This is a genomic window from Alteromonas sp. a30 (genome assembly GCF_026788005.1).
Lineage (GTDB): Bacteria > Pseudomonadota > Gammaproteobacteria > Enterobacterales > Alteromonadaceae > Paraneptunicella.
Map to the genome: position 1 here is coordinate 173014 of NZ_JABEPE010000001.1, position 57671 is coordinate 230684.

Sequence of the window (57671 nt, forward strand, 5' to 3'; positions counted from 1 at the left end):
TCGTTCGCCTCGGTTGGACCTCTGGTTCATATCCAATGAATGATAACTTTTCGAAACTATTACAGCGTTAACCTTAATTAACCAACCTATAAGGTATTTTTTTAAATAAGGTGAGATTAATAGCTACCTATTTATAAGCCTTAATCTCACTTTATGTATTTTATTAAATACTCAAAATAAAACCTTTTTTATCCTCCAGAATTTAATTTCAAAATTGTTTGCATGCCTAATTAAAAGTGTAATTGTTTCTCATTTACAATTAAATGAAATTGGAACAATTAGTTCCATTTTCATTTTGTTATTAAAACTATCTTTAATATAGTCATTTTGTATTTTAAAAATACCCACTCTTCTTATATCTATCGATACAAACACAAATGTTATTTCAGACATAATTTTCGGTATTTCAGACATTGCTCAATTTGATGTCTAACCGTCAAACTAGGATAACCAATACAGGTAAGGCTAGGCGGCCCATATAGGCTAGCGTGTCTTATGAATTTATAGTAGTTAGTTGGTAAAAAGATTTTGTCAGCATCCTCAAGTAGTACATCGGAGTTACAGCAAAGCAGTTCAAGAAGTTAACCTTACTAATTAATTTGTTTACCTAAACAACAAAACGTAGATTATACAAATTTAGCGAATTAAATATTCGCCTGTATTTTCGTGGAAAAAACTTAATTCACAGTAAAGTTAACCACTTCTCTATTTGATAGTATTCCTAACAACAAAATCGAAAAAAAGATTTTTTCCAACCCATAAAAATCAAAAGAGAAAACAAATTAGAGAAATTTTTTTATTGACTCACATCCAATAAGGTATATAATTTACCCAGCTTGAAGTTTTGGTTTATATTATGTGCATTAAGTTGTGCACCTCGTACCTTGGCCTGTTATTCGTAAGTAGTAACACATCTTCAGCTTAGTCGCCGCTTTGCAGTTTAAACGGCTTTGGTATTTAACGTTTTTAATTAGGAATTAGTATGTCTACAGCAACTGGCACGGTTAAGTGGTTTAACAACTCAAAAGGTTTTGGCTTCATTCAACAAGAAACGGGTCCTGACGTTTTCGCTCACCACACTGCGATTGTTGGCACAGGTTTCAAATCTCTTCAGGAAGGTCAAAAAGTAGAGTTCACTCTTATTGAAGGTGACAAAGGACTACAGGCTAGAGATATTGTTAAGCTTTAATCTAGTGACAGCTCTCAGGTATAGGAAAGTGAAAGCTACATTTTTTATACCTGAGAGTGTATATCGAGGGCAGTTAATTGACTGATTTTTCGTTTTTCAAATCCATTTCTAAAGAAGCTTAAAGCTTCACTCGTATTACGTCTCTTAATTTTCCTTATTGAACAGCGCTAACATCTCGTCTTCGGTTAACACTTCCACACCAAGCTCTTCTGCTTTTTTCAATTTAGAACCCGCACTTTCCCCTGCTACCAGATAATGGGTTTTAGCAGAAACACTACCCGACACTTTTGCGCCGAGCGCTTGCAGTTTTGCCTTTGCGTCGTTTCTTCCCATTGCAGACAGGGTTCCCGTTAACACAAATGTTTTGCTGGCCAAAGGAAGTTCATCTTCTGTTTTTTTCTCAACTTTAGGCCAATCAATACCAGCTTCACGCAACTTCTCGATAATATCTCGATTATGCTGCTCCTTGAAAAAGTGTCTTACATGCTGCGCGACGACTTCGCCAACATCATTCACTTCTTTTAATTCATCAACACTGGCTTTTTCTAGTTTTTCAAGGGTTTCAAAGTGTAATGCTAAGTTTCGTGCCGTGGCCTCTCCCACTTCTCGAATGCCCAACGCATAAATAAATTTGGCAAAGGTGGTTTGCTTAGCTTTTTCAAGAGACTTTAACAGGTTCGTTGCTGACTTCTCCCCCATTCGCTCTAAAGCAGCAACCTGAGCTAAATCCAAATTGAACAAATCTGCGGGCGATTTAACCCACCCTTGCTCAATAAATTGCTCAACTTGCTTATCGCCAAGCCCATCTACATCCAATGCTTTACGCGACACAAAATGCTTAATGGCTTCTTTCATCTGCGCCTTGCACACCAAACCACCTGAACAACGCGCCACCGCTTGGTCAGCCAAACGCTCTATGTGAGAATCACACACAGGACAATTTTCGGGGAAGGTGATGTCACGTTTTTCAATGTTGCTGTTTTCTTCGGGAATAACACGGACAACCTGCGGAATAACATCTCCTGCGCGACGAATGACAACTTTGTCGCCAATACGAATACCCAATCGTTGAATCTCATCTTGATTGTGTAAAGTCGCGTTAGAAACCGTCACACCACCGACAAATACAGGTTCTAAACGTGCAACCGGCGTAATTGCGCCCGTTCTACCCACTTGGAATTCAACATCTAATAAACGCGTCATTTCTTCTTGAGCGGGAAACTTCTGAGCTATAGCCCAACGTGGAGCACGAGCAACAAACCCTAATTCTTCTTGAATAGAAAGATCATCAATTTTAAAAACAACGCCGTCTATTTCATAAGTAAGATTGGCGCGTTTTTCCGCTAAGTCTCGATAAAACTGTAAGCAATTTTCAACGCCTTCAACACGTTTTAATTCTTTTGATAATGGGAAGCCCCACTTATTTAACTGCTGCAAACGATCATAATGGCTATTTGATAACACACCTTTTTCGCCAGTAACGACTCCCATTGAATAAGCATTAAAAGCCAATGGACGTTTCGCTGTAATACGAGAATCCAACTGACGCAAACTACCAGCGGCAGCATTACGTGGATTGGCAAATGTCTTTTTTCCAGCCTTTGCTTGCTGCTCATTAAGTTGTTTAAAACGTGCAACGGGAATAAACACTTCACCACGGACTTCAATGCGATCGGGGTAATCATCGCCATCCAACGATAAAGGCACGCCTTTAATGGTACGCACATTAGCCGTAATATCTTCTCCGACCATGCCATCGCCCCGAGTTGCACCACGCACCAATTTGCCATTTTCATACAACAAACTAACAGCTAGTCCATCCAGCTTTGGTTCACAACTAAAACTCAATTTATCATGGCGTTTTAGTCGGTCTTGAATACGCTTTTCAAATGCAATCATGTCTTCTTCAGAAAAAGCATTTTCAAGTGACAACATCGGCACTTCATGCTGAACTTGCTCAAATTCCGGTAACGGTGGCGCTCCCACTTTTTGGGTCGGTGAATCATCGCTTTGAAGTTCAGGGTGGGCTTTTTCGATGGCTAACAATTGTTGGAATAACGTATCGTATTCCGCATCGGAAACCGTTGGGTCATCATTCGTATGATATTCATGACTGTATTTTCTTAATAATCGTCTTAGTTCGCTTACTTGTTGAGTAAGCTCTTCAGGACTCTTCATTTACTAACTTCCATAAAGAAATAGGCAGAAGTACCTAAGACGACCTCTGCCCTTAATAACAAAATAAATTTAGTAGAGATTAATTTCTATTGATCATGCGCTTACGTTCAAATTCTCGAATCTTTTCGACATATTGTTGCAAGCTTTGTTTTGTGAGCAAGCTACGTCGAGCATCTAGAATTTGTGCGCCAAACTCATCCGCGAGTTTACGCGCTGCGTTATGCATCATATTAAATACTTGTTGCGGTTCACCTTCGATAGGCAAAATCATAAATAAAGATAACCCTTGGGTTTCAAAGGTTTCCATTGCATCAACATCAAAGGTACCCGGCTTAAACATGTTGGCTAAGCTAAATAATTTAGGCCCTTTACCATTACTTGCGGCATGACGATGAAACACATTTTGCTCGCCAAATTTAAACCCTAATGTAAGCAATGCCGGTAATAGCGCGGCACCAGAGATAGACTTCCCTTCAGGCATTTTCACATTCAACACTAACACTTCTTCTTGTATATCTTCCTTTGGTGCATGTGATGTGTCGCTTGTATTTACATTAATCGTAGATTGGTTATCGAAGTCCATGCGGATTTGTTCCTCCGATGGAGTCAATTTGGGCTCAAATCGATGTTCAGCTACGCGTTCTTTCTTCTCACCACTCACAAACTGCTTGGCTTTCTCAGCGAAACTTTGCTTGCCAACATTTTGCTCAGCAGCAACTTTTACCGGTTTTTGTGTGGGCTTTTCTGGTGAACTAACGTCGACAGAGGAATTGGCAGTTTCTAAAGAGGAGGCCACTTCATCTGTATTCTTCATTAATGACGAAGGCGGCTCTGGTATCCGCTCTTCTTCAAGCTCTTCTGGTATAGTGTCTTCACGCTTGGCTGCATGGGTAGGTGGCTCTACATCTGTTTTTGCAACCGTTCTGACTTGCCCAATACCATCTTCATCAAACCCTACTTCAAAGTCATCTTCAAGGTTTGCATCCGTCATCGGCTCTCGCGAATCAGTGTATAACGATGGAGAAAAATGAGGTTCGTCATCGGATAGTGCTTCCTCAAGTGGTAAGCCCTCGGGCACCTCTGGATTTGATGACTCCGAATGATTTAACCCCGGCTCTTTTCTGGATTTTTGTTTGTTTTTGTCTACCGCGTTTTTACGGATGGTCCACAACCCATGGATCAGAATCCCTAAAATTGAGAACACGCCTAAAACGATAATTGCCAGTCGCAAATCTTCCATCAATTAACAAACCTTATTATGCATTTACAATCGCGACAGCTTCTTCAACGTCAACAGCAACAACCCGCGAGACACCCGGCTCCGCCATCGTTACCCCGGTTAAATGTAACGCCATTTCCATCGCAATCTTATTATGAGTTATGTAGATAAACTGGACACTTTTCGACATTTCCGAAACGAGCTTACAAAAGCGCCCAACATTCGCATCATCCAGTGGCGCATCGACTTCATCAAGCAAACAAAAAGGTGCTGGATTCAAACGAAATATTGCAAACACCAATGATAAAGCGGTCAGCGCTTTTTCTCCACCGGAAAGCAAATGAATTGTCGAGTTTTTCTTTCCAGGTGGTCGCGCCATAATCGTTACGCCGGTATCAAGTAGGTCATCTTCGGTTAAATCAAGATAGGCAGAGCCCCCACCGAAGACTTTGGGGAACAATTGTTTCAAATCGTTATTAACTTGCTCAAACGTTTCTCTGAAACGCGCTCGGGTTTCTTTATCGATTTTACGGATAGCATTTTCGAGTGTTTCTAATGCAGCAACCAAGTCGTCGTTTTGTTCATCTAAATGGTGTTTGCGCTCGGCTTGTATCTCATATTCTTCTACCGCCGCCAAATTAACAGCTCCTAATCGACTCAGTGAAGCCGAGGTTTTATCTAACACGGATTGCCATTCTTGCTCATCGGCATCTTCTGTAAGATTTTCCAGTACCGACTTTAATGGTTGTTGCATTTCTTGCAGTTGTTCTAATACTGCGCTCGCTCTCGCTTTATAACCTTCACATTCCACTCGTGTGGATTGCTGCGCTTCTTTAGCTTTTTCAATGCGAGATTGCACGCCTTCTCGACCTTTTTCAAAATCGAGTAATACCGATTCTACTTCCGCAAGTGCATCGGAAACCCTTTCTTGTTGAGCTAACAGTTCACTGCGTTTTTCCAGCAAGCCTTCTAGTTTTTCCGCTTGCTCTTCCATCGGCAACGTTAAGGTCTCTTGTTCTTCTTTAAGCAATGCAAGCTGCTCCTGCGTTTTGCTTAACATCGCTTTATCTCTTTCTAAATTCGCTTGTTCCGATTGATACTGATTTCGCTGTGATTGCAGTTGTAATTCCAACTGATGCAGCTGATTTTGGTACTGCGCGGTGGTGATACGAAGATCATCAATAGCGTTTTGCATCCTTTCGCGTTGGAGTTCAATGTCGGAACTGTCATCATCACGTTCGTTTTGTTGTTCTTCTAATTCCGCAATTTGAATATTAAGCTCTTCCAGTTGCTCTTGCTCTAACTCTATCTGCTCTTCTTGAACCGATAAGTCACGCATTAGCTTATCTTTTTTCTGGCTCTGCCGGTCAAGTTGTTGCTGTAAAAACTCGGCTTGAGTTTGGGCTTGCTTATATTGCACTTCAACTTGAGTCAGATCACTCTTCGCTTTTTGCTTTGCCTGTATCGCCTGCTCGTATCGACTCTCCAGCGTTTCCAAGGCATCGCTTAACGTTCGATAACGACTTTCTGATGCTTCAATACTGGTTTGCAGTTGTTTAATCTCGTTGAGTCTGGCAAGCGCACCGCCTTTTTCTTTATCCGCCCCAAACACAAACCAATCGGGCCCCAACCAGTAGCCATCTTGTGTAATAACAGATTGATTCGCCAATAACGACGTTTTTAGCTGTTGCGCATGACGGGTATCGTTGGCAATAAATACTTGGTTTAGCACATCCGGCACCTGCTCTACTGAGCACTTCCCGGCCAGTGTGTTGATGTTTTTTTCCGGGGTAAGCGAGGCTTCAAAAAAGAGCTTTATGCCAGCGATTTCAGGCACCTTAGCATTTGATGTAAAATGCTCAATGACCAATGCGTTTTGCCACTGCTGCATAGCCACTTCAACAGCATTTTCCCAGCCAGACTCGACTTGCAGATAATCCCAAATTGACGTTGATTTGATTGTTTGCGCCGTGAGCCAATTTTCGATGTCGTCACCCTGAGATGACTGTTGAGCGTGCAAATCTTGTAAACTCGATAGCTTTGCACTTTGTTTTTGCCAGGCTTGGTATGCCGTCTGTTGCTCAACCTTGGTGGTATCCAATTCAGACTTTACCGATTCAAGGTTATCTGTTTCTTGCTGCTCTAGAATACGCGCTTCTTCTAATGTTTCTTGTAATTCAAACTCTGTTTCTCGAAGCTGAGTAAGCTCTTCTTCAATTTCACGACTATTGAATGACTCTATTTCTTCTTTTATTTCAGCAATACGCTGTTCAGTTCTGAGTTGCATTTGCAAGCCGGATTGAATCTGACCGTGAATACTCTGAATTTTTTGCTTTAATTGATTCTGCGCTTGTTCTTCCTGACGCCACTGACTTTGTTTGTTGTGAAACGCCGTTTCTTTTTCCGCAAGCAGCGCTTCCGCTGACTCTTGTTGTTCAAGCAAAAGTGCTTTTCGAGGTTCAAATTCCTCAAGCGATAACGCTAGGGTTTCTACATTTTCAGCGAGTGATTCAATACGAAGTGTGATGTCACCAACCGTTTCTTGCGCTTGCTGTATATCCTTAGCCACTTGTTGAGTGCGTTGACGGTTATGGATTTGGCTTTGCTCAATACGTGTGATGTCAGTGGCTAAATTGAAGTTTTGCTTCTGGATGTCATCAAGTTGTTGTTTTAAATCCGCTTGTTCTTCTCTATAACGAATAATATTAGTTTCATCACCACGCTGCTGTGCGATTAATCCTTGAATATCAGACTCTTGCTGCTCAATACGGGTTTCTAGATCGGCAATGATATTGCTGTGTTTCAGCCACTTTATTGCCGCTAATTCGGCTTTATATTGACGCTCTTTGGCCTTTAGCTCTTTATAGCGCTTTGCCGCCGATGCCTGACGCTGTAATTTCTCTAATTGCTGTCCAAGCTCTAATCTAACATCTTCCAAACGTTCTAAGTTTTCACGGGTATGGCGAATGCGATTTTCGGTTTCTCTGCGTCGTTCTTTGTACTTGGAAATACCCGCAGCTTCTTCAATAAAAACCCGTAATTCCTGTGGTTTAGATTCAATCAACCGAGAAATCATGCCTTGTTCAATAATGGCGTAGCTACGTGGCCCAAGCCCCGTTCCTAGAAATAAATCGGTTACATCCCGACGCCGGCACTTCGTGCCATTTAAATAGTAGGTAGATGTGGCATCTCGAGTTACCACCCGCTTGACGGACAACTCATTATAGCCAGCATATTCTCCGTGAATTCGGCCGCTACTGTTATCGAATACCAATTCGACACTGCATTGGGAAACTGGCTTACGCACTGACGAGCCATTAAAAATGACATCAGTCATGGCGTCACCACGTAAATTTTTCGCGGAGCTTTCGCCTAACACCCAACGCACCGCATCAATCACATTGGATTTGCCACAGCCATTCGGACCTACAATAGCGGTCATATCATCGGGGAAAGGAATGTTGGTTGGATCAACGAAAGACTTAAAGCCTGCTAATCTTATTTTTTTTAATCGCATGCCACTGCTATGCTAAAACTGCTTGTAAATTTTACAATGCGTTATCTTATACTTAATGCTAAATAGGTATCCCTAATCGTCAATTATCTCAGGAAAGTAACGCAAACTCGCTACGCATTTATATCCCTTAGTATTTAGCAATAACTTTCCTAAAGCTGAGAGTTTGCTTCTAATTGAACGAATAATCACCTATTTTCCACGGTTATTTAGCGCTAGATGCCCTTGATATAGGCCGAAGAAATGTATTTCATTTTTCCCTCGCACTCTATCAAATCTCAAATTCTGTAACAATTGAAGATTCGTAACGACAAAGTTAGGCTTTATCTTTTATAGTTCATAGTTACCTTAGTTGTTAAATAGGATTGAATGTTAAATCATATGAAAGCTCATTCTGGCGCAGGCTATTTTTTATTAGGTTTTAAGCTTATTCGTACAAAAGGTGTACGCCGCTTTGTGTTTATACCCCTTATCGTTAACTTAATTTTGTTTGCCTCCGCGTTTTATTACTTATTCGGTCGTATTGATGATCTAATTATCTATACAACAAACCTACTTCCCAATTGGCTGGAAGGTATCGAAGAAGCAATCGCATATTTTATCTGGCCTCTAGCAGTGCTGACGATTTTACTCGTAGCAGCCTATATTTTTAGTACCTTGGCAAATTGGATTGCCGCTCCATTCAATGGGTTGTTGGCAGAAAAAATGGAATTGATTTTAACAGGACAACCAACCCAAAATGATGACTTTCTAGCGTTACTCAAAGACATTCCTCGTACATTAGTGCGTGAGTTCACAAAATTGAAATATTACATTCCAAGAGCCGTCGTTTTTCTGTTAATTTTCTTCTTATTGCCAGTGATTGGGCAGGTTGTGTGGTTTTTGTTTAGCGCATGGATGATGGCAGTGCAATATTGTGATTATCCTTACGACAATCACAAAGTTGACTTTCCAAAGATGCGAGAAGACTTAGTTAAACACAAAGGGTATGCCTACTCCTTTGGTACCGTTGTAATGCTATTTTCTATGATTCCTATTGTGAATTTCTTAGTGATGCCCGTTGCCATTTGTGGAGCAACTGCGATGTGGGTAGATAGGCTCAAAGACAGGCATACAAGCTAAGCTTTTTATTGCGTTAAATCAAACACCTGAATATTAAGGTAATGATAAACAATAAAAAGCATTTATACTGAACTAATGCAGAGCATTAAAAAATAGGGTGTAAATATGTATACGGCGACTGACTTGATGACCACTGAATTAAACGCGTTATCATTGAAAGCTTCAATTTTTGATGCGATTCAGCTTAGCAAAGATAATAATATTCGAAATATTCCTGTTGTTGATGACCAAGGTCATTTACTCGGTGTCATTAGTCAAAAGAGCTTGTTTAATAAGACGATGCACATGCTAGCTCTATACGGCACTGAGTATTCAGTAAAACTTGAACAAGAAACAAGTGTAAAGGAAGTGCTAGAAACCGACTATTTAACGGCTCAGGAAAGTACGTCTTTGGATGATATTATTCCGTTGTTTAAAGGTAATAATCACGGTTGTTTACCCGTTATTGATGCAGACAATAAATTAAAAGGCTTTATTACTTCTGGAAACTTTGTCGACTTTTGCGAGCGACTATTATTAAACAACCAACTCATCACGAGCCCCGCCGTTTAAATTTTCAGTAAAATCAGGTGGAGAAGCGTATATAGAAGTGCATACCACCTGATTTCTTCCCAACTTTTTCGCCTGATATAAAGCTTTATCTGCTAAATCAACAGCTACATCAAACTTATCTTTCGGTTGATATTCCACCACACCAATACTCGTTGATTTTTGTATTTGCTTGCCATTAATTTCATAACGAGAATGTTGATAGCGATAGCGAATTCGTTCTGCCACTCGGTTTGCTATCTCCATTTCAGCATTTAACACCACCAAAAACTCCTCACCACCATAGCGAAAAGCATAATCTCCTTCCCGGATTTCCGCTCGAATGACATTTGCCATATGTACTATCAATTTATCCCCCTCTAAGTGACCATAATTATCATTAACTTCCTTAAACCGATCCAAATCGATCATGACTAATGACAGTTTTTGAATTGGAGACAACTGGTATTTTATCTGAGTAATGAATTCTGTATTTAAGAAGTGGCGATTGTATAACTTGGACAACGAATCGGTGTTGCTCACTTTTGTGAGTTCCACCTTTTGTCTTTGCAAACTTCGAAGTTGTTTTTTATAACGATTCGACCATTTCAATATTGCGATTGTTACAATAATTACGCCTAAGTTATTGGTTATGTTTTCTAAAACCAAGCTAATCCATGTCGGTTGTATATCAATAAATTCGTCTAATAGATCGTGCGTATGACCAATCAATAAGCAGCATAAACCAATGAAAAGCCCTAACGAGTTAGAGGAAGCCGAACGCAGGCGAATATTGATAATGAGCATCATCAACACGAAAGAAATAGAAAAGGTTTCACTCACTACATCATTATAATTAATACTGGATGTTTCCAATGAAACGTTATTTTGAAGCAACCAAATACTCCAAAGTAATAGCCCCATAATGAGCCCCAAAAATGTATAAATGCGTTCTATATTCATGGCGGTATTTTTTAAGTCTTCACCTGCTCAACAATACGCATCAAAAATGACTAATTTATGTCATTCATTGATTTTGAACTTTGGTTAAAACACCCCAAAAATGTGAAATTTTTTCGAATGATAATGACGCAAAATCGACCAAATATTAGAAAAATATTAATGATTGATGATAATTTGCTATTTAAATTGCTTTTTACCTAAGTTTGTCTCTAAACTGGAGTTGATGGTTAGAAGTAAAGGTTACTTCAACCCGGCATCAGGTGATTTTGACTATTGGCATCTGGATGACGTTTCAGCCCAATAGTCGAGAGAAATAGAAATGAAATTATACGTAGGAAACTTATCCTATCGCTTGTCAGATAGCGAACTCGAACAAACCTTTGCAGAGTTTGGTGAAGTACAATCAGCGAAGATCATTATGGATCGTGAAACTAACCGCTCTAAGGGTTTCGGGTTTGTTGAGTTTGACTCTAAAGAAGAAGGTGAAGCTGCAATCGAATCTTTAAATGGCCGGGAAGTTGGCGGAAGAACTATCGTTGTGAACGAAGCTCGCCCACCTAAGCCAAGAACTGGTGGTGCGCCACGCAGATTCTAAGCTGCCATTGTACAAATTCCGAGCGCCCTGGCTTGGTCAGGTCGCTTTTCTTACCTCTCTTTTTTCATCCTGCCTTATATTTTTTTCGCATTTAAAAAACATTTTATTATTACTTTTGCTTTTAAGAAAATCGTAAGAAAAACGCATTTTTTCAGTAAATACAACGACATATTTTCACCCCCGCCAAATTAAGACAAATAAATATCTAAAAAGTGACAATTAGGAGACAAAAAACTTCTTCTTTTTCAATAAAAAACAGGATAAATTATTAACCTACTAACAGATACAAAGGTTCTCAACTAGGTAAAGCTATGGAGTAGCTCAGGGATTTTCAGCACATCTAAAATGTTTCCCCAATCTATTTTCCGCTCGGATTCAGGCTTACCTGTTTTACGTACAGTAATGCAATATTTAAAAAAAATAACAGGAATATTCGGATTGTTAATGCTTTGGTTGCCACTTCAATCGTACGCATTAAACATTCCTAAATTTGACACGGAAATTAAAGTCGATGGCGACTTATCTGATCCTGCATGGCAACATGCCAACACGCTCACACTGCATAACATTACTCAGCCTTACGAAAATTTACCTGCACCGGTTGAGACTAACGTTAAATTTTTTGAAAATAGCAATACACTATTTATTGCATTTATTGCTCACGACCCAAATCCTGAGGAAATTCGATCGTTTTATCATCAGCGCGACGATGCCTCTCGTGATGATTTAGTTGGTGTAAGGCTCGATCCATACGGCGATCACCGCCTAGTTTTTCAGTTTTTTACTAATCCATTTGGCGTACAGGTTGATAGCATTGAAGATGTGTTAGCCCTTGAAACCAGTGACTCTTGGGATGGTATTTGGGATTCTGCGGGAAAAGTCACAGACTCAGGTTATCAAGTTGAAATAGCGATTCCTTTGCGTAATTTCAACTTTAATAATCAAACAGAAATTCAAAGTTGGGCAATGGAATTTGTACGCATTTATCCCAGAAAAGAACGTTACCGGTTATCCCATATCGAAATAAACCGCGATAATGAGTGCATTGCTTGTCAAATGGCGAGTGTCTCGGGATTCGAAAATATTGAACATGGGAAGTCTTTAGCGCTCACCCCTACCCTAGTTTACGATCACACAAAAACGCGAAATGTTATTACTGAGTCAGACTGGAATAGCAACAATAATTATGAACTTGGGCTGGATATTAAATGGGGAATTAATTCCGATGTGTTCCTAAATGCGACAATAAACCCCGATTTTTCACAAATTGAAGCCGATGATGCGCAAATCAGCATTAACGATAACTTTACCCTAACACTTGAAGAAAAACGCCCCTTCTTCTTAGAAAATCAAGACCTATTCAGCACCAGCTACAATTTGGTTTATACCCGCAATATTAGCTCGCCCAACTTTGGAGCAAAAGTCACGGGCAGAAGTGGCAAACATGCTTACGGTGTATTTCTAACAGACGATGACAGCACCACATTTTTCGTGCCGGGAAATTTAGGTTCATCCATTGCTCGCCTAGAATCAACCAGTAAAAATGCGGCTGTTCGTTATCGTTACGATGCAAACAAAGACCTCAATATTGGCTTTTTAGGAACATTCCGTGACGCCGATAATTACCATAATTACGTTGGTGCAACCGATATTCGCTATAAGGTCACAGACCAAGATATTATTAATGCGCAGTTTATTGGCTCGGATACCCAATACCCAGAAGATTTGAGTGATCAATTTTGCTTTGGCGACGACTGTTATGACGAGAATCTTCAATGCGAGTTTGCCAACTGCAACATTGATGAATCGTTTTTAAGAACCAATATTGATGACAACTTTAGCGGTCATGCGCTTCGTATTGTATACACTCATGACGAGCGGCATTGGTTTTCTAACTTACGCTATCAGGAAATTAGTAGCGGTTTCCGTTCTGATTTAGGCAACCAAATTCGCGTCGATCAAAGTCGAACCTTCATCCAGCTTGGCTTAAATTTTTGGGGTGATAGTGATAATTGGTGGAATAAAATTAGCGTTTGGAGTGACTGGGATATACTTCACAACGATGACAGAGAAGTATTAGAAAGAGAATGGGAATGGGACATCTTAGTTCAAGGCGCATTGCAGTCCTATATCTTCTTTCGTTACTTAAAACGAGATGAAGTGGGTTCTCGCCTTGACGATAGCAAGCTCTATCTTAGAGGCAACACCACCATGTTCGATATTGGTCAATACGAACTCGAATCTCATTTTCAACCTACTGCGGGTTTATTGATTGGATTAGATGCGTTTCTAGGCGACAAAATTGACTTCACCAACAATCGAGAAGGCCAAGAATATCGCTTTATTCCTTATTTTGAATACAGCTTTAATAAACATTTTAGTACCCGCTTAAGCTTTGATAGCAACCGATTAAAAGCCGAAGGAGAAGAAGTATTTCGTGCTCATGTTGCTGACTTCCGCTTCGACTACAATTTAGATTTACGGCAAAGCCTGAAACTCAGTCTGATATATACCGACATTGAATTTAACCCCTTCAACCAACCGGCACTGTTACCGGAAAACCTACCCTATATTGATAGCACCGATATTGCTAGCCAGTTAATTTACAGCTACAAAATTAACCCACAAACCGTGTTTTTTGCCGGCTATTCCGATCACTCCTTCCGTAATGATGATGTTGAGGATTTAAAGCGAGACAGTTACAAAATTTTCTTCAAATTTAGCTACGCTTGGCTACAATAAAATTGTAATTTAATTACCAGTAAAATAGAGCACGACACGCAAAGTGTGTTGTTTTTGCTCTATTATTGTAATTCGTTTACGTTTTAGGGGGAGCTATGAGCCTTAAGAAACAATATTTAAAATCTAAGCCTGTTTGCAAAGTGACTTTCAAACTCAATAAAAACGAAGCCAAAGCCGCGAAAAACGTAAGGTTATTGGGTGATTTTAACAATTGGGATCGCTCAGCAGCCCCAATGAAGAAACTAAAAAATGGCAATTTTACAGCCACGATTGACTTAGAAGTAGGTCGAGAATACCAGTTTCGTTACTTATTAGATGATAATGAATGGGAAAACGACTGGGAAGCAGACGCATACATGTCCTCCCCAGCCTCTTTCGATGACAATTCGGTTGTTGCCCTATAACTGTTCTAGCGCTTGTTTGAAATCAGCGATGATGTCATCCGTGTCTTCAATGCCAATTGAAAAGCGGATCATATTGTCGCTGATGCCCATTTTCTTACGGGTTTCCGCCCCCATTTCATAGAAAATAGTGTGCGCAACGGGAATCGCTAACGTACGAGTGTCACCCAAATGCGTTGCGTTCAACACTTGTTGCAAATGATTCACGAAGGCAAAGCAATCATATTCGGGTTTTAAATCAATACTCATGATTGCACCAAATAGGCGAAAACACTGCGATGCAAGCTTATGTTCAGGATGCGCTGCCAAGCCCGGATAATACACTCTGTCAACTTTCTCATGCGTCGCCAGATAAGCGGCTAACTGCAATGCATTATGGCAACAACGTTCCATTCTTAGCGCCAGTGTTTCTAGCCCTACAGAAATGGCATGGGCAGACGTTGGAGATAAACTTCCCCCCATATCACGAAGCCCCTTTTTCTTAATTTGTGTCAAAGCCTGGTCTTGAGGAGGCAACGCTCGCAATGCGTCAAGAATGCCAGGAAACGTCGTCCAATCGAACAAACCAGTATCAACCACACAGCCACCTAATGCTTGACCGTGCCCTGCGCAATATTTGGTAAGAGAGCTAACGACCAAAGCAGCTCCTACAGATTTGGCTTGAAACAGATAGGGAGGCGTCATGGTATTATCGACCATATACACTAAGGACTTCTGCTCGCATAACTCCCCAATGGACTTTAAATCGGCAACTTGTGTAACCGGATTGGCAATAGTTTCGACAAACACTAACCGAGTATTGTCTTGAATAGCTGCTTCCACATTTTTCACATCGGTGACATCCACCATAGAAACGGAAATGCCTAAACGCTCCAATGTACCTGCAAAGCTATTGGTATTACCAAATACAAATTGGCTAACAATAATATGGTCGCCTGCTTTTAGCAGTGTCAGTAATGATGTAGTAATGGCTGCCATGCCTGTCGCAAATACTAATGAGCCAACACCCTCTTCTAAACGCGTCATAATATTTTGCAATGCATCAATTGAAGGGGACGATTGACGGGAATATGCATGCCCCCCTACTTTGCCTTGAAAAATATCGACGAGCTCTTCAATTTTTTCATATTCAAACAGAACAGAGTTTGTACTCGCTTGGTGTACGGCCCCATTTTCTGGTTTATTTAAAAGACGATCAGCATGAACTAATTGCGTCGTAAACCCTTTATTTTCCAACTTTTTTCTCCAGATTTAGGCCCGTTGTATCGCAGTTTTCAGGGTATTTTCCCGAAATAGCACTATAAAATTCAAGCACCTGTTGCAGTTCATCTTCAATATTCGCATCATTTGAGATTCGTTTACACGGCCCAACTAGCAAACATTTTCTTTTGTAGTCTAAACCGATTAGTAATATCGGCACATTCGCTCGCGCCGCTATTTGCAAAAAGCCCGTTTTCCAGCGCGGAACCAAACGACGCGTGCCTTCCGGGGCTAACGCTAAAACCAGAGCATCAGATTGTTCAAAGCGATCAGCCATCTGTGCCACTACGCCGTGTGCGCGATGACGCTTAATGGCAATTCCCCCTAACCCTTTCATGATGAGCTTTAATGGTCCTACAAACAAATCACTTTTTGCCATAAAGGAAGCGTTTAAACGTAATGCAAACATAAATGCCAAGCCCAAGACGAAATCCCAGTTGGAAGTATGAGGTGCAACGACCAATATGACTTTCTTCTCATTAGGGAACTCGCCTTGCAAACGCCACCCTAAGAGTTTTAGTGTTAGCACGCCTATGGAGACTGAAAACGCATTACCGCGTGTGGAAATTTTTTCTGGCAATTTGTGCGGTATATTTAACTGCTGTAACCAACGATTAATCAGAACATACTCCTTAACAGCAACCTCACCAATGAGTGAAATACTATGGTCTCAGGCGACATATTATAAATGCACCAAAATAAAGCATTATGCTAAGCGAAAAGACATTTTATTAACAAGTGGATTCTCACTAATCGTAGCAGTGAAGCCACTTTTTTACATTTGTTGATGTGGATCAGGTGACATCGGACTAGCGACTCCGTAAAATGGAAACAGTTACGAATTTAAGTAGAGTATCTGGGTATTATGTGCATCCTGTTTTTGGCGGTGAATCAACATCCAAGGTATCCCTTAATTATTGCGGCTAATAGAGACGAGTTTTACGCTCGCCCCACAGCGGCTTCGCAATTTTGGGAAGACAGCCCTGATGTGCTTGCTGGGCGCGATCTTGAAGCTGGCGGGACTTGGATGGGCATGAATAAAAATGGCCGCCTTGCTGCGTTAACCAACATTCGTGCGCCAAGCCCTCCAAGAATTGAAACGCGTACACGCGGCGAATTAATCAGCAATTTTTTAAATAGTGCGACCGCCGCACAAGACTATGCCCGGATCCTTTATAAAAGCTTTAATCGTTATCGCGGTTATAACCTACTATTTGGTCACTGGGATAACTTACGCGTTTATAACAATCATTTAAATCGTATTGATAATGTAAAAGACGGCTACTATGGCTTGTCTAATGCGTGGTTGGACTCTCCTTGGCCTAAAATAGAGTCAGGCAAAGCAAACCTCGAGCAAATTTGCTCGACTTCTGACGAAATTTATCACGAAGATCTTTTCGATTTACTACGTGACGAAACTAAAGCGCCTGAAGCAGAGCTTCCTCAAACCGGCATTCCTTCGGAACATGAAAAGCAGTTATCCTCGATTTTCATTAATATTCCAGACTATGGTACACGCAGTTCTACTGTATTAACGGTGAATGAAATGGGCCATGTAAATTGGTTCGAGCGTACTTTCAACGAAATGGGTGACGTAGTCGGCAATGACCGCGAATTCAAATTTAATGTTGCTCCTTCTAGAGCTATCGAGTCTGCATAAAAAGTAAGCGGCTTTACTGCCGCTTTCCCCTCTTATAACAAGAAGCGTAACCCAATATTGACGCCATGTTTCGCAAACAATACGTATTGATATAAATTAGTTGAAAAAACCCCACCAATTTGCGCTTTTGTCTCTCGAAAAATTTTCTTTCGATGTCATAATACCGAACTTTAGTAAAACGATAATTGATGAGGGTAATATGTTCGACGTGCTACCACAGCTACCGGCCGATCCGATTCTTGGCTTGTCTGCTGCTTTCAAAGCAGACACAAATCCCAACAAAATTGACTTAGGTGTTGGCGTTTATAGAGATGAAGCAGGTCGCACTCCGATTTTAGATTCTGTTGCACAAGCGCAACGCATTCTTATGGATAAAGAAGACTCAAAAGTTTACATTTCACCGCAAGGTGTTCAGGGTTTCATTGATGGAATGTTGAACCTTATTTTAGGTTCAGAGCTAAAAGGCAGCATCAACGAACGTATTGCAGCAGTTCAAGCACCGGGTGGATGTGGCGCTTTACGTATTTTAGCGGAACTAATTAAGCGCAGTAATTCAGATTGCACAGTATGGGTAAGCGACCCGACTTGGGCGAATCACATTCCGCTTATTGGTAATGCAGGATTAAAAATCGAAACCTATCCTTACTTCGACAAAGCTTCTGCAAGCATCAACTTTGATGCCATGAAACAAACACTGAGCCAAGTGAAAAAAGGCGATGTCGTATTACTTCACGGCTGCTGTCACAACCCAACAGGCGCCGATCTAAGCAAAGCGCAATGGCGTGAAGTGCTAAAGCTCGCACAAGAAAATGAATTCACACCTTTTATTGATATTGCTTATCAAGGCTTTGGTGATGGTTTGGAAGAAGACACGTATGGCGTGCGCTTATTGTGCGAAAACCTACCTGAAGTTGCCATTGCGGCGTCCTGCTCTAAGAACTTTGGTTTGTACCGTGAACGTGTGGGTTTGTCAGCAATTGTGACCAAAAATGCAGAATCCCGTCAGGCAATTCAAACACAAATTCAAACTATCGCACGCGGTATCTACTCAATGCCGCCATCCTATGGTGGTGCATTGGTCGACATCATCCTTAACGATAAAGACTTAAAAGCACAATGGGAAGGTGAAGTCGGCGCAATGCGAGATCGTATGCAGTCGTTACGTCAGTTATTGGCGACTAAGTTGAAAGAAAAAGGCGCAAGCAAAGATTTCGACTTTGTTACCCAGCAAAAAGGCATGTTCTCGTTCTTGTGTATTTCGCCAGAGCAAGTGCTTCAATTACGTAGCGATTTTAGCATTTATTTTGTGGAATCTAGCCGTGTAAACATTGCTGGTATTAGCTTGAAAAACGTAGATTACCTAGCAGACGCCATGGCATCCGTTTTATAAGTATTACTTTGTGCAAGAATACAAAAATCATTAAGGACTATTGATTCTGTTTCAATAGTCCTTTTTTATTGCAGTGAATCTATTACATCAACGCCAGACAGCGATCATAAATTGCATCAGCAATAGGCATGGCTGAAGTGGCAGCAGGCGATGGTGCGTTGCCCACGTGCAAGCTTCTGGCGCTGCTAACAAATTTAAAGTCATGAATAAGCTCGCCATTTTTCGATACCGCTTGCGCTCGAATCCCACTGCGATACGGCAATAAATCTTCTTTGCGAATGCTGGGGCAATACTTTTGCACCAAAGACAAATATCCTGATTTAAACACCGAGTTTTTCATTTCATTTAAACCGCTTTTTAAATTCTTACGCAACATCGGCCATATGCCAGAAAAACGCATCATTTGAGCAATATCAGCTAAATCGACATCGGTTTTTCGATACGCTTCTCTGCCCATTGCCAGCACCGCGTTAGGACCGACAGTCACGGTGCCATCAATCATTTTAGTTAAATGCACCCCTAAAAACGGCAATTCAGGATCAGGGATCGGATAAATTAAATGATTCACCACCTGATTGTGCTTTTCTGCAAGCAAGTAATATTCACCGCGAAATGGAATGATTTCAAAATCAATATCGAGTCCCATCATGGTTGCTAAGCGATCCGACTGTAAGCCCGAGCAATTGACTAAAAATTGACTTTGATAGACACGTTGTGAAACCGCATCTTGGGAACCGCTTTTTTGTGCGGCAGTAATAGTTACACCGCTTTCGTTTTCCGCCAAAGCGGTGACTTGATGAGAGTACAGCACCTCTCCACCTTTGGCTTTGAATTGTGCCAACATGTGCGCTGTGAGTTTGATGTAATCGACTATGCCAGTGTCTTCTACCCAAAATGCTCCTAAACCGGTAATGTTTGGCTCGCGCTTTTTGAGTTGGTTTGCATCCAGCATTTCAGGCCGAAGTTCATTTTCCTGACAACGCTGAAACAAGCTCTGCATACGTTCCATTTCCGCATCATTGGTTGCTACCAATAGCTTTCCACACTGTTCATAGGGTAAGTCAAATTGTTTGCAATAAGCGATGGTACGCTGCAACCCTTCTCGGCAATATTGTGCTTTTAAACTACCGGGTTGATAATAAACGCCCGCATGGATCACGCCTGAGTTTCTCCCAGTTTGATGCCTTGCAGGCTGATTTTCTTTTTCCATCAATACAATACGCTTTTTAGGAAAAGCTTGAATAAGCTTCAGCGCGGTTGCTGCACCCACAATACCGCCACCAATAATACAAATATCTGACTGCTTCATCTTTATCCCAGACGCTAAAAATCTGGCTGGCATACTAGCTAACAACGCTTAATTAGGCAAAGCCTTCTCTTCCCTCAAAAAGCACAAATCGGTAGAATACGCCTCCTTTTTGATCTGGGTGGAAATGTGGGTATGTCGAAACAACGATTTGGTGGACTAGAGCGCCTTTATGGTCAAGCACAAATGCAATTTTTACAGCAAGCCCATGTGTGTGTAGTTGGAATTGGCGGCGTAGGAAGCTGGGTTGCGGAGGCATTTGCCAGAAGTGGCATTGGCGAAATTACCTTGATTGATTTAGACGATGTCTGTGTCACCAATATTAACCGCCAAATCCACGCATTAGACAACACGGTAGGTCAATCGAAAGTGCTCGCCATGGCGCATAGAATCAACCTGATTAATCCTGAGTGTAAGGTTAATGCCGTCCAAGATTTCGTGATCCCCAGCAATGTCGAAACCCATCTGCCAAAGGACCTTGTTTACGTGGTCGATGCCACCGACAGCATTAAAGCAAAAGCAGCAATGATTACATACTGCAAACGCCATAAAATTCCAGTCATTACCATTGGCGGCGCAGGCGGACAAATAGACCCAACGCAAATCACCATTGGCGATTTAGCGAAAACGACTCAAGATCCACTGGCTTCTAAGCTACGAAATTACTTGCGTCGCTTCCATAATTTCAGCAAGAACCCGAAGCGTCGGTTCGGCGTTGAGTGTGTCTACTCAACGGAGCAGCTTCGTTATCCACAAGAAGATGGCAGCGTGTGCCATACCAAGAATTTGTCTCAAGGCAGCGTGAAGCTTGATTGCAACAGTGGTTTTGGTGCGTCAGTAACAGTGACCGCAAGCTTTGGTTTGTTTGCCGCATCCCGCGTCATTAACAAGCTCTTAGCCAAATTTGATGAGGCCAGTGAAGATAACGCTTAAGCGCAGATTAACTATGGATATTAAATCCATCCATGTAGACTCCGCAGCCGCTTGCCTATGGCTGCGGGCATGCGTTTAATTATCCAGAGTTAATCAGTTAAGTTAATCGGTTCACCTACACCTAATAATAAGGAAAACGCTTTGAATAAAGCTCAAGCATACCAAGCATTATTTGCCATCATGATGCTAACCTTACTCAGTGTGGTGGGAATGGCGATGCCGTATCCTATTTTAACGCCGCTGTTGCTTGAAGGCAGTAATCCTATCAATCAATTTATAGGCATACATCCAAAACTGTTACTTGCCGCGCTGCTTGCAGGTTATCCACTTGGTATTTTGCTTGGCTCCTCATTTATTGGCTCGTTATCTGATGTGTTTGGCAGGAAACGCACTTTATTGTTAACAACGTTAGGCAGCGCCACGGGTTATCTGGTAACGGCGTTTGCTGCATTCCAAGAAAGCTTCCTGCTATTGCTAGCAGCGCGTTTTTTCACTGGTTTGTGTGAAGGCAATATTGCTATTGCCCGCGCCATGTGCAGCGATCTACACCCTATTATTGACAAAACCCGAGCGATGTCGATGGTGTATTCGGTTACTTATAGTGGCTGGTTAATTGGCCCGCTTGTCGGTGGCTATTTGATGTTACTGGGGGCGGATTTTTCCTTTATGATCGCCGCCGCTATCACCTTTGCTTCTGCGCTGGTCATTTTATTGTTTGTGCACGATCCCGAAAAAACACCTTCCAACGCAGAGCCAGAGAGAAAAATAATAGGTATGTCTGGATTACAGCGCATTTTCCAGCACGCCATTCGTCACAATGCCTACACCCTGCTCTCGAACACCAGCATCCGACATGTATTCTGGCAATACTTGATCATTATGTTAGGGCTAAATGCTTTCTATGAATTTTTACCCGTGTGGTTACATGAAGATTTAAATCAAGACAGCGTGGGCATTGGGCATATGACAGCGCTTGTTACCCTTGCTATGGTGCTCACGTCCACTGTATTTATTGAACGCTGTAAAGGTATCTTTGGCATTAAGCCATTGATTATTGCTGGCCTAGTCGTTTTTGGTATTGCCCAAAGTTTAAGTGGTATTGTCGATAACAGCACGGTGCTGTATTACTGTCTGGTTAGTGGTTCCGCTATCGCTTTTTTCAACGTGTTACTGCCTGTATTTCTGAGTGATAACTACAATCATATTGAACAAGGCAAGTTGTTTGGATTACTCACCAGCACCTTTTGCCTTAGCAACGTCATCATTGCCTTATTTGGTGGCGCTATTAGCTTGCTCGGGGCTGCAAATACGTTGATCTTTGGTGGTTTTCTAATGTTTGTTGGAGCACTGTACTTTCACCTGTATTTTTCTAGCGAATCCTTGAAAATAACAAAGGGCTTAGAACAAGCAGAAGAAAATATAGCTCGCGAAACAACAAAATAACGCATTGAATTAGCACACACATTGCTGCCGAATCAAAGTAGATTGCGATAGCAATGCAGACTTTCGCTAACGACCTTGCCTCAATCGCTCAGCTAGCCCTGAGGCACGGATACAGCGCTGCTTCACCGCATGATGTATTGCACTTGGCTCGCTAATCAACACAAACGACTGCTTTGCCCTTGTCACACCGGTATAAAACAGCTCTCGGCTAAGTAACGATCGCTGGGCTTCCGTTTCTGGCGAAGGCATACACAAAATCACGCGTTTAAATTCCGAGCCTTGGCTTTTGTGGGTGGTCATTGCATAAACGGTTTCATGCTTGGGCAACTGGCCCGAGAGAAAATGCGTAAACTTGCCGTCTTCACCTACAAACCAAACTCGCAGCAACGCATTGGCATCACTCTGTTCGCCAGACGTTGATTGATTCGGCAATACCACGCCAATATCACCATTGTACAACCCCAAACGATGATCATTTTCCACAATCATGATGGGCCGACCGGCATAGTATTCGGTGCGCGCATTAATCAAACCTTGGCGACTAAAGTGCTGCTCAAATAACGCATTTATCGCTTCAATTCCCCACGGTCCAGCACGCTGCATACACAAAACTTGCAACTGAGAAAGCAGGTGGAAGACCACTTTGGCTTGTCCCTGATTAGCGGCTTGGAAATAGTGCTGCCAATGTTCGGAAACTGCATCTATTAATGTGCTGTGCTGCATGTATTGATGCCATTCCAAATCGGCAAACTGCGGATGACGTAACACATCCATACAAAGCCCACCTTGTCCGCTGTTTATCGCTTTTGCAAGTTGTCCAATACCACTTTGTTCATCAAATCGATAACTCTTTCGTAAATGCACCAAGTTATTGGCAATCGCAGGGAGATTGAGTTCAGAGGTTAACGCGTTGTCCGTTAGCTGGGTTAACAGCTTCGACATCGTCGGCGAAAATACATTAACTTGAGGCATAGTGCTGCAAATGTCGCCCAAAACCGACCCTACCTCTACCGAAGCAAGCTGATTATTATCACCCAGTAAAATTACACGAGCATGGTCAGGAATCGCTTGAAATAACTTACTGAGCAAAGGCAAGTCAATCATGGAAGCTTCATCTACAATCAAAATATCGAGTTTCAACGGGTTGTTTTCATCATGATGGAACTGTGCTGAATGGCGTTTTACCCCAAGCAGGCGGTGAATAGTGGTACATTCATCAGGGGCAATGTTAGCGCCTTCAGGGAGTTTGTTTGTGGCATCGCGTAGTGATTCGTTTAATCTCGCCGCCGCTTTTCCGGTTGGCGCCGCCAGTTTGACAACCAACTCGTCTTTGTTAGTGTATTTCGTTAGCAACCATAAAAGCTTTGCCACTGTGGTAGTTTTACCGGTTCCCGGTCCGCCAGTAATAATACAAAATGGTTTCACCGCCGCCACAGCTACTGCAACTTTTTGCCAGTCGGTTTCACCTTGTTCAAGGGTATTGCTGCGAGGAAATAACGCCTGTAAATCGTGGTGTAACCCTTGCATCGATGTAGGCTGGTCCACATTGGCGATATAGGTTTCCTGCTGGGCAAAAAAGGCCAAACGAGACATAAGCTGCGTTTCATAAGCCCAATATTTGTGCAAGTATAAAAGATCCCCTTCAAGCACCAAGGGAATCGCCAAAGGGGCCTCGTTATTATCATTCCCTTCATCAGAAAACACCCTTACGCGCGGGTCATTGTGAAGTAACGCTAATAATTCGCCAGTATCGGGAACATGAATGTCCGAAGCTGAAAAATAAGACCATACATTAGGCAACATCTGAGAAAGCAAACGAATATCCACACAGGTATGCTGCTGCCCAAGCTGCTGACTGGTTAGCGCACCAAGTAACGCCACCCAATCAAGTTGTGACGGTGCTGGCTCAAGCCCTAATGTATCCGCTAAAAACACGCCAAAGGCTTTATCGATAGCCCGCATTTGCCCTTTTTGATAAAGCGTATCCAAACATTGAAAGGTGGCGTTATCTCGGTTAAAAAGTAATTGATTCAACACCATTAAGCTTTCCCTCCGGCAATATCATGTGGTGCGAGACCGGAAAACAACGCATCTAAGCCTAAAACAAGGGATTTTTGGGGAACAAAATGCAAAACCCCAGTCCCCTTTGCGTTCTCACTCATACCACGAATAAACAAATACACCGCGCCGCCCATATGGGTGTCGTAATCATAGTTGGCAATACGAAGCTGTAAATAACGATGCAATGCCACGGTATAAAATAAGCCTTGCAGATAGTAATCATGTTCTTTCATTGCCGCATCTAAATGCGCTTCAGCATAGTCCTCAAACTGATTACCCAAATGGTTAGACTTGTAATCCGCCACATAAAAGCGCCCATTCCATTCAAAGGTTAAATCGATAAAGCCTTTTAACATACCGCTTAGCTGACCAAATTGATAAGGTGTTCGAGCTGGAAATCCGTGAGACGTTATTAGTTGATTAAACGCATCTTGGTGCAACGCATTCAGCGGCAAATAGAACTCTAATTCGGCCAACCGTTGAGATTCGCTGATGTCGATAAGTCTTGGATTATGTGTGTTATCTCTGTCGTCGCCAGCGGCTTTATCGGGCTTGGCGTTTGCTCCAAAAGACGAAGCAAAAAGCGGCGTATTTAATGTGTCGGCAATCCACTGCTGCAACTGAATAAATTCGTCTGTAGCAAGCTGGCTCCCCCCGTTGACGCTGCGCCTATTTTGCTCAGCGTTGAGCACTATACCGTAACGCTTCGCTTGTTCAGGAAGCACCTTGCTCATCCAGTTTTCTGTGTGTTGCTCTGGGCGTTTATTCTTTAAATCATCAAGCGTTTGTGTTGCTGTTTGCCAATCTGATAATTCATAAATAGCATGCAAAAAGGAGCCGGGATTTGCCCCTTTTTCAAAGCGAAAACGCATAGGTAGTTTGGCATTCTCAATAGCTTGAACCTGCTTACTGGGTAACTCTGCACCCTGCTCGTCTGCGGCTTTACTCACCTCTTCTGGCAAGAAATCCCGCGCTTGATGATGCTGACTCAAACTGGAATAGCTTGTGAGTGTCCAATTAGAAAAGTGTGTGCGGGATAAACTCGCTGCTTGATACTGGAGCAAGGGCGATGAAGACTCTGCTTCAGGTGCTAATAATGAGGAATGCTCTGTTACGGGCTGCACTTCGTCATCTACTTCAATAATTGAATAGTCTGTGGTTTGTGATTGCGAAAGGCGTTCTAAACGTTGAATTATCGCTGCATCGTTTATCTCTATGGACTGACTCAAATCTGCTTGATGAAACAATACTTGCCCTAAAGCCGTCGATAAAAACGCACTGTTCTTAACACTTCGGCCTTCGCCGTTATTCCAAAACCCAATCCAGCAATGATACATTGCCCGCGTTAATGCTACGTATAATAACCGGGAATCTTCACCTAAACGCTGTGCTTCTTGTAACATTTGGGCATTATCGTCAGGTTCAACATCCCATACTAAGCCTTCACCCTCCTTATGATAAGGCGTATTATTTGCGGCTTTGAAGCGACTCGCAAACGGCAAAAATACCAAAGGATATTGCAACCCTTTTGAAGCATGAATAGTGGTAATTTGCACAAGGTTTTCATCGGTTTCTAAGCGAAGTTGTTGTGCCTCATGACCATGATCCGGTTCAGCCAAGCGGTTTTCAAACCATTGCAATAACAAGCCTTCACCTTGAATGACGCTGGCTTCCACTTGCAATAACTCCCCCACATGACGCACATCCGTAATGCGACGCAGACCATCGTCAAAATGTGCCATCAAATGCTCATAGGTGTTAAACCCTTGTAAAATATGGTTTAACCCACGCATTACACCTTGGCTATTCCATAAATGATGTGCTTCTTTAAAGGTTTGCAATACCTGATGCCATTGCAACTCGTTTTGCACCAGCTCATCGAATTGCGTCAATGTATAAGGAAACAACTCGGTAAGCATGGCGGCGCGCACTAAGCCTTCGTCTTGCGGGCTGTGAATTGCTCGTAATAACAGTAATAGTTGATACGCCACGGCCCCTGAAAACACACTTTTTCGTGCAAGATACACACTATCCACCTTAGTTTGCGCTAGGGCTTGCTTAATAATTTCCGCTTCACCTCTGTCGCGTACCAAAACACAAATATCTTTAGCTTGCAGCGGTTGACCATCGAGTAGTAAATCCGTGTGTAAATTACTTGACGAATGTAAACGTTTACCAAGTAAATCGGCAATGTGTTGAGCACATTCCTGCGCCAGATATTGGCTGGCAGCGCCCCAACTCCAGAGCTTTTCTTCGGTTTGCGGTAGATACAAAAAATTCAACGCTGCCGAGGTATTTGCCAATTGATTGACATCTTTATGGGCGCTAACACTGTGATAAGGAATGCCATCACCAAACTCAAAAGCGGCGTTTTCAGGCATAAAAAGTTGGTTCATGCTATCGATGAAATGGCGTTGTGAACGATAGTTTTTCGCTAATGTATAATGTCGCGATGCATCAACACGTTGTTTCGCTGATAGATAGGTGAAAATGTCGCCACCACGGAAACCATAAATCGCTTGTTTAGGATCACCAATCAGCACCAATGTGCCGTGTTGTTGTAGGTAAATATCACTAAAAATACCAAACTGAAGCGGATCGGTATCTTGAAATTCGTCCACTAAAGCAACCGGATACTGTTGGAAAATGGTTTGCGCTAATCGCGTGCCATTTTGCGGATGTTGCAACGCCTGATACAAATTCTGGAGTAAATCATCTGGGCTGATGAGATTATAGCGCTGTTTTTGTTGAACCAAGCGCTGGCGCAGCCAATTCAAGGCTGATCCTAAGTAATATTGTTTTAGCGCCAATCGCACTTTTTCTTTCAACTCAACAAGGCGGTCAAACTGCGAAAAATCCAAATGGCTGATGTCATTGCTAGTCTTCTTGAGCGCTGCGCGAACTTTGTCTTCGCAAAACACGTCGAATCCTGCAACGCTTTTGCCGGAAACTATCCGCAATGTTAACGCCTCAGATTGCGCGAATTCCTGCATTTGGCTCAGCGTTTCAGGTTTACCCACTTTGACATTGCCTTTTAGATCAGCATCGATAAGTGCTTGCATCACCTTCTGTTCCAACCACCAATGCTTTAGCGCTTTTACGGCTTCAGCATATTCTTGAAGCAGTATGTCATAATCGGATTTCGACACTTGCGGGAGGTGCACTTCTCGGTGAATCAGCGGCCTCAGTTCAGCTAGCAAGGCTTCTGGACTATTCCAGTGTGCTATAAACCCCTGTAAATCAATGTCGGATAACGTCGCCACAAATTGACGCCAATAATCGCTAATGGCAAGTCGCTGCCATTCTGAATCATCCAAAATCAAGGTTTGATCGTAGAGCACGCCACTTTCAAAAGCGTGTTCTAATAATGTGCGCTGGCAAAAACCATGAATAGTATAAATGGCCGCGTTATCCATGTTTTGCTGAGCCACTAATAAACGCTGTTTAGCTAAACGTAAGTCACTTTGCGCGGCTATGAGTGTTTGTACAAATTCATCGTCACTGTTGCCTCGCTCAAAATCAAGGAAGGCTTCATGCAAACGCGCATGTAAACGGGATTTAAGCTCATCAGTAGCGGCATTGGTGAAGGTGACAATCAACACTTGGTCAACCTGACGCGGTTCGCATTCATGACCTAAAATCAAGCGCAAATAAAAGCTACTAATGGTGTAGGTTTTCCCTGTGCCTGCGCTGGCTTCAATCAAAGATGCTCCGTTTAAGGGAAAATCAATCGGATTTAGCGTTTGCATGCTTATTCGCCTCTCTTATTTTCTGGCGCTTTTCCCTGTGCAACCCCTTTGCTTTTTACACCGCTTTTACCCGCGCTCGCTTTGGTCTTTTTCTTGGGCTGGTTGTATTGCTCATCAAGCAGAAACAAGGGTTTCACTAAAGCATCGGCATGGCGAGTTAACGCCTCGAATTGCCGCCCTAAATCCGGGCAAATTCGCTGAAAATGTGGATCATCAGCTTCTGCTGCTCCCCCTATAAAACCATTTCCTACATAGGTTTGAATGCTTTGTTTTTCATCTTGCGAGCTAAGCCAAACCCAAGCGGTTTCAGCAAAAAAGATTTGTGGCTGAGACAACGATTGATACCAGAACGCCAACATTTGTTGCAGGTGGTGAGAAGCGGAACCTGCATCAATACGAGGTAGTTTCATCACTTTGTCAATGCCAATAAAACAGGCTTCCTGTACTGTCTGTTGCTTATCTGCCACGCACAAAAACAACCATTCTGCCCACAACAATAGTCGGTCGATAGCGCGCAATTTCCCCGGACGCCAACGCACCAATACCGTGTTGACTGGGTTGCCATTTAAACCTTCTACCGCAGATGCCAACGAATAGATCCCGCTAACGCGGCCACTTAAACGAATCAACTGTTCTAGTTGATGTTCGGGAAGATCTTGCTGCGAGTTTTCACCTTGTTTAAGCGCCAGCGTGCAATGCAAATCTTGCCATTGCGGTTGGTCATGCAATATTAATGGAGAATAAGCGCTTTTTGCTTGCTCGCTCAGTTGATCACGCAAAAGTTCAAGTTCCTTCAAAGCCACATTGGCAATGCTGCCGATGGGTAATTTCCCGTCAGCACTCATGTGTTCCCGAGCCTGATGACCTGATGCATCTCGCATCACGCTTGGCACTAATTGATAACGAGACAGGCTGTCGAGTAGCAAAGGTTCGTCGTCTTCCACCACGCCATGCGGAGCGCCAAATCGCGTATGCCAACGCTGTTCAAAAAAGTATTTAGCCGGATTACGCAAACACATGAGTAAAGACGTCAACGTTAACTCTTGGGTGTTTGTGTGATGTTGAATGGGAAGCCCAGCATCAACAAAGTCAGTTTCTGATTTCGTAATTTGGGGGTTCTGTTTCTTATGCTGGGAAGCATTCAATACCGAAAGCCATGTTCGGTTAAAGCTCTGTGCAAGCATTTGTTGATTTACATCGGTTAAACATTCAGCCGCAACATTCTCAGCACCACCCTTTTGATAATAGGCGCGATGGAACGGCTGTAAAGGCTGCTCAATGACGTTGACCAGAGGTTTGTCGTTTGGGTGATAACGCTGGCAATAATGCAGTAATTCAGTGAGTAATATCGACGGTGTGCGATCGGCATTATCACGCTCATCTTTGCCAATGTAACTAATATAAAGCTGTTCACGGGCAGACAAAATCGCTTCCAAAAACAGGTATCTGTCGTCCCAACGGCGTGAACGATCGCCCTTTCTTGCAGGTGAATCGGCCATTAAATCGAAACCAACAGGCGCAACAACGCGCGGATAACCGGGGTCATTCATGCCCAAAATGCACACTTGCCTGAACGGAATACTCCGCATTGGCATTAATGTACAAAAATTAATTTTGCCAGCGAGAAAACGTTGACCAACGCCTTTTGAGCCAAGTTGCTGCTGCATAGCTTCAACAAATACGTCCTGCTCGACGCCTTCTCCGTATTGGCTTTCATGCTCCGACACTTTTGCCAACGCATCCAATATTTGCTGCAAATAGTAAGCTTGTTCATCTGACACTTCGAATAACGCTGCCAGCCAGTTTTCCGCTAACGCTGCTTTTTCTGACAAGCTTTGTTGTTGTTGCGCTTGTAATAGAATGCTTTCCAAGCAAAGTAAGAACTCGATGAACTTACCCAAGACATCGCTTTGTTGTCCTTCAAGCTCGGTATAAGGCGAAATATGCTCATCAGATGCGGTCACTAACAACGTCTCATCAATTGATGATGCTTCGGCTTTTGCGTTGATACCTGCATTGCCCATGGCATAACCTGACAGCAATCGCCGTAGGCCAAATAACCAAGTGTTTTGCGACTCGCTTGGCAAGTCCCAACGCTGCTTATCTTCTCCGCTCATCCCCCAGCGTACGCCTGCCTCTCGCAACCAATGATGTAAAATCGGTAATTCACTCTCTTCGACTTGAAAACGAGTTAGCACATCGGGAACTGCAAAAATTTCTAAAACTTGAGTAAAAGTAAAACGGCTTTGATGCAGTGCTAGTATCTGCATGAAGGCTTTCACCACCGGCGATTCTTCAATTACGTTTCTATCGGAAATGGCGTAGGCCAAGTAGCGAGATTTGTCGGCTCCACCAAAGACGGCATCAATATAAGGTGCGTATTCCGCTACATTGGGCATCATTACGATAATATCGCCTAACGATAGCTCTCTGTCGGCTTGCAGGCGATGTAATAAATGGTCATGTAACACTTCCAGTTCACGCAATTTTGAATGACAACTCACAACGTACAGCGATTGATCATCATGAGCATTTTTCACTAAATCAGCTTGAGGTGATGGCGCACAAAGTTGCAAAATGTCTTCTTGAATATGAGATAACAGAGTGTTGTTTGGCGCGCGCAAGAACGCATCCTCACTGTTCATCCCAACGGCATTTTCACATTCCAACAGCATGTCTTGGAACTCGCGCCCTAATTTGCCCCACGATGCTAACAACGGATTGCCGGTTTCATATAAGGTTAACGCGTTTAACGCATCCTCAGACACATCTTTTTGTTGCTGTTCGGCTTGTTCGAATAGGTCAAGTTGCTTTTTCTCTTTAACCGCTTCAGAAACAATATCGCCCCAATAGTGTTCGCAAGGGTTCGCCCAAAATACGAATACATCGCGCGTTTGTGCCAATACACTAAAGACTTCGAGTTGTTGCTTGGGAATGGCGGAAATGCCAAAAATAAACACAGGCGTATCACTGTCTGGTAAAGCGGCTAATTTCGCTAATAGTTGTTCATGTAAATTAGCTCGGTGCCACGGTGATTGCGCTAGCTTCTGAGTTTGAGTCACTAATGCTCGCCACAACACAGGTTGCCACGGATGTGCCTCTATATTTACAAACGGCGCAGCTTCGTTTTGCTCCCACGCAAGGATCCAATCAGGACGGTACACCAAGTATTGGTCATAGATATCGGCAATTTTGCCCGCCAATTGAAATAAGCGGCGTTGCTCACTATTGGTATTGTTTTGCTTGGCATGTGGGAAGCGAATGCTGTCCGATGGCGCCAACAAATATGCTTTAATAGCTGAGAACTCCGGTAAATCGAGCATTTGAGGCAGGATTTGCATTAACTTCCATTGCATATTTTCTTTGGTAAATGCCGACTCTTGAGGCAAATCGTTAATATGCTGTCGGTACAAATCCCAGATGTAACTTGAAGGTAATGGAAAAGAAAAGTTTGCAGCAATGCCAAGTGACTCAGCGATTTTCACCTTAAGCCATTGCGCCATTCCGGGGCTTTGCACCAAAATCGGAAGCGGTTGTAGCACCTGATTCAGTGATTGTTGCGCGCTACTTTGATAAACCTGTTGAATATAGTGAAGAAGATGCTGACAAAGCACTTCCATTTTGTTGGACTGAACAAGATGAAGCATAGAGGTGTCGGGCACTATTTTATTCGCTTTTCGTGGCAGCGAGTGTAGCACAAAAGCGCGAATAGCTAGCAGTTGCATGCAATTTTAGTGGACATTTCCTATTCAGCCCCTACTACCCTTTTCCGGGTTCTGGTAACATGAGCGAACTTTTGATTGACTGCCTGAACAAATGAAATTTATTTCTTTTAATATCAATGGCCTAAGAGCCAGAATTCCTCAACTTAAAGCCCTTATCGACAAACATCAGCCTGATGTAATTGGCCTGCAAGAAATTAAAGTTCACGACGACATGTTCCCCTTAGCCGACGTCCAAGCATTGGGATATAACGTGTATTACTTTGGTCAGAAAAGCCATTACGGCGTAGCCATCATGTGCAAACAAGAACCGATAGATGTGCAATACGGTTTCCCAACCGACCCAGAAGATGCACAGCGTCGTATGATCATGGCGACCTTCACCTTAGAAAATGGTGAGCAAGTACGTGTATTAAATGGCTATTTCCCGCAGGGTGAAAGCCGCGATCATGAGATCAAATTCCCGGCAAAACGCAAGTTTTACCAAGATTTAATGACCTATTTAAACACTCATCACACGCCACAAGACAACGTGATTGTAATGGGCGACGTCAATATTTCTCACACTGATTTAGACATTGGCATAGGTGAGCCGAATCGCAAACGTTGGTTAAAAACCGGCAAATGTAGCTTCTTGCCAGAAGAAAGAGAGTGGATGGATTTACTAATGAGCTGGGGCTTCCATGATAGCTTCCGTAGCATTCACCCAGAAGTAAACGACCAATTTAGCTGGTTTGATTATCGCTCACGCGGTTTTGATGATAATCGCGGCCTACGCATTGACCTGATTTTGGCAACACCATCCTTGCACGAGAAACTCGAATCGGCTGGCATTGATTATGAAATTAGAGGCTTAGAAAAGCCTTCTGACCACGCGCCTATTTGGGCGGTGTACCAATAACGTAAGCGAACGAACTGTGTTTGATATCACAATGCTACAAGGTTTAAGTTTGGTATTATACGCTGGTGTGCTGGTGTATTTACTTAAACAAAAACCCTTATGGCTGCGCTTAGAAAACAAAGGCAGCCAGCACTTGTTATTCGGTAGCGCAGCGGCACTTTTCATTATGTGGATTTTTAGAACCGGAATTTATCCGGGTTTGAACGTTCACTTTTTATGGATTACCGCTTGTGTGTTATTGCTTGGGTTTCGGCTGTCGGTTATTAGCGCAAGCCTAGCTCTCGTCGGCACCACCGCTATTGGCGGAGAATCATGGGAAATGCTTGGCGTAAACGGATTACTTGGCGTTTTTCTGCCCATTACCTTTACTTACGCCATTTATAATCTGACCTTTTACCGCTTACCTAAACATTTGTTTGTTTATATTTTTGTCAGTGGCTTTTTTGCAGGCGCAGCAACCATTGCCTTTAAAATGGGGCTATTGGGTTCATACTACGCGTTAGAAGGCATTCACAGTTGGCAAGTGGTGGTTGATAATTATCTTATCTTGATACCATTACTGCTATTTCCTGAAGGAATGCTCAATGGCATGACAATGACCATGTTGGTGATTTACTGCCCGCTTTGGGTTTATACCTACCAAGACAGATACTATTTGGATAAGTAGCAATTATTTAGCTTTGAAATTGAGCCGTCCAAGAACATAAAAAAGGGCATGATATACATGCCCTTTTGTCCCGCTTAGCTAAGGTTTGACAAATAACGCCATAACGTTAGCTAAGTCCGACTTTTCTTTAATCTCGTCGTCAGTTAAGCCCTTCAATTCATGTGGGAAAACCAACCATTCGCTGGTTTCATGAACATAATAGTCTGGCACCATTTTGGTTTTGTTATTACCCGGCTTATACCATGGTGTCGCTACTCGCACATCTTTCGGGTAATTCAGACGCATCGATTGCTTCATTTGATTAATCAACGCATCAACACTGCGGCCTGAATCAAAAACATCGTCGACAATGAGCAAGCTATCGTCTGCGTTGGCATTTTCAATTAAATATTGAAGACCATGCACTTTAATGGTTTTTGATTGTTTATTGATACCGTAGTAAGACGAAGTTCTTACCGCAATGTGGTCGGTTTCAACTTCTTTAAATTCGAAATATTCTTGTACTGCGATGCCCACAGGTGTACCACCGCGCCAAATACCAATAACAAATTTTGGCCTAAAGCCATCTTCGTAGACTTTCGCTGCTAGTCTAAAGGAGTCTTCTAACAAAGACTGAGCAGTAATGTAGGTTTTTTCCATGCTTTACCAATTTAAAAACGATTCATCTCAGTTCGGGACGTGATTATAAAAGAATTACCAAGAAGAATGCATCTATTGCATTAAAATCGGCAAAAAGTGTTTTAAAACCAATTTTTTGTAAATGCGCGATCAAGCTCTTTAAATGCTTTTTTCAGTAACAAGGCGAGTTCTCGATAGCGAGGCACTGAACGATTTACTGCTACCTCACAGCCCTGCTCTCGCATTTTGGCATGGATTTCGTGATACCACGCTCGAATAGAAGGCGGTAAGGATTGCTTAGAGCGATGTCCTAACCATAACAATCCCTGAAAAGGTAAACTTAAGAAGAAAGCGGCAATAGCAATAGCTTGAGGCAAATATTCAGAGCCATTTACTTGCAACATAACGGTAGCGCTAATGACAGCCGAGGGCGGCATCCAACGTAAACCGAAGCGAGTTGCCGATATGACACGGTTCTCAGGAAAGATGCTCTGTAGCTCTTTTTTCATCGGCCAATCTTTCATGTAAACATGACCGTCTTTCACCATACTTGCAAAGCTTTGTGACATCTGACCCACCTTTCTTCTATCTCTTTACTTTTCGATTATCGATTAGCGTTGATGTAGTTCTAAATCATAACCCATTCTTAACACATTTGGCGTCGACTAAAAATTAATAATCAGCAAATTGTTCTTCACTTTCAGTTTCATCATCGTCTTCATCTTCAATAAGATGAGGATAAGCGTACACAATTAACGGCGTTTTACGGTTACTTTCTATCTTCTTCAGGTTTTCCAAGTTTTCCACCGTAAGCACATGACCTTTATTCAAGTAATTAGACTTTGCGGCTTCCAGAGGTACATCATGAACAAGGATCATGCCCGGTTTTAATTGCGATACCGATAACGCGTACTCAATTGGCTCATCAATAGAAGAATCCAACTGTAGCATAAGATCATAAAATGCCTTGCGTACTTTCAAAATAACATGGTTTTTCTGCTCCTCCATCACTTGCGCCAATGCTTTTTGCGGCGAGATGATCGAACCTGTCGTTCGCCCAACAACCAAGTTATCGTATTCGGCGCAGATACGGATTATCTGACAGGGGATAGGCACTTTTTCCCCCGCTAATGCCGAAGGTCCGCCAGTCCCGTCAACATTTTCAAAGATATGTCTAACAATGGTGGAAACGCCGATAAAATCATTAAATGTGGCCAATAAATCGGAACTCAATTCTAAGAAGAAAGTATGTCTTCGCGAGCTATCTACATAACGCGTATTGTCCGGCTTGCGAATTTCCTCTTGGGACATTTGCATCTTGCCAATTTCGTACAAACGCGCAGCCATTGTCATTTGATAGACTATTGACGCTGAAATACCAAACTTAGTACCAAGATGCTTAACTTGGCTAGCAATACGATCGCCATGACCGAACGGATCGAGATTGTGAAACTTAATGCATTCTCCCAACACATAAGCCACTTTATTGAACATGTCTTTGGCTTTAATGGTTACAGCATTCTTATCCAGCTTGTGAGTGGTGCCCGTTTTTTCAACTTGCTTCAACTGTTGTTCAAGCGCTAGCCGCTGAGCCACAAGCGATTCGTTTTGAGAAACAATTTGTTTATTGATCAGTCTCTGCTGGTATTCGTTAACAAAATCTTCTACGCACTTTTTGATCATGGAGATCAATTCGTCGTTGTCCCACGGTTTATTGATGTAGAAATTGATATGACCACGATTAATTGCAGAACTCGCGTCTTTTGGATCAGAGTAACCCGTTAGGAGAATTTTTTTACTTAGTGGGCTCACTTCGTGAGCTTTTTCTAAAAAAGTGGCTCCATCCATTGTAGGCATTCGCATGTCGGTAATCAGGACGGTATATAAATGCTGATGAAGCTCGTGCAATGCATCTCGTCCTTCCGTAAACACTGAAACCTCAAAGTCTTTTCGCAAAACTCGCTTAAGCGCTTTTAGGATTTCTGGTTCATCATCCAATATCAGGATCCGGTGTTGCGACATAGATGGCTCCCATTCGATTACAATAAACAACTTTGCAACCTTAAACGAAATCAGTAGCTGTAAATTTAGCTCTCCGTTTAAATAAGTATAGAGCGACTATTGCACAATCGCCTCCTTTACTCTGTAAAATAATAGACTCAACATATTGATGACAATTAATCTGACGCCAAAGCGCCACTAGAGTAGGATTATGCAATAGCCAATCTAAGTGTGGTTTAGTATTATTTTTGCGCTATTAGATTTTAGTTGTATAAAACAGCACCGGAAAATAGCGATGAATAATATAAAATGAGATTAGGAATGCGTATTTATTCTCCCATTAATAATTATAACCTATTTATTTTTATCTAGTTTTGCTTACCTGTCACTCAGTCAACAATGAAATTAACGAAAAAAACGAATTGGTATAAGTAAGTTATTTTTTTTTATAGTTGTTGGGACAATCAGCCTTTAAAATACGCTTTTTTTCATGATGTGCTTGAAAATGATATGTCAGGCCATATCAAAGAGCATTCCGTTCGTTGCGTTTTCTCTAAAAGAATTCAATATCCTACGCAACCAGCATTAACAAAAACGAATAAACTCTGGAGAATTCTATGTCGAATACTAAACACTGCCGATTACTCATTTTAGGCTCGGGCCCCGCCGGTTACACTGCCGCAGTCTACGCTGCCAGAGCAAATTTGCAGCCTGTTTTGATCACTGGAATTCAACAAGGTGGACAATTAACCACAACAACGGAAGTAGAAAATTGGCCGGGGGACCCTGGTGATTTGCAAGGCCCGGAACTGATGGTGCGCATGCAACAGCACGCAGAAAAATTCGACACAGAGATCGTTTTTGACCATATCAACAAAGCCGACTTAAGCGCACGTCCATTCAAATTAACGGGTGATTCTGGCGAATATACCTGTGATGCATTAATTATTGCTACAGGAGCATCCGCACAATACCTTGGCTTAGAGTCTGAGCAAAGCTTCATGGGTAAAGGTGTTTCTGCCTGTGCGACATGTGACGGATTCTTCTACAAAGGGAAAAAAGTGGCAGTCATCGGGGGGGGGAACACCGCAGTTGAAGAAGCGCTTTACCTATCTAATTTAGCCTCAGAAGTACACTTAATTCACCGTCGCGACACCTTCCGCTCTGAAAAGATACTAACCAAGCGACTGATGGATAAAGTCGCTAACGGCAATATTGTACTCCACTTAAACCGTACACTTGATGAAGTGATTGGCGATGATATGGGCGTGGCAGGTGTCAAAATTAAAGATACACAATCAGGCGCGATAGAAAGCCTAGATGTAATGGGTGTGTTTGTTGCAATTGGTCATAAGCCAAACACCGACTTATTTAAAGGTCAACTTGAAATGAAAGACGGCTATTTGACTGTTCAAAGTGGTAGTGATGGTAACGCCACACAAACCAGCGTTAAAGGCGTTTACGCTGCGGGTGATGTCAGTGACCATATTTATCGCCAAGCTATTACCTCTGCGGGCACAGGCTGTATGGCGGCTTTAGATGCCGAGCGCTTCCTCGATAGTGAAGAAAGTGCTTAATTATTCAATTGAGGGCGCTCGTTTTATTGAGCGCCGCATTTTCATATCATGACCATCTACATATACGAATTACCCGAAGCCGTTCACTTTCCTGATCCTGAAGAAGCGTTAGACACTCCCAATGGATTATTGGCTTGTGGTGGCGATTTGTCGCCCAAGCGTTTAATAGCAGCGTATCAACAAGGCATTTTCCCTTGGTTTTCGGGAGAAGAACCGATTTTGTGGTGGTCCCCAAGTCCTAGGGCGGTGCTATACCTAGAGGATTACCATATATCTCGCAGCTTTAGTAAATTCCTTCGTAAAACCCCTTTTCATGTCACACTCAATACGGCATTTGATGAGGTGATTGAGACTTGTTCTTTGCTTCGTAGCGAAGAGGAAGGCACTTGGATTACGGACGACATTATTGAAGCTTATCAAGCATTGCATCGCTTAGGTCATGCCCACTCTATTGAAGTATGGTCTGGTGATGCCCTCGTCGGAGGGCTCTATGGTGTTGTTGTCGGAAGCGCCTATTGTGGAGAATCCATGTTTCACCACGCGACCAACGCCTCTAAATTGGCTTTTTACTGCTTAGTTAATCTACTAAAACCTCTGGAAAACGCCTTCATTGATTGCCAAATGCCAACTGAGCACTTATCAACTCTTGGGGTAAAATCAATAGAGCGTCATGCGTTTCTTGAAGACTTATCAAAGTCTATTAATATTCGTCCACCTGAAAATTATTGGCGAAAAAGGTCACTTTTTGCCGATAATACACTTTGCGTTTAACGTCAGCTTGCTACTATTAATATAAATTGAATCAGCAGAGATGTATTCTTAACAAATCCAAAAGGCACTTTACTCCTAATGACCTCCATGAAGTTTGGCATAACTCAACCTTTTGATTGCTCTTACATTCCAGAAAATAAAGAAAGACTGCTGGTATACGTTGGTAGTAGTTTATATTCGACACTTGATGATTACGAAAAATTATTAGAATCAGGATTCAGGCGCAGTGGGGACCAAGTTTATCGACCTCAATGCCCGTCTTGTCACGCCTGCCAATCATTGCGAGTTCCCGTTTCACAATTTAAAGAAAGTAAAAGTCAGAAACGAATTCTGAATAAAAATAAGGATATAGAGTGCCGCATAAGCCGCCAAAATAAACCCGAATACTATGAGTTATATGCTCGTTATATTGAAGAAAGACACGCGGATGGCTCAATGTACCCGCCAACACCAGAGCAATTTCTCGACTTTTTGAGAAATAATTGGGCGCCTCCCTTATTTATAGAATTGATATGTGAAGGTAAAATCGCAGCCGTAGCAGTAACAGATGAGCTAAGAAATAGTTTATCAGCACTGTACACTTTCTATGATCCGGATCTAGAATCACGTTCCCTTGGAACGCTGGCGATCTTACATCAAATTAAGAAAGCCCAAGCAATGGGTAAGGAATATGTGTATTTAGGTTATCAAATCGACACCAGTCGAAAGATGAATTACAAGCGCAAATTCCTTCCAAATGAACAATATATCGACCATCGCTGGGTGAGTTTTCAAAAAAAGTGCGTCTAAACTTTACAGACGCTTTATTATTGGGCAAGATCTGCGCCGCGTTCGGCATAGAGAATAGCTAAGGTAACTAAACTAAATGGCAAAAGAAGATTGTATTGAAATGGAAGGCACCGTGTTAGACACGCTTCCAAACACTATGTTCCGTGTGGAACTAGAAAATGGTCACGTTGTGACAGCGCATATTTCAGGAAAAATGCGCAAAAACTATATTCGAATTTTAACGGGTGACAAAGTCACAGTAGAGATGACACCTTACGACTTGACGAAAGGTCGCATCATCTACAGAGCAAGATAACATCAATTATCTTAATCGTCTGAACGCCCTTTTTTACTCTAGTCTTAATTGGAACGCGTTCGGAAGTTCAAATGTCCTCAATAGCTTATCCCCTTTTTATTAAAGAGGCTTTGCGACTTTGGGCCCAGTTCTAAATTCGGTTTATGGCGATAAAAAAATGGGAAGCATCTGCTTCCCATTTTTCATTGTGTACTGAAGCGACTAACGCTTAACCTTTTGCCGTGCTGGCCTTCTTAGCTGATTGAAAATGAAAATCCAGCTCATCATCTTTAATATCAATTTTCACACTGCCACCGTCAACCAAGCATCCAAACAATAACTCGTTGGCCAAGTTCTTTTTAAGTTTTTCCTGAATCAATCTCGCCATTGGTCTTGCCCCCATATTACGATCGTAGCCTTTTTCAGCTAACCACGCTCTGGCATCATTAGTAACCTCAATGGAAACTCCCTTGTTATCCAGTTGTGCTTGAAGCTCAACAATGAATTTATCCACCACTTGCAAGATAACGTCGGTTTCAAGGTGATTAAACCAAATAATGCCATCTAAACGGTTTCGAAACTCAGGAGTAAAGGTGCGATTAATCTCCGACATCGCATCATGAGTATGATCTTGCTGCTTAAAGCCGATTGATTTGCGCGAAGTCTCTTGAACACCCGCATTGGTTGTCATAACTAATACCACATTTCTGAAGTCCACTTTACGGCCGTTGTTGTCCGTTAAAGTACCGTGGTCCATGACTTGTAGCAGAATGTTATAAATATCGCTGTGCGCTTTTTCAATCTCATCTAACAATACAACTGAGTATGGGCTCTTTATTACAGCGTCTGTTAACAAGCCACCTTGGTCAAAGCCAACATACCCCGGAGGCGCACCAATCAAGCGGCTTACAGCATGACGCTCCATGTATTCAGACATGTCAAAGCGGATTAAGTCAACGCCCATGACTTTCGATAACTGTTGAGTAACTTCGGTTTTACCTACCCCTGTTGGTCCTGCAAACAAGAAACTACCAATTGGCTTTTCTTCATTACCTAATCCAGAACGAGACAAGCGAATAGCGTCTGTAAGCGTTTCTATCGCCTTATCCTGGCCGAACACAACCATCTTAAGGTCACGGGACAGGTTCTTGAGAACTTCTTTATCAGAGGCCGATACGGACTTCTCAGGAATACGAGCCATTTTCGCAATGATATGCTCAATATCAGTTACACCAATCGTTTTCTTACGTTTTGATGCACTTAACAAACGCTGACTTGCTCCTGCTTCGTCAATTACATCAATGGCTTTATCAGGTAAATGACGTTCGTTTATATACTTCGCCGACAATTCTGCCGCCGCAGCAATGGCTTTTTTCGTGTAATGCACACTATGATGTTCTTCATAGCGGGACTTCAAACCCAATAAAATTTTTGTGGTATCGCTTATGCTTGGCTCATTAATATCAATTTTCTGGAAACGACGAGCCAATGCTCTGTCTTTCTCGAAGATACCTTGATACTCCTGATACGTTGTTGAACCAACACAACGTAAATCCCCGCTAGCGAGTTTAGGTTTTAATAAATTCGACGCATCCATGACACCGCCGGAAGCAGCCCCGGCACCGATAATAGTATGGATTTCGTCAATGAACAAAATCGCATCTGGATCTTTTTGCAGTTCTTTTAAAATCCCTTTTAATCGTTTCTCGAAGTCACCTCGGTACTTAGTACCAGCAAGCAAGCCTCCAAGATCGAGTGAATATACGGTAGCGGATGCGATGACATCGGGAACAGTATTCTCAACAATGCGGTAAGCCAACCCTTCTGCAATAGCGGTTTTGCCCACTCCAGCTTCGCCCACCAACAATGGATTATTTTTGCGGCGGCGACAAAGCACTTGAATCGTTCTTTCAAGTTCTGAATCGCGACCAATGAGCGGGTCAATTTTACCCTCTCGCGCCAAGGCATTTAGATTAGTGGAATACTTTTCAAGGACAGAGGTCGATGTGGATTCAATTTCTCCCTGATCTTCATCTTCAATCTCGTTGCTTTCTGGTGCATCTTCGTCATTCTTGCGCACACCATGAGAAATGTAATTCACGACATCAAGACGCGTTACATCCGCTTTCTTCAAAATATAGACTGACTGAGATTCTTGCTCGCTAAAAATTGCAACTAAAACATTGGAACCTAAAACTTCTTCTTTTCCTGAGCTTTGAACATGAAAAACGGCGCGTTGTAAAACGCGTTGGAAACCTAAGGTAGGTTGTGTTTCCCTTTCTGGATCGTTTTCATCCAGCAATAAAGGCGTAGTTTCTTTGACAAACTGAGTCAACTCAGTTTTCATCGTATCAATATCAGCCCCACACGCCTTGAGTGCTTCCTTGGCAGAATGATTATCCAAAAGAGCCAATAGCAAATGCTCTACAGTCATAAACTCATGACGGTTTTCGCGAGCGAAAATAAAGGCTTCATTTAACGTTTTTTCTAAATCTTTATTTAACATATTGGCGTCTCCCGAACAGTTTATGCTTCTTCCATCGAACAAAGCAATGGATGCTGATTTTTCCTTGCGTATTCATTAACTTGCATTACTTTAGTCTCCGCAACTTCTGAGGTATATAGGCCACATACGGCCTTTCCTCGGTAATGCACCGTTAGCATGATTTGATTCGCCTTTTCATGATCCAGATTGAAAAAACGCATCAATACTTCTACCACAAAGTCCATAGGTGTGTAGTCGTCATTATTGATTAGGACTTTGTACATTGGTGGCGGTTGAACCTTTTGTTTAACCGCCTCTAATTGTTTTTCGTGACTCACACCAAGAATATTGTTTCTGGACATAGTTTATTCTAGCCGAATGTTGAGAAATAGACCGAAATTTTTAACTTATTCAAGAAATACACAATAATTTCTTGACACCAGCAGAGTACCATAACTACAGTTGTTTTGTTACTAAACGCCCACGGTGTCAGGTATCGTTCTCGAAGTTTGAAAGCGTTTCACTATATTGTGGGGTCTTCATTAATCTTATCAAGGAGCTAACCTGGAATAATATTATGGCAGTTGGTAAAGTTAAATGGTTCAACAACGCTAAAGGGTTCGGTTTTATCGTTCCTGAAGATGGCGGCGAGGATGTATTCGCTCATTTTTCAACAATACAAATGGACGGATATAGAACGCTGAAAGCGGGCCAAGAAGTTAACTTTGATGTCGAAAAAGGTCCTAAAGGCCTTCACGCAGCAAATATTACTTTTATAGAAGACGGCTACCGTTAAGAAGTTTAAAGCAGGCAGGGGGGGCTGCTTTATAAACAACTTACCAAACAGGAAATAAAAATAAAAAATTAAATAATACAATTAGTTAAAAAATCAAAAAAATAGTCACTCCATTCTAATAATTCGTTTCTTATTCGTATCTTTTTCTCATCCAAAAAAAATATTTTTTTATACATAGCGGTCAACTTTATTACATTTTGAATGCTTAAAAAATCGATCTCCTTCACTGATATTGGATTGTGCTATGTTCAACAATTCCTGTATTTATCAACATTTACTGTTTCCCAGACACAAAAAAGCCCGACAATTGTCAGGCTTTTTAAGACAACAAACATTCTATTCTAGCTAGTTCTATCTACATCCAACTAGAACAGAACACGCTCGTTGTTTATTAGGCTTGTAACACGTTATTTAACGTTGCACTTGGGCACATAGCCGCAGTCACCTTACCTTCTTCTGGTAAGTAGTAACCACCAATATCAAGCTCTTTACCCTGTGTCGCGTCAATTTCAGCAATAATGCTTTCTTCATTTTCGCTCAATGATTTAAACAACGGAGCAAATTCACTTGCTAACTCAGCATCTTCTGATTGATTGGCTACAGCTTCGGCCCAATACATTGCTAAATAGAAGTGACTACCACGATTATCCAACTGGCCCGCTTTACGTAATGGTGATTTGCCATTATTCAGCAATTTCTCTGTTGCCTTATCTAACGCTGATGCAAGCACTTTCGCCTTAGCGTTACCTTGTTTATTGGCAAAGTCTTCTAAGGAAACACCTAACGCCAAAAACTCACCTAAGGAATCCCAACGCAAGTGCCCTTCTTCAACAAACTGCTGAACGTGTTTAGGTGCAGAACCCCCTGCGCCGGTCTCGAACAGGCCACCGCCAGCCATAAGAGGTACAATTGACAACATCTTCGCACTTGTACCTAACTCAAGAATCGGGAACAAGTCGGTTAAATAATCACGCAATACGTTACCTGTTACAGAGATCGTATCTAACCCTCGAATTGCGCGCTCCATCGAATAACGAATAGCGCGAACAGGTGACATAATTTGAATATTTAAGCCGTCCGTATCATGATCGCCTAAATACTTTTCAACTTTCTCTATAAGTTGTCTGTCATGTGCGCGTTCTTCATCTAACCAAAATACAGCAGGCATACCAGACAAACGGGCGCGGTTAACAGCAAGCTTAACCCAATCACGGATAGGCTCATCTTTCACCTGACACATGCGCCAGATGTCGCCTTCTTCTACTTCATGCTCAATTAACACGTTTTCATCTTGGTCAATGATGCGCATTGTGCCATCAGCTTCCATTTCGAATGTTTTATCGTGAGAGCCGTATTCTTCCGCTTTTTGCGCCATCAAACCAACGTTAGGAACGGTACCCATTGTGGTTGGATCAAATGCGCCATGGGTTTTACAGAAATTAATCGCTTCTTGATAAATAGTGGCATAGGTACTTTCTGGGATCACCGCTTTGGTATCGTGTAACTTACCATCTGGTCCCCACATTTGACCTGAACTACGGATCATTGCAGGCATTGAGGCATCAACGATTACGTCACTAGGTACGTGTAGGTTAGAAATACCTTTATCAGAATTCACCATCGCAATAGGTGGGCGGTTTGCGTAACACGCATTAATGTCAGCTTCGATTTCAGAACGCTGTGATTCAGGCAAAGAAGCAATTTTATCGTAAACACTGCCCAAGCCATTGTTTGGATTCACACCAAGTTGCTCGAATAATTCGCCGTACTTATCAAACAATTCTTTGTAGAATACTTTTACGCAATGACCAAACACAATTGGGTGAGATACCTTCATCATGGTCGCTTTAACGTGCAAGGAGAACAAAATACCGGTTTTCTTCGCGTCTTCAATTTGTTCTTCAAAGAATTTGCAAAGTGCCTTTTTGCTCATAAACATGCCGTCGATCACTTCGCTTTCAAGCAAGTCAATTCGAGGCTTAAGCACTTTTACGTTGCCATTTTTATCAGTGAACTCAATACGAACATGGCCCGCTTTTTCAACCGTTACTGATTTTTCACCAGAGAAGAAATCACCACCACGCATGTGTGCAACGTGTGAGCGTGATGCTTGGCTCCATTCCCCCATTGAATGCGGGTGTTTTTTCGCATAATTCTTAACCGCGTTAGGGGCACGACGATCGGAGTTACCTTCACGCAAGACAGGGTTTACCGCGCTACCTAGCACCTTGCTATAACGCTCTTTAATTTCTTTCTCTTCATCCGACTTAGGATCTTCAGGAAAAGCCGGAACATTGAAACCTTTTTCGTTCAACTCTTTAATCGCTGCTCTTAACTGCGGAATTGACGCACTGATATTTGGTAACTTAATGATATTTGTTTCTGGTTTTTGAGTCAGCTCACCCAAAATAGAAAGTTCATCTGGAATACGTTGATCTTCAGATAAGTATTCAGGGAAATTAGCCAAAATACGCCCGGCTAAAGAAATATCGCTCAATTCCACATCAACATCGGCCGCTGAGGCAAAACGCTTGATGATTGGCAACAAAGAATACGTTGCTAATGCAGGTGCCTCATCAGTTTTAGTGTAGATGATTTTCGACTTATTTTGGGACATTGTGTACCTCAATTTGTGGGGTAGCTCGCTACCTGATTTTTGCGGCCGGAAAGCCCAATTGAAGGAAGATCGATTCCGGCTCAAGACAGTTTGATACGACGCTTTTTCAAAAAGGCTATCCGCACGTATCGGTTTGAACAGAAAAAACTTTGGCAGATGATATAAGGGCAATCCCTCTTTATACAAGTGTTTGCCTCAAGATTAATCTGTTTGGTTAGTAAAATCGTGTAGAATAAAAAGTGCGTTTTGCTTGTAGACTCCTTAAAAATAAAGAATTGTAGCGCCATGGCCCAAAAACCAACCACTAATCCGACCAGTTCTCCAGTACAGGTTATTCTTTTTAATAAGCCCTTCAATGTGCTAAGTCAATTTACCGATGCCGATGGCAGAGAAACCCTTAAACACTACATTGATGTGCCACAAGTGTACGCCGCAGGTCGACTCGACAGAGACAGTGAAGGTCTTCTGATTTTAACCAACGATGGTAAATTGCAGCACAAGCTCACCTCCCCTAAGAAAAATGTCAGCAAGACTTATTGGGTGCAGGTAGAAGGCGTTCCCAGCGAAGCAAAGCTACAAGCGTTCCGAAACGGATTGATGTTAAAAGATGGGCCAACAAAACCTGCAAAAATAGAAATTATTCAAGAACCAGAAGTATGGCCTCGCAACCCACCCATTCGAGAGCGTAAACATATCCCAACAACATGGCTTTCTATTACGATAAGTGAAGGGCGCAATCGACAAGTACGTAGAATGACAGCGAATATTGGTCATCCAACATTGCGCCTCATTCGGTATCGCATTGGTAGTTGGACTCTCGACGGCATTGAACCGGGAAATTATTTTCCAATTTGAGTTCAATTCTACGAATTTGACGTAATTTTCATGAAACATATGGATGTTTTTGCTAAGATGCGCAGCCGAATTGACCCCTTGATTAAAATGCTAAATTGATAGGTACTCAATGCCCATAGAAATCTCGCCCGTTGATCATCGCTCACCCGAACACGTCAAAGTCATTGTTGGAATGTCCGGCGGTGTTGACTCATCTGTTTCTGCTTTGCTGTTAAAGGAGCAAGGCTATCAGGTGGAAGGTCTGTTCATGAAAAACTGGGAAGAGGATGATAATGACGAATATTGCGCAGCCGCAGAAGATTTGCGCGATGCACAAATGGTTGCAGAAAAACTAGGGATAGAGCTACATACCATCAACTTCGCCGCTGAGTATTGGGATAACGTGTTCGAGTATTTTCTAGAAGAATACCAAGCAGGCAGAACCCCAAACCCTGACATCATGTGCAACAAGGAAATCAAATTTAAGGCCTTCTTAGAATTTGCCGCTGAAGATTTAGGGGCAGATTATATTGCCACGGGGCACTACACACAAAGACGTTATCAAGATGGTCACTGGCAGCTAATTCGAGGTCAAGACGACAACAAAGATCAAAGCTATTTCCTGTATACCCTCGGCGAAAAACAGATTGCTAAAACCTTATTCCCTATCGGGCATATACCCAAACCTGAAGTGCGCGAAATTGCCAAGCGCCATGACCTGATTACTCACGATAAAAAAGATAGCACCGGCATTTGTTTTATCGGCGAGCGCAAATTTAAAGATTTCTTATCCAAGTATTTGCCTGCCCAACCGGGGATTATCCAGACAGCCGAAGGCGAGGAAATTGGTGAGCATCAAGGCTTGATGTATCACACGCTTGGACAACGAAAAGGCTTGTTAATTGGCGGCAAAAAAGAGCATGGAGACGAACCATGGTATGTTGTTGATAAAGACGTACCGAACAACGTGTTGATTGTCGGGCAAGGTGCAAACCACCCTCGCCTGTTTTCCGATGGTTTGATTGCAAACCAACTACATTGGGTAAACAGAGAAGGTCCAACAAGCAGCATTAAAGCGTCAGTGAAAACGCGTTATAGGCAAGCTGACATTCCATGCACAATTACCCCTGAAGGCGATACGGTTAAAGTTGTATTTGACTCCCCGCAAAAAGCTGTCACGCCAGGTCAATCCGCCGTATTCTACCAAAACGAAATTTGTTTAGGTGGCGGCATCATTGAGAGTTACATTAGATAATGGATAACTATGTAGACCAACAACTAGCACTCGCTGGAGTTTGCCAATCCGCGTTTTTAGTTAAAAACTTAGCAAGAACAGGCAAAGTCGAGCCAAACGCATTTGAAGCAAGCATTGAGTCCATCGTCGTTACCGACGCCAACGATACCGTTGAGATCTTTGGTGGTTTAAGCGGTTTGCAGGCAGGCATCGCAACACTCGAAAACCAACTCAACAATAAATCTGGACGCAAAGACTCAGAAATCACCCGATATATTGCCGATATTCTTGGTTTAGAGCGCAAGCTCACCCGCAACACCACAACGTTGAATACATTAGGTCAGCGTATTGAGCACATCAAACGCCAGCGTATGCACAGCGAGCTTTTTGAAGCGCCAATGATTGCTAACCTTGCAAGCGTTTATAAAGACGTTATCAGCCCTTTAGGCAGTAAAATACAAGTTGCGGGAAGTCCAGATATACTTAAGCAAGCAGGCGTTCAAGATAAAGTGCGAGCAGTGTTGCTTGCGGGAATTCGTTCAGCCGTATTGTGGCGTCAACTGGGCGGTAAACGCCGAAACATCATTTTCCAACGTAATAAAATCTTAAAAGTGGTTCACGAACTTGTGCGCCAATTCGAAGAATCTAAGTAACTGAGGTATGCATGGATTTATCAATGCTTTCCGCTATTTCCCCAGTCGATGGGCGTTATGGCAGTAAAACAACTGAATTAAGAAGTATTTTCAGTGAATTCGGCTTGTTCCGTTTTCGAGTTCAAGCGGAAGTAACATGGCTACAAGCTCTGTCTTCTCATGAAGGTATTGAAGAAGTGCCTAAGTTCAGTGAAGAAGCCAACGCGTTGCTTGATAGCATCGCCGCCAACTTCAATCTAGAACACGCTGAAAGAATTAAAGACATCGAGCGCACCACTAACCATGATGTAAAAGCAATTGAATACTTTTTAAAAGAGCAAGTTGAGACCCATAGTGAACTGAGAGCGGTTAGCGAGTTCATTCATTTTGCCTGCACATCGGAAGACATTAACAATTTGTCCCACGGTTTGATGCTAAAGCATGCGCGTGAAGAAGTGATTTTGCCTTACTGCGACAAGATACTCGATGCCATGCGCAACCTTGCTGCCGAGCACAAAGCCGTTCCAATGATGGCACGTACTCATGGTCAACCTGCCTCTCCTACCACTATGGGTAAGGAAATGGCGAACGTATACGTTAGGCTAAAACGCCAACGCGACGCCATTGCAGAAGTCAGCATTCTTGGCAAGATTAATGGTGCCGTTGGTAACTACAATGCACACCTTTCTGCCTACCCCAATGTTGACTGGCACGCCTTTTCTGAAAGCTTTGTTAACAGCTTAGGCTTAACATGGAACCCTAGCACCACACAAATCGAACCGCATGATTATATTGCGGAGCTATTTGATGCAATTGCACGCTTTAACACCATCTTGCTCGACTTCGATCGTGACGTTTGGGGTTACATTGCGCTGGGTCATTTCAAGCAAAAAACGGTAGCAGGTGAAATTGGCTCTTCTACCATGCCTCACAAAGTGAACCCGATTGATTTTGAAAACTCAGAGGGTAACTTAGGCTTGGCTAATGCTATTTTTGCTCACCTTGCCACTAAGTTGCCGGTATCACGTTGGCAACGCGACCTGACTGACTCTACCGTGTTACGCAACCTTGGCGTAGGTGTGGCTTATTCCAGCATTGCCTATCAAGCAACGCTAAAAGGCATTAGCAAATTAGAAGTTAACGAGCCAAGCCTATTAGCTGAATTAGATAACAATTGGGAACTATTAGCAGAGCCAATTCAAACGGTAATGCGCCGCTATGGGGTTGAAAAACCTTATGAAAAGTTAAAAGAATTAACCCGTGGTAAGAAGGTCAATCAAAATATTATTGCTGACTTCATCGACGCATTAGCGATTCCAGATAACGCCAAAGCAGAGCTAAAACAGCTTTCGCCTGCCACTTACATTGGTGATGCCATTAGGTTAACCGAAGCCTTGATTGCCTAAATTTGGCCTAATGCGAGTTTGTTTACAAGAAATAAAACCGGGCTAGGTGTATAAACATCTAGCCTCATTAAAAGCTCAGGACGAGCTTCACAAATTTGGTTAAGGAGAACCACAATGACAGCTACATCTTCATATCGAGTGCTTAACGCACTATCCTACCCGTTGGCGATACTTGGCATTTTGCATTTAACCGCACTCTTTATGGTTTGGCACGTTGGTAACACAACACACTTCACTTTAGTTTTGGTGCATTTAATGATGATGTTAGGCTGTTTATCAGTATTTTCTATACTTTTCAGAAAACTACTCAAACAATGGCAACTGCATGAAGACGAAAAAGCCTATCAACGCACACTTATCGAAAACATGCTACCTAAAACACTGGCAAGAAAAACCTTCACTCATCCACAAAAAAGCATTCAAAACATCGCAGAGGCCAGTGTATTGTTTGCCGATATTCAAGGCTTTAGTAAGCTGGCTCAAATCCACTCTTCAGATGAATTAGTTCACTTTCTAGACGCTTTGTATTCGGCATTTGACCACGTTTGCCAACAGTATAGGCTAGAAAAAATCAAAACTATCGGTGATGAGTACATGGCGGTGGCAGGCGCGCCTATAATTCAAAAAAATCATGCATACCAAACTTGCTTGTGTGCTTTGCGACTCCAACAAACCTTTGAGCACATCTGTTTACAACACAATTTTCAAGCCGGACTACGTATTGGTATACACTCAGGGCCTATTATTGCCGGCATAATTGGTACAGATAAGCTAAGTTACGATATTTGGGGCGACACGGTTAACCTCGCATCAAGAATGCAATCACTCGGGCAAACTGGCAAAATTCAACTTAGTCACTCAACCTATAAAAAAGTAAAACTCGCATTTAATTTTGAGCCGCCGAAGCAACGCAATGTAAAAGGACAAGGGCTCAAACGCACGCATTTTCTCATTGGAATTAAATCTCATGCTCAATTTCGACATCCAACACTTCCTCACACATTACTGGCAAAAACAACCGTTGGTTATTAAAGCCGGTGTACCCGATTTTCACGACCCATTGGACGAGCATGATCTCGCAGGGCTAGCGCAATTAGATGAAGTCGATAGTCGAATTATTCGCCTTGAGCAATCTACATCCATACAAAAACAATGGTACGTTGAACAAGGGCCATTTGAGTCCTTCGATGAGATCTGCAAAGGCAAATGGACACTGTTAGCACAAGGCGTTAACCATTACATTGAAGACGCTTGTGATTTGCTCGACGCCTTTAACTTCATTCCGCATTGGCGCATAGATGACCTAATGGTGAGTTATTCTGTAGCCGGTGCAGGTGTAGGACCACACATTGACCAATACGATGTTTTTATTATTCAAGGTAAAGGCTCCCGCAGGTGGCAAGTGGGCGCAAAAGATGAACACAACGAATATTTGCCACATCCACTATTAAAACAAATTGAAATGTTCGAGCCTATTATTGATGAAGTGCTAGAAAGTGGAGACATTATCTACATTCCTCCGGGTTTTCCCCATAACGGAATAGCGCTAACGGAATGTTTAAATTACTCCGTTGGTTTCAGAGCACCAAGCCAAGTTCAACTGCTCGATAACTTCACTAACTATTGTTTGGAACACCAACTAGCAGAACAACGCTATCAAGACCCTGATTTAGCCTTGCGCGAGCACAGCGCTGAAATGACAATGTTAGAACTGACAAAGCTACGTGCATTACTAAAAAACGCTATCGATAGCCCGTCTTTCGAGAGTTGGTTTTTGAGCTTTAATTCAAGCCTTGCTCTTAACTGCGATGACGAAAATAGTGAAGATGAAGCCAACGAGAATACACCTGAGTCGTTACCTCACGATATGCTGCTTCAAGCTCCTTACCCCACACTTTTACGAAACTTAGACACCCACACCGTTTGCATTGCCCATGATGCTCAATCATTACACTTTGGCATCAACGGCATTACCCAGCATATCAGCGCATCAGAAGAAGAAATTATTCACTTCAAAAGCGTGTTGTCAGCCCGAATAGTGAGTAGCGAGGATATTGCGAGTTTTGCTCATCACAAGCAATTAATACGCTATTTGAGCTTTTGGGTGATGCAAGGTTATTGGGAAGTGGTAGACGAGAGCGATGACGAAAAATGGATTGATGAAGTCAGTAACTTAGAAAATGATGATGGTTAGATCTCAAGCACAACTGTAACCACTCCCACAACTTGTATTAACCACAAAAACGGCTACTCAAAAAGTAGCCGTTAATGGTAGTTGTTACTGAAATTGATGATTGCAGAACAGCGACTTTACGCGCCTTGCTGTTTCTTCCAAAGCGCTTCGCTTTCTACAAAGGGATAAATCGCTTCAGCTTTAGTGACGAGCATTTGTGCAAAATCTCGCTGTACTGTGTCTTTAATCCCTACGCGGATCATATTTTCGGCTCTCATTTGCCATTGCAATGAAAAGTGACGGATCGCATTTTTAGCATCTTTGGCAACATTATCAGTTGCAAAGTCGGTGGGTAAATCCCCCGCTATCACCCAATACTTTTTGCGCTCTTTGTCTCTAATTTTGAAAATAGCGAATAAAGGGGCAACGTAAGTGCACTCCTCATTAAACACGGTTTCCACAACAACCCCTTTTTGTGCCAGATAACTCGTCGCTTTTTGTGATTGTTGGTTAAACCATTGTGCCGCGAGCGCCAAACGTTGCTCTTCGTCACTTAATTGCTCTTGGTTTTCAACAGGAGTGTCTTTCATAAATAATGCCTAATACCGATTAATTATTATAATTACGTTGTTAATATGATTCGAAAATTGCCAACATCTTCAAAAAATACATTACGCTAAATGTTGCAATAAAACCTGCACTGGGTGTTTTGGTTTTTGTCGACCAAAACGCGCAACCTGACTGCGACAAGAATAGCCCGTGGCAACGATGTTGTCTGGATTATACCGATCCAGTGCGGGTTGCCAACTTAACTCAAACAATGCTTTAGAATCATTCAAATGATGCGTTTCATGACCAAAGGTGCCAGCCATGCCGCAGCACCCTACCGCCACCGCTTTTAACGAAAGCCCAAAGTTTTCAAATATCTGCTGCCATTGCTTTTCAGAGGCCGGTAATACGGTTTTCTCTGTGCAATGACCCAATAAAGCAAACGTTTCGGGCGATGACGCTTGTGGCAGCTTAGCGGTATTATTTTGCAACCGCTGTAAAAGCCATTCGTGCAGGGTTACGACGTTAAAATTACCACGCTTTTCGCCTAAGGCTTTTTTATATTCGTCACGATAACACAGCACCATAGAAGGGTCAGCGCCCGCCATCGGAATATCTAATGCAGCCACCTGATTTAAGAAATCTGCCGCCGATTGCGCCGTTTGCGCAAACTCTCGCAAAAAGCCTTTTACATGCTGCGGTTTGCCATTGGGTTTAAATGGCAGCAACACCGCGTTCACCCCTATTTTTTCACACAGAGAAATCCAATCAGCGATAAGCTCTGCCTCATAAAAACTGGTGAAAGGGTCTTGCACAATTAATAGCGTTGAGGCTTTTTGCTCGTCAGTTAAAGCTTGCAATGATGCCAAGTCAAAACGCGAGTGCCGTGTAGCAACTCGTTGTTCAAGCGTTGGCACGGATAAGCGCGGCGCATCGACATACCCCACTTTGTCTCGAATAATGCGCTTAACCACGCCTAATGACTGTCCCCAATTAGCCAAACGCGGAATTTTCGCCAACATCGGCGCCATGCGCTCAACGTTTGCCACCAAGTGATCTTTAAACGGTCGGCGGTAACGAGTGTAATACAAAGCCAAAAAGCGCGAACGAAAATCTGGCACACTCACATTCACTGGGCACTGGTTCGCGCAAGCTTTACAAGCTAAGCATTCGTCCATCACTTCGAACACTTCTTGGGAAAAATCGTCAGCAATTTTCGCCTTTATTCCTTTGGATTTTGGAGCTCCCACTTCGAAGTAAGATTGCTCTAACTGAGCCACATCCAAGCCCTGTTCTTGCGTCAATCGTAACCACTCACGAATCATTCCCGCTCGCCCTTTAGGGCTGTGGCGCCTGTCTCCTTTGACTTTATAAGACGGACACATGGGCGATGTGACATCGTAGTTAAAGCACAAGCCGTTGCCATTACAGCTCGTGGCTGGCTCCCAACTTTGCCTCACGCTAACAGGAATTTGCCTATCGAAATACCCGCGCTTGGTGTCGCTCACTTTTACTAAGGTTTCGTCGCTGCCGATTGGCGTGCAAATCTTGCCCGGATTCAATTGGTTATGCGGGTCAAAGGCGGCTTTTATTTTTCTTAATTCAGTAAATAACTCATCACCGAAAAACGCTGGACCATATTCGCTTCGATAGCCTTTGCCATGTTCTCCCCACATTAAGCCGCCATATTTGGCAACCAATGCCACAACCTCATCGGACACGCTATGTAGTAAGGCTTCTTGCTCGGGATCACACATATCTAAAGCTGGTCGAACATGCAGCACACCAGCATCAACATGACCAAACATGCCGTAATTTAAGCCTTTGCTGTCTAACAAGGCTCGAAATTCAAGAATAAAGTCGGCAAGGTTTTCAGGCGGCACAGCGGTGTCTTCCGCGAACGCGACCGGCTTTTTGCTACCGGGTGTTTTCCCGAGTAAGCCAACCGCCTTTTTACGCATCCCATAGATTTTGCCAATATCAGACAAACTATAAGTCACCTGATACCCAATGACGCCGTTTTCCTGTGCTTGAATTTCCGTATCTAAACGCTTTGTTAGTCCAACAATGCGAGACTTCAATGCCTCTTCAGTATCATCGTTATACTCGACCATATTAAGGCCAAGTACCGTTTTATTTGGCACATCCTGAATTAAGTTGCTAACTGAATGCCACACAATATCTTGCTTGGCTAAATTGAGCACGTTGCTATCGACGGTTTCAACCGAGGTTGCTTGTGCCTCGACCATTGCTGGAGCATGTCTTAATGCTGACTCAAATGAGTCGTACTTCACGTTAATTAATGCTTTGGCTTTGGGGATAGGTGTAAGATTTAACTTAGCTTCGGCAATGAATGCCAAAGAGCCTTCAGAACCTGCCAGCACGCGGGCTAAATCCAACTGCGTCAAATCATCGGATACCGCATGTTCAAGGTCGTACCCCGTTAAAAAGCGATTTAGGCGCGGGAATTTTTCAAGAATTTTGTTTCTATTTTCGACACAAGACTGCGCGACCTGCGCTTCGATTTGAGCCAGTCTGTTGCTGTTTGATGAGGCAGAATTGACATCCGAAATCGGTTTTTGGCTTGTGCTAAGCACATCGCCATTGGCCAATACTGCGGTAACGGAAAGCAGGTGATCCGAGGTTTTGCCGTAAACCAAAGAGCCTTGACCAGAGGCATCCGTATTGATCATGCCGCCGATGGTTGCGCGGTTACTGGTAGATAAATCCGGTGAAAAGAAAAAACCATGTGGACGTAAAAAGTCGTTGAGTTGATCTTTGATTACGCCCGATTGCACCCGCACCCACTGTTCTTCTACGTTAATTTCAAGAATGTTGCGCATATGGCGCGACATATCCACCACCACGCCCGGCGTTAACGATTGCCCGTTAGTACCTGTACCGCCGCCTCTTGGTCCAACTTTGATGTCGGGAAATTCAGATAGCAGCCGACCAATACAGGTTAAATCCTCTACGCCTTTAGGAAATACCACCGCTTCTGGCAATTGTTGATAGATAGAATTGTCGGTAGCTACCGCTAATCGGCTGGAATACTGGCTTTCAATCTCGCCTGAAAAGGCACTGGCGGCCAGTTTTTCTAAAAACTCAGCATAAGCGGCTTGAATTGGGGTATGCGATTTTACGATTGGTAACATTAGGCTAAAACAGTAACAACAACGAGGTGGTCATTATCCTTTAAAGCCATGATTGGCGCTAGGGGAAAAGCGATATTTACTGAATATAGGTGAATGAATTCATACCTAAACTAGCAATTAAAATATTCAACAAACACGCGTTGTAACAACTACTTCATGACACATGTTTTATCTCAACGTATACTAAAATTCTGAGTGCTTAAAAAAGATACAGTTAAGGAGTATTTATGAAGTCTATACGCATTGGAATTGGCAGTATTTGTTGCGGTATCGGCATACTCTTCTTCATTTTGCCGGGCTCTATTTTGTTTTTAATCGGTGGCTTGGTGTTACTCAGTTATGATATTCCACAAGCTCGAAAATGGCTTGCCAAATGCCAATCTGCCATGTCGAGTGGAGCAAGACGATTAGATAACATCATTACCAAAAGAAAACGATCTCGTTACTAAAAGCGTTTGGCTAACACAGTACACCTAGCTCAGATCTCGAATCAACTTCAATACTTTCATGTTTATTTTCCTATATAAACGCAAAGCTTACAGAGCCTTGTAAGCATAGTTAACGTATCTTAACTCCCTTTACTTTTCTATATTTGACACCCGTTTTAGGCCATCACTATTGATACATAAATATTTAGAAAACGCTTTAAATCAAATAAAAAAGGCCAGCTACAAGGGCTGGCCTAAAAACTGTCGACCTATCTTAGGACGGGTCACTTTTACTTAACAAGACAGCCAATTAAGCGTGTTTCTCACCAAGATATAACCAAGTTTCGACAACGCTATCTGGGTTCAACGACACACTGTCAATGCCATGCTCAAGCAACCAAGCAGCGAAGTCTTCATGGTCAGATGGGCCTTGACCACAAATGCCCACGTATTTACCGCGTTTTTTCGCCGTGGTAATCGCCATTGCAAGCAAGGCTTTAACCGCATCGTCGCGCTCATCGAACAAGTGTGCAATCAAGCCTGAGTCACGGTCTAAACCAAGCGTTAACTGCGTTAAATCGTTTGAACCGATAGAGAAGCCATCGAAAATATCAAGGAACTGGTCCGCAAGTAATGCATTTGATGGCAACTCGCACATCATGATTACTTTCAAGCCGTTAACGCCCTGCTCCAAGCCTTCCTCTTTTAGCAATTCAATCACTTGCTTGCCTTCGCTCACAGTGCGAACGAATGGGATCATAATCTCAACATTGGTTAAGCCCATTTTGTTACGAACGCGCTTAATGGCTTCACATTCTAAGGCAAAACAGTCGCGGAACGATTCAGACACATAGCGGCTTGCACCGCGGAACCCGAGCATTGGGTTTTCTTCGTCTGGCTCGTATTGGTGTCCACCAACCAAGTTGAAGTATTCGTTTGACTTAAAATCAGACATGCGCACGATAACGCGTTTCGGATAGAAAGCTGCACCAATGCTGGCAATGCCTTCAACCAACTTCTCGATGTAGAACTCAACAGGCGACTCGTAACCCGCCATTAAATCGTTGATTTCGTCTTTGACATCTTCAGGCTGTTGATCGTAGTTCAGCAAGGCTTTAGGGTGCACACCAATCATACGATTGATAATGAACTCTAAACGCGCCAAACCAACACCTTCATTTGGCAAACGAGCGAAGTCGAATGCACGATCTGGATTACCGACGTTCATCATCACTTTCACCGGTAATTCTGGCATTGAATCAATGCGTGACGTTTGCACGCTGTAATCCAAAATATCGCCGTAAATGTAACCGGTATCGCCTTCTGCACAAGACACTGTGACACGGTCGCCGGTGTTAAGCGAATCGGTTGCATCCCCACAACCAACAACCGCTGGAATACCCAATTCACGGGCAATGATCGCCGCGTGGCAGGTTCGGCCACCACGGTTAGTCACGATAGCTGCCGCCTTTTTCATGATCGGTTCCCAATCAGGGTCGGTCATGTCAGTAACCAAAACGTCGCCTTCTTGCACTTTATCCATTTCATCAACAGACTGAAGCACTTTTACCGTACCTGCACCAATTTTATGCCCAATGGCTCGGCCTTCAGACAACACATTAGCTTTACCCGTTAATTGATAACGCTCAATGGTTTGAGAATCTTCACGTGAACGAACAGTTTCTGGGCGCGCTTGTACAATGTACAACTTGCCATCTTCACCATCTTTGGCCCATTCAATGTCCATTGGACGCTGATAGTGCTTCTCGATAATGACCGCCTGTTTTGC

Annotated in this window: 44 protein-coding genes (2 of these 44 only partly in view); 25 read left to right on the top strand and 19 right to left on the bottom strand. The window is 42.7% G+C overall.

What is annotated here, in order from left to right; genetic code table 11:
• Both HJG39_RS00745 and HJG39_RS00750 read left to right on the top strand, forming a co-directional pair.
• Positions 1 to 71, top strand: partial view of a serine hydrolase domain-containing protein gene (locus tag HJG39_RS00745; protein WP_268405576.1) — the final stretch only. It extends 1273 nt beyond the left edge of the window; the window shows 71 of its 1344 coding nt (coding positions 1274-1344); the start codon falls outside the window, past its left edge; its stop codon occupies positions 69 to 71.
• A 911-nt stretch (positions 72 to 982) separates the two neighbouring features.
• Positions 983 to 1189, top strand: a complete 207-nt coding sequence (locus HJG39_RS00750) for a cold-shock protein (protein WP_268405578.1) — start codon at positions 983 to 985, stop codon at positions 1187 to 1189.
• A 144-nt stretch (positions 1190 to 1333) separates the two neighbouring features.
• Here the strand turns inward: HJG39_RS00750 and ligA are convergent, their stop codons facing one another.
• The 3 genes from ligA to smc all read right to left on the bottom strand — a co-directional run bounded on the left by ligA (position 1334) and on the right by smc (position 8103).
• The gene (gene ligA / locus HJG39_RS00755) at positions 1334 to 3367 is read right to left on the bottom strand and encodes an NAD-dependent DNA ligase LigA (protein WP_268405580.1); all 2034 of its coding nucleotides are present in this window, start codon (positions 3365 to 3367) and stop codon (positions 1334 to 1336) included.
• 79 nt (positions 3368 to 3446) lie between these two features.
• The gene (gene zipA / locus HJG39_RS00760; protein ID WP_268405582.1) at positions 3447 to 4607 is read right to left on the bottom strand and encodes a cell division protein ZipA; all 1161 of its coding nucleotides are present in this window, start codon (positions 4605 to 4607) and stop codon (positions 3447 to 3449) included.
• Positions 4608 to 4623: 16 nt separating this feature from the next.
• Positions 4624 to 8103, bottom strand: coding sequence for a chromosome segregation protein SMC (gene smc, locus HJG39_RS00765; RefSeq protein ID WP_268405584.1), 3480 nt, complete (start codon positions 8101 to 8103; stop codon positions 4624 to 4626).
• Between the two features lie 366 nt (positions 8104 to 8469).
• Here smc and cysZ point away from each other — a divergent pair, with 366 nt between their 5' ends.
• The gene (gene cysZ / locus HJG39_RS00770; protein ID WP_268405586.1) at positions 8470 to 9222 is read left to right on the top strand and encodes a sulfate transporter CysZ; all 753 of its coding nucleotides are present in this window, start codon (positions 8470 to 8472) and stop codon (positions 9220 to 9222) included.
• Between the two features lie 105 nt (positions 9223 to 9327).
• The gene (locus HJG39_RS00775; RefSeq protein ID WP_268405588.1) at positions 9328 to 9774 is read left to right on the top strand and encodes a CBS domain-containing protein; all 447 of its coding nucleotides are present in this window, start codon (positions 9328 to 9330) and stop codon (positions 9772 to 9774) included.
• Here HJG39_RS00775 and HJG39_RS00780 read toward each other — a convergent pair.
• A complete protein-coding gene (locus HJG39_RS00780) occupies positions 9739 to 10713 on the bottom strand; it encodes a GGDEF domain-containing protein (RefSeq protein ID WP_268405590.1) in 975 nt (324 codons plus the stop codon). The two genes, HJG39_RS00775 and HJG39_RS00780, sit on opposite strands and share 36 nt — an antisense overlap.
• 319 nt (positions 10714 to 11032) lie before the next feature.
• Between HJG39_RS00780 and HJG39_RS00785 the strand changes: the two genes are divergently transcribed.
• From HJG39_RS00785 to HJG39_RS00795, 3 genes are all read left to right on the top strand, one after another.
• Positions 11033 to 11308, top strand: coding sequence for an RNA recognition motif domain-containing protein (locus HJG39_RS00785; protein WP_268405592.1), 276 nt, complete (start codon positions 11033 to 11035; stop codon positions 11306 to 11308).
• 345 nt (positions 11309 to 11653) lie between these two features.
• A complete protein-coding gene (locus HJG39_RS00790; protein WP_268405594.1) occupies positions 11654 to 14050 on the top strand; it encodes a carbohydrate binding family 9 domain-containing protein in 2397 nt (798 codons plus the stop codon).
• A gap of 95 nt (positions 14051 to 14145) precedes the next feature.
• Positions 14146 to 14454 (top strand): isoamylase early set domain-containing protein, encoded by a 309-nt coding sequence (locus HJG39_RS00795; protein ID WP_268405596.1) that lies wholly within the window; start codon positions 14146 to 14148, stop codon positions 14452 to 14454.
• Here HJG39_RS00795 and HJG39_RS00800 read toward each other — a convergent pair.
• Entirely contained in the window at positions 14449 to 15687 is a 1239-nt protein-coding gene (locus tag HJG39_RS00800; protein WP_268405598.1) for a cystathionine gamma-synthase family protein, read from the bottom strand. The two genes, HJG39_RS00795 and HJG39_RS00800, sit on opposite strands and share 6 nt — an antisense overlap.
• A complete protein-coding gene (locus tag HJG39_RS00805) occupies positions 15677 to 16291 on the bottom strand; it encodes a 1-acyl-sn-glycerol-3-phosphate acyltransferase (RefSeq protein ID WP_268405600.1) in 615 nt (204 codons plus the stop codon). Before HJG39_RS00805 ends, HJG39_RS00800 begins: the two co-directional genes overlap by 11 nt.
• A 285-nt stretch (positions 16292 to 16576) precedes the next feature.
• On the opposite strand from HJG39_RS00805, the gene HJG39_RS00810 reads away from it, so the two are divergent.
• Positions 16577 to 17371, top strand: coding sequence for an NRDE family protein (locus HJG39_RS00810; RefSeq protein WP_268405602.1), 795 nt, complete (start codon positions 16577 to 16579; stop codon positions 17369 to 17371).
• Between the two features lie 199 nt (positions 17372 to 17570).
• Positions 17571 to 18761 carry an amino acid aminotransferase gene (locus HJG39_RS00815; RefSeq protein ID WP_268405604.1) on the top strand — a complete coding sequence of 397 codons (1191 nt, stop codon included), beginning with the start codon at positions 17571 to 17573 and terminating at the stop codon, positions 18759 to 18761.
• Positions 18762 to 18843: 82 nt separating this feature from the next.
• On the opposite strand, the gene lhgO is transcribed toward HJG39_RS00815, so the two are convergent.
• On the bottom strand, positions 18844 to 20070 hold the full coding sequence (gene lhgO, locus HJG39_RS00820) for an L-2-hydroxyglutarate oxidase (protein ID WP_268405606.1): 1227 nt from the start codon (positions 20068 to 20070) through the stop codon (positions 18844 to 18846).
• Positions 20071 to 20202: 132 nt separating this feature from the next.
• On the opposite strand from lhgO, the gene tcdA reads away from it, so the two are divergent.
• Together tcdA and HJG39_RS00830 are read left to right on the top strand one after the other, a co-directional pair.
• Positions 20203 to 21000 carry a tRNA cyclic N6-threonylcarbamoyladenosine(37) synthase TcdA gene (tcdA, locus tag HJG39_RS00825; RefSeq protein WP_268405608.1) on the top strand — a complete coding sequence of 266 codons (798 nt, stop codon included), beginning with the start codon at positions 20203 to 20205 and terminating at the stop codon, positions 20998 to 21000.
• Between the two features lie 141 nt (positions 21001 to 21141).
• Positions 21142 to 22443, top strand: coding sequence for an MFS transporter (locus tag HJG39_RS00830; RefSeq protein ID WP_268405611.1), 1302 nt, complete (start codon positions 21142 to 21144; stop codon positions 22441 to 22443).
• Between the two features lie 66 nt (positions 22444 to 22509).
• Here HJG39_RS00830 and recD read toward each other — a convergent pair whose 3' ends face one another.
• From recD to recC, 3 genes are read right to left on the bottom strand one after another with little or no spacing between them, the layout of a single operon-like run.
• On the bottom strand, positions 22510 to 24483 hold the full coding sequence (gene recD / locus HJG39_RS00835) for an exodeoxyribonuclease V subunit alpha (RefSeq protein ID WP_268405614.1): 1974 nt from the start codon (positions 24481 to 24483) through the stop codon (positions 22510 to 22512).
• Positions 24483 to 28253, bottom strand: a complete 3771-nt coding sequence (recB, locus tag HJG39_RS00840) for an exodeoxyribonuclease V subunit beta (RefSeq protein ID WP_268405617.1) — start codon at positions 28251 to 28253, stop codon at positions 24483 to 24485. Before recB ends, recD begins: the two co-directional genes overlap by 1 nt.
• A gap of 2 nt (positions 28254 to 28255) precedes the next feature.
• On the bottom strand, positions 28256 to 31978 hold the full coding sequence (recC, locus tag HJG39_RS00845) for an exodeoxyribonuclease V subunit gamma (protein ID WP_268405620.1): 3723 nt from the start codon (positions 31976 to 31978) through the stop codon (positions 28256 to 28258).
• Positions 31979 to 32069: 91 nt separating this feature from the next.
• On the opposite strand from recC, the gene xthA reads away from it, so the two are divergent.
• Positions 32070 to 32876 (top strand): exodeoxyribonuclease III, encoded by an 807-nt coding sequence (gene xthA / locus HJG39_RS00850; RefSeq protein ID WP_268405623.1) that lies wholly within the window; start codon positions 32070 to 32072, stop codon positions 32874 to 32876.
• A 25-nt stretch (positions 32877 to 32901) separates the two neighbouring features.
• A complete protein-coding gene (locus HJG39_RS00855; RefSeq protein WP_268406255.1) occupies positions 32902 to 33543 on the top strand; it encodes an energy-coupling factor ABC transporter permease in 642 nt (213 codons plus the stop codon).
• Positions 33544 to 33621: 78 nt separating this feature from the next.
• Here the strand turns inward: HJG39_RS00855 and HJG39_RS00860 are convergent, their stop codons facing one another.
• The 3 genes from HJG39_RS00860 to HJG39_RS00870 all read right to left on the bottom strand — a co-directional run bounded on the left by HJG39_RS00860 (position 33622) and on the right by HJG39_RS00870 (position 36183).
• Positions 33622 to 34182 carry a phosphoribosyltransferase gene (locus tag HJG39_RS00860; protein WP_268405626.1) on the bottom strand — a complete coding sequence of 187 codons (561 nt, stop codon included), beginning with the start codon at positions 34180 to 34182 and terminating at the stop codon, positions 33622 to 33624.
• A 101-nt stretch (positions 34183 to 34283) separates the two neighbouring features.
• Positions 34284 to 34730: a terminus macrodomain insulation protein YfbV gene (gene yfbV / locus HJG39_RS00865; protein ID WP_268405629.1), complete on the bottom strand. Its 447-nt coding sequence runs from the start codon at positions 34728 to 34730 to the stop codon at positions 34284 to 34286.
• Between the two features lie 103 nt (positions 34731 to 34833).
• On the bottom strand, positions 34834 to 36183 hold the full coding sequence (locus HJG39_RS00870) for a response regulator (protein WP_268405632.1): 1350 nt from the start codon (positions 36181 to 36183) through the stop codon (positions 34834 to 34836).
• Between the two features lie 596 nt (positions 36184 to 36779).
• Here HJG39_RS00870 and trxB point away from each other — a divergent pair.
• The 4 genes from trxB (at position 36780) to infA (ending at position 39594) form a co-directional block, all read left to right on the top strand.
• The gene (gene trxB, locus HJG39_RS00875; RefSeq protein WP_268405635.1) at positions 36780 to 37739 is read left to right on the top strand and encodes a thioredoxin-disulfide reductase; all 960 of its coding nucleotides are present in this window, start codon (positions 36780 to 36782) and stop codon (positions 37737 to 37739) included.
• Between the two features lie 48 nt (positions 37740 to 37787).
• Positions 37788 to 38510 carry a leucyl/phenylalanyl-tRNA--protein transferase gene (aat, locus tag HJG39_RS00880; protein ID WP_268405638.1) on the top strand — a complete coding sequence of 241 codons (723 nt, stop codon included), beginning with the start codon at positions 37788 to 37790 and terminating at the stop codon, positions 38508 to 38510.
• An 87-nt stretch (positions 38511 to 38597) separates the two neighbouring features.
• Positions 38598 to 39299: an arginyltransferase gene (locus HJG39_RS00885; protein ID WP_268406258.1), complete on the top strand. Its 702-nt coding sequence runs from the start codon at positions 38598 to 38600 to the stop codon at positions 39297 to 39299.
• A gap of 76 nt (positions 39300 to 39375) precedes the next feature.
• A complete protein-coding gene (infA, locus tag HJG39_RS00890; RefSeq protein ID WP_008844395.1) occupies positions 39376 to 39594 on the top strand; it encodes a translation initiation factor IF-1 in 219 nt (72 codons plus the stop codon).
• Between the two features lie 208 nt (positions 39595 to 39802).
• On the opposite strand, the gene clpA is transcribed toward infA, so the two are convergent.
• On the bottom strand, positions 39803 to 42079 hold the full coding sequence (gene clpA / locus HJG39_RS00895) for an ATP-dependent Clp protease ATP-binding subunit ClpA (protein WP_268405641.1): 2277 nt from the start codon (positions 42077 to 42079) through the stop codon (positions 39803 to 39805).
• A 20-nt stretch (positions 42080 to 42099) separates the two neighbouring features.
• Positions 42100 to 42420 carry an ATP-dependent Clp protease adapter ClpS gene (gene clpS, locus HJG39_RS00900; RefSeq protein WP_268405644.1) on the bottom strand — a complete coding sequence of 107 codons (321 nt, stop codon included), beginning with the start codon at positions 42418 to 42420 and terminating at the stop codon, positions 42100 to 42102.
• A gap of 215 nt (positions 42421 to 42635) precedes the next feature.
• On the opposite strand from clpS, the gene cspD reads away from it, so the two are divergent.
• Positions 42636 to 42854: a cold shock domain-containing protein CspD gene (cspD, locus tag HJG39_RS00905; protein ID WP_268405647.1), complete on the top strand. Its 219-nt coding sequence runs from the start codon at positions 42636 to 42638 to the stop codon at positions 42852 to 42854.
• 391 nt (positions 42855 to 43245) lie between these two features.
• On the opposite strand, the gene HJG39_RS00910 is transcribed toward cspD, so the two are convergent.
• Positions 43246 to 45471 (bottom strand): NADP-dependent isocitrate dehydrogenase, encoded by a 2226-nt coding sequence (locus tag HJG39_RS00910; RefSeq protein ID WP_268405650.1) that lies wholly within the window; start codon positions 45469 to 45471, stop codon positions 43246 to 43248.
• Positions 45472 to 45756: 285 nt separating this feature from the next.
• Here HJG39_RS00910 and HJG39_RS00915 point away from each other — a divergent pair, with 285 nt between their 5' ends.
• The 6 genes from HJG39_RS00915 to HJG39_RS00940 all read left to right on the top strand — a co-directional run bounded on the left by HJG39_RS00915 (position 45757) and on the right by HJG39_RS00940 (position 51771).
• Positions 45757 to 46326, top strand: coding sequence for a pseudouridine synthase (locus HJG39_RS00915; protein ID WP_268405653.1), 570 nt, complete (start codon positions 45757 to 45759; stop codon positions 46324 to 46326).
• Positions 46327 to 46435: 109 nt separating this feature from the next.
• The gene (gene mnmA, locus HJG39_RS00920) at positions 46436 to 47560 is read left to right on the top strand and encodes a tRNA 2-thiouridine(34) synthase MnmA (protein ID WP_268405656.1); all 1125 of its coding nucleotides are present in this window, start codon (positions 46436 to 46438) and stop codon (positions 47558 to 47560) included.
• A complete protein-coding gene (hflD, locus tag HJG39_RS00925) occupies positions 47560 to 48192 on the top strand; it encodes a high frequency lysogenization protein HflD (RefSeq protein ID WP_442780986.1) in 633 nt (210 codons plus the stop codon). Before mnmA ends, hflD begins: the two co-directional genes overlap by 1 nt.
• Before the next feature lie 11 nt (positions 48193 to 48203).
• On the top strand, positions 48204 to 49577 hold the full coding sequence (gene purB / locus HJG39_RS00930; protein ID WP_268405659.1) for an adenylosuccinate lyase: 1374 nt from the start codon (positions 48204 to 48206) through the stop codon (positions 49575 to 49577).
• Between the two features lie 114 nt (positions 49578 to 49691).
• Positions 49692 to 50609 (top strand): adenylate/guanylate cyclase domain-containing protein, encoded by a 918-nt coding sequence (locus tag HJG39_RS00935; RefSeq protein ID WP_268405662.1) that lies wholly within the window; start codon positions 49692 to 49694, stop codon positions 50607 to 50609.
• Positions 50545 to 51771 carry a cupin domain-containing protein gene (locus HJG39_RS00940; RefSeq protein ID WP_268405664.1) on the top strand — a complete coding sequence of 409 codons (1227 nt, stop codon included), beginning with the start codon at positions 50545 to 50547 and terminating at the stop codon, positions 51769 to 51771. Before HJG39_RS00935 ends, HJG39_RS00940 begins: the two co-directional genes overlap by 65 nt.
• A gap of 116 nt (positions 51772 to 51887) precedes the next feature.
• Here HJG39_RS00940 and HJG39_RS00945 read toward each other — a convergent pair whose 3' ends face one another.
• Both HJG39_RS00945 and ydiJ read right to left on the bottom strand, forming a co-directional pair.
• Positions 51888 to 52340, bottom strand: a complete 453-nt coding sequence (locus HJG39_RS00945) for a DUF4826 family protein (RefSeq protein ID WP_268405667.1) — start codon at positions 52338 to 52340, stop codon at positions 51888 to 51890.
• Between the two features lie 81 nt (positions 52341 to 52421).
• Positions 52422 to 55454 carry a D-2-hydroxyglutarate dehydrogenase YdiJ gene (ydiJ, locus tag HJG39_RS00950; RefSeq protein WP_268405669.1) on the bottom strand — a complete coding sequence of 1011 codons (3033 nt, stop codon included), beginning with the start codon at positions 55452 to 55454 and terminating at the stop codon, positions 52422 to 52424.
• A 227-nt stretch (positions 55455 to 55681) separates the two neighbouring features.
• Between ydiJ and HJG39_RS00955 the strand changes: the two genes are divergently transcribed.
• Positions 55682 to 55903, top strand: a complete 222-nt coding sequence (locus HJG39_RS00955) for a tellurium resistance protein TerC (protein WP_268405672.1) — start codon at positions 55682 to 55684, stop codon at positions 55901 to 55903.
• 289 nt (positions 55904 to 56192) lie between these two features.
• Here the strand turns inward: HJG39_RS00955 and ppsA are convergent, their stop codons facing one another.
• Positions 56193 to 57671 carry the 3' portion of a phosphoenolpyruvate synthase gene (gene ppsA, locus HJG39_RS00960; protein ID WP_268405675.1) on the bottom strand. It continues 894 nt past the right edge of the window, so only the last 1479 of its 2373 coding nucleotides appear in the window; its start codon lies beyond the right edge, outside the window — the gene reads right to left on this strand; it ends in the stop codon at positions 56193 to 56195.

Bases quoted from the DNA above. Each gene is read 5' to 3' on its own strand.
- HJG39_RS00795 (WP_268405596.1), top strand. From the start codon at position 14,146: ATGAGCCTTAAGAAACAATATTTAAAATCTAAGCCTGTTTGCAAAGTG.
- HJG39_RS00915 (WP_268405653.1), top strand. From the start codon at position 45,757: ATGGCCCAAAAACCAACCACTAATCCGACCAGTTCTCCAGTACAGGTT.
- HJG39_RS00785 (WP_268405592.1), top strand. From the start codon at position 11,033: ATGAAATTATACGTAGGAAACTTATCCTATCGCTTGTCAGATAGCGAA.
- yfbV (WP_268405629.1), bottom strand. From the start codon at position 34,730: ATGTCACAAAGCTTTGCAAGTATGGTGAAAGACGGTCATGTTTACATG.
- clpA (WP_268405641.1), bottom strand. From the start codon at position 42,079: ATGTTAAATAAAGATTTAGAAAAAACGTTAAATGAAGCCTTTATTTTC.
- HJG39_RS00870 (WP_268405632.1), bottom strand. From the start codon at position 36,183: ATGTCGCAACACCGGATCCTGATATTGGATGATGAACCAGAAATCCTA.
- smc (WP_268405584.1), bottom strand. From the start codon at position 8,103: ATGCGATTAAAAAAAATAAGATTAGCAGGCTTTAAGTCTTTCGTTGAT.
- recD (WP_268405614.1), bottom strand. From the start codon at position 24,483: ATGGTGTTGAATCAATTACTTTTTAACCGAGATAACGCCACCTTTCAA.
- HJG39_RS00910 (WP_268405650.1), bottom strand. From the start codon at position 45,471: ATGTCCCAAAATAAGTCGAAAATCATCTACACTAAAACTGATGAGGCA.
- HJG39_RS00945 (WP_268405667.1), bottom strand. From the start codon at position 52,340: ATGAAAGACACTCCTGTTGAAAACCAAGAGCAATTAAGTGACGAAGAG.
- infA (WP_008844395.1), top strand. From the start codon at position 39,376: ATGGCAAAAGAAGATTGTATTGAAATGGAAGGCACCGTGTTAGACACG.
- purB (WP_268405659.1), top strand. From the start codon at position 48,204: ATGGATTTATCAATGCTTTCCGCTATTTCCCCAGTCGATGGGCGTTAT.
- HJG39_RS00775 (WP_268405588.1), top strand. From the start codon at position 9,328: ATGTATACGGCGACTGACTTGATGACCACTGAATTAAACGCGTTATCA.
- HJG39_RS00885 (WP_268406258.1), top strand. From the start codon at position 38,598: ATGAAGTTTGGCATAACTCAACCTTTTGATTGCTCTTACATTCCAGAA.
- HJG39_RS00940 (WP_268405664.1), top strand. From the start codon at position 50,545: ATGCTCAATTTCGACATCCAACACTTCCTCACACATTACTGGCAAAAA.
- trxB (WP_268405635.1), top strand. From the start codon at position 36,780: ATGTCGAATACTAAACACTGCCGATTACTCATTTTAGGCTCGGGCCCC.
- aat (WP_268405638.1), top strand. From the start codon at position 37,788: ATGACCATCTACATATACGAATTACCCGAAGCCGTTCACTTTCCTGAT.
- clpS (WP_268405644.1), bottom strand. From the start codon at position 42,420: ATGTCCAGAAACAATATTCTTGGTGTGAGTCACGAAAAACAATTAGAG.
- lhgO (WP_268405606.1), bottom strand. From the start codon at position 20,070: ATGAAGCAGTCAGATATTTGTATTATTGGTGGCGGTATTGTGGGTGCA.
- HJG39_RS00860 (WP_268405626.1), bottom strand. From the start codon at position 34,182: ATGGAAAAAACCTACATTACTGCTCAGTCTTTGTTAGAAGACTCCTTT.
- HJG39_RS00955 (WP_268405672.1), top strand. From the start codon at position 55,682: ATGAAGTCTATACGCATTGGAATTGGCAGTATTTGTTGCGGTATCGGC.
- ligA (WP_268405580.1), bottom strand. From the start codon at position 3,367: ATGAAGAGTCCTGAAGAGCTTACTCAACAAGTAAGCGAACTAAGACGA.
- cspD (WP_268405647.1), top strand. From the start codon at position 42,636: ATGGCAGTTGGTAAAGTTAAATGGTTCAACAACGCTAAAGGGTTCGGT.
- tcdA (WP_268405608.1), top strand. From the start codon at position 20,203: ATGTCGAAACAACGATTTGGTGGACTAGAGCGCCTTTATGGTCAAGCA.
- zipA (WP_268405582.1), bottom strand. From the start codon at position 4,607: ATGGAAGATTTGCGACTGGCAATTATCGTTTTAGGCGTGTTCTCAATT.
- mnmA (WP_268405656.1), top strand. From the start codon at position 46,436: ATGCCCATAGAAATCTCGCCCGTTGATCATCGCTCACCCGAACACGTC.
- cysZ (WP_268405586.1), top strand. From the start codon at position 8,470: ATGTTAAATCATATGAAAGCTCATTCTGGCGCAGGCTATTTTTTATTA.
- HJG39_RS00815 (WP_268405604.1), top strand. From the start codon at position 17,571: ATGTTCGACGTGCTACCACAGCTACCGGCCGATCCGATTCTTGGCTTG.
- HJG39_RS00810 (WP_268405602.1), top strand. From the start codon at position 16,577: ATGTGCATCCTGTTTTTGGCGGTGAATCAACATCCAAGGTATCCCTTA.
- recB (WP_268405617.1), bottom strand. From the start codon at position 28,253: ATGCAAACGCTAAATCCGATTGATTTTCCCTTAAACGGAGCATCTTTG.
- hflD (WP_442780986.1), top strand. From the start codon at position 47,560: ATGGATAACTATGTAGACCAACAACTAGCACTCGCTGGAGTTTGCCAA.
- xthA (WP_268405623.1), top strand. From the start codon at position 32,070: ATGAAATTTATTTCTTTTAATATCAATGGCCTAAGAGCCAGAATTCCT.
- HJG39_RS00750 (WP_268405578.1), top strand. From the start codon at position 983: ATGTCTACAGCAACTGGCACGGTTAAGTGGTTTAACAACTCAAAAGGT.
- HJG39_RS00780 (WP_268405590.1), bottom strand. From the start codon at position 10,713: ATGAATATAGAACGCATTTATACATTTTTGGGGCTCATTATGGGGCTA.
- HJG39_RS00935 (WP_268405662.1), top strand. From the start codon at position 49,692: ATGACAGCTACATCTTCATATCGAGTGCTTAACGCACTATCCTACCCG.
- ydiJ (WP_268405669.1), bottom strand. From the start codon at position 55,454: ATGTTACCAATCGTAAAATCGCATACCCCAATTCAAGCCGCTTATGCT.
- recC (WP_268405620.1), bottom strand. From the start codon at position 31,978: ATGCAACTGCTAGCTATTCGCGCTTTTGTGCTACACTCGCTGCCACGA.
- HJG39_RS00790 (WP_268405594.1), top strand. From the start codon at position 11,654: ATGTTTCCCCAATCTATTTTCCGCTCGGATTCAGGCTTACCTGTTTTA.